We start from the raw sequence: 57,671 nt of genomic DNA on the forward strand, positions 1-57,671 counted from the left end.
CAAGGGATTCGCCGCACGTCTTCTTGAGATCGAGCGGATGAACTTCTTTGTTGCCGTACGCAGTTTCGAGCTCAGCATAGCCGGAAAATGTGCGGTTGCCACCGAATTTTTCCGGTCGTTTGATCGTGATTTCCGAAAGACGGGGGAAGATGTGATGCTGGAATATCTGAAGGATGGGGTTATCCGTAATTTCCGGCGGGCAGAAGGCCTTCTGGCATTTCTTCCGGATCTCCTCCTCGCTGTCGGCAACGGAGATGAAATTACCCTGTGATGAGGACATCTTCTTCCCGTCAAGACCGTTCAGGATTGGTGTATGGATGCAGACCGGGGCCTTGTAGCCGAAGTTGACGAGGTGCTCCCGCGCAAGCATATGGATCTTCCGCTGGTCAATCCCCCCCACCGCTGCATCTGCCCCCAGCACGGCGATGTCAGCCATCTGCATGATCGGGTAGATCATCTGAGAAACTGTGGGGTGGTCCATCTGCCGGCCCACTTCATCCATACTCCGCGTAGCACGATTGAGGGTTATCTGCTGGGAGAGCTGGAGTACGAGTAGTTCATAGGCCCGGTTCAGCTGGAGCTCGGAACCAAGGACATAATTCACGTTCTTTAGTCCCAGCCCCTCAAAGCAGCATTTGTTGTACTCCGCCAGTTCTCCTACCTTTTCCATGGTCCCTTTCCGGTTGAGAAACGCATGGAGGTCGGCGAGCAGCACGGTGACTTCGAAACCGGCAGCCTGAAGGTCCACCAGCTTGTTTATCGTGACCAGGTGACCAAGGTGGATCTCGCCGCTTGGCTCGTACCCGGCATAGACCCTTTTATGCGGTTGTGTGAGAAGAACCCGGAGGTCATCGTCCGTGACAACTTCGACAGTATTCCGGCAAACACGCTCGTACGCATCCATTAAAAAGAATGGGTGATGAAGGGTGTTAATGGTTATTCTGGATGGTGACAAAGCCCAGTGCTTCGTTGGTCATTCTGACTGACCGGTCAGCATCTTTCTCGGTGCCCATCATGGCACGGATGGCATCGACATTCTCAACAACGACATCTGCTTCCTGGTGGATGGCTTGGAAGAAGCTGATCTCATTCCTGTTCGTATAAATCGACTCCTCGAAGATGCAGTTCTCGATCAGGTCAGAACGCGGCCTGCCGATATCCATAGCGAACTCCTTGAGTTCTGCAGTGCTCTTTATGCCAAGGGATTTTTTGATGAGCCCCATCCTCGGGTGGTGGTTGATGAGATCGACCACCTTCTCGCGGCTGACCTCCCGCTTTGTGGTGATCTTGACCGCGTGCATGTGCATCATCGTTGTCGGGACGATCATTGCCATCGTGGTGATGGAAATGTGGGGGAGTACGGTCTGGACATCGGGGCCGTGATGGCTGGGAACGCTGACCGGGTCGAGGACTACGGCATCTATCGGTCCTTTCTTGATCTCCCCGGGATCGGAGCCGCGACGCACCATGATAGCGTGGACGTGTTCCACCCCGTACTCGTGATCAATGGTGTTTATTATCCTGACAAGACCCGTGGTGTTGCAGGAAACGACGCGGGTGAACTTCCGGCCGATTGCCTCCTTGTAATTGCAGGAGGAGTTGAATGAGAAACCGGCAACTTCGTGATCCTCCCCACCCTGCCAGATTGCCCTGATGCCGAGTTTTTCGTAGAGCGGTTTATTGGTTGCTCCTACGTCACCCGGGGTTGCATCGACAACGATATCGGCAGCCCTACACATATCCTCCACCGAACCGGCGACAGCCAGCCCGGCCTTTTCAAATGCAGTTTTTTTTGAAATATCAGCGATAAACAGCGGGTACCCACGCTGTTTCGCTACGAACGCTTCCGCGTTCGGGCGAGTCTTTGATACTCCGATTACCCTCATGTCCTTCTGAGCGGCGACCGCATCGGCAACGCGTTTACCGATAGTACCATACCCGTTGATAGCAACCTTGATCATACAATCGTACATTGCGCCCGGATTGAAAAAACTATTGTTTAATTTACTTACCCCGTCCGGCTCATCTGGACTGGTATTGCGGATTTTTCGTTCTTTTGCTACAGATAGTTAAATGCGTATCAGAAATAACAACAAGTATATGAATAATCCATCGCTGGTGTTCTGTGATATGCCGGTACGGTGGTGGCAGATCTCAGTTATAGGTATCATCATTTTCATTTCCGGGATCGACGCATTCTTCTGGACTCCGACGTTCATTGGCCTGCTTATCCCGATATTCGGGCTGCTTGCCCTGTCAGTGGGTGCGATCATGATTGCATTTTCACTCTCTATGAAAGAGGAGCTCGTCCACCAGTTCCCGGTTTTTTTTGCCGGTGCACTTTCCCTTATCATTGCCGTTGTCGTACTCCTGCTCCCGGGTTTCATTGAACCCTCTTTCATCATCATCATGGCATTTCTGGCAATTATCAACAGCGTCCTCTTGATATTCGTAGGTTGTTCGCTTTCCGAGGAATGGAAGACCCGGCTCGTTATCGTCCTGTTTGGAATGCTTACGCTCTTTTTGAGTATCCTGATGGCACTTTTCCCGGAGCTCTCAAGTGCCACTCTTGTAAAGATCTGGGGGGTTTACGCGTGGGTGATCGGTGTTCTCTGCGTTATTGCTGGTGTTTCCATGAAACTTGTCGAACCGGCAAGTACACTGGTCCGCAATAAACCCGCAGTACCTTAACCAGCGATGCGAGAGACCTCTTTTTACATGCCTAAACTGTAAATAGAACTCGGCAGGCATGTTTCCGGATTTCGGGAAAAATGACTCCGTTCTCAGGAAATCCTTATATATTTTGGATATGTCACAGGTATAATTCCTGGATTCCGATCACTTCGGTACTGTCTTTTGCCCGGGCATAGAGGTCAAGAGGTTCCTGGTTCACTTCAAGAAAACGAACCCCCCAGTTCACTTTTGAGAGGATCTCTGCCGCCCGTCCCTTCTCACCAATAATAAAGAGAGCAGCCGCAAGTGCTTCCACAGATGATAATATGCAGGGTTTGCCGAAATTGACAGGGTTTGCCGCCATAAGAAAGGGGAGTGCGCGACGGATTCTCCAGGTACTGATGGCGCCGGTATCCAGAACCTCCCACGAACAGTCAAGCACCGTGATGGATCGGACAGACCTGTCAGCGGGTGACAGTGCCTGCTCGGCAGTGGGATCCAGAAGAAGTGTATTCCGGGGTATCTGGGAGATCTTCGTAAAAATTTTTAAAAATCCTGCTCTTTCCAGCTTCTTGACCGTGCACTTCCGGGGATCACAGCTGTTGTCCCGGTAAGCAAACAGGGGGATCATTGATCATCTGTGCGTGCACACACTGTAATAATGTACGTGCTCTGCAGCCCGTGTATCCTCACGCCGTCCCTCCGGGCGAAGGGTATTACAAAACCCTCGGATCTCGAATTGTTTGGGCGCACGAAACAGCGGTGCAGGAAATTCGGTATCGACATGGTTCCCCTCCCATGTCCTGAGACATTGTACCTGGGACCTGATCGCGAGCCGGGAACCTTTCTTGAGCGGCTCAATACGGCAGAGTTCGCTACACTGGCCGACAAACTGACGAAACAGGTATATGATCTCATCAAAGCCGGGGGTCCTCCCCTCTGCATACTTGGTGTCAACTCCTCACCCACATGTGGAGTTACCACAACGTATTATGGAAGTGAAGGAGATACGCCCGCGAAAAGAACCGGCCGGGGTGTCTTCCTTTCGCGGTTTCCTGAGGTCGCCGCGATGGATGTCGCAACATTTTGCCGTTACCGGATCTATCTTGCTGCGCCGCTGTTCTCGGAAGCCGAACGATCTTACAATGCATCCATCGCTGCGCTCCTAGAAAAAAACCTGTTTGAAGTGTACAAGCCTCAGGAGAAAGGCGATGATTCTGATACAAGGGATACAGACGAACAGGAACGACTGTTTGCGCAGAACAGGGCAGCACTCGAAAAATCCGATATTGTTGTCGCCATCATCGATGGGGCCGATGCCGACTCCGGAACAGCCTGGGAGATGGGTTATGCATTTGCCCGGAAAAAGCCGGTCATTGCCCTGAGAACCGATTTCAGGCGGGTGGGCAATCACGAGCAGGTCAACCTGATGCTTGAGCAGTCTTCTGTCGTGGTCACGGATACCAGCCAGCTTCTTGGTGCAGTCAATTCTCCGGTTAACCGGAAAACTGATGCATAGGTTTTAGCCTTTTGGTTCAAGACAGAATAAAATGCATCTCTATTTGTCGTAGGGAGGAGACCGGTCTTATGAAAGATTCATTCAGAAATTCTTGGTAATTAGGCTTTCCGAAAAATCCGGCGAATTTTTTACGTTTAAGACATGCCGTGTCGAGGGTATTTGAAGTGCATCCTTTCCTGTTGTTGATATGTCTTTGTCAGATGATGGGGAGACCGGTGGCAGAAGAAGGGGGCAGCCAAAGGTATCTTGGAAATATTCATTGGCAGTGGATCACCGGAAAATGACAGATATGCAATAATCTATATCAGAAGATTTACGAAATAGTAAATGATTGCGATGGCAAAGAAACGCGGGGATCGTACACAAGCAAAGAGAGCAGCTTCGGATTTTGACGGTGATCTTGACAGGGATTACCGCTCCCCTATCCAAACATTTCACGATCTCAGCTGGGATAATGTCAGATCTGTTCTGCTTGGAAGCCGCTACGTGCAAATCCTCCTGGCTCTGACACTCATCGGATGTTTCCTCCGGTTTTACGATTTGGGATTCAATTCATTATGGCTTGATGAAGCTTCGACCTATACGCTCTCCATTGGTTCAATCCCTCAGATCTGGCAGGAGACAATGGCCGGTGAATTCAACCCCCCTCTGTTTTACTGGCTAGAGCACCTGATGCTGACAATTGGGAATAACGAATTTATTCTCAGATTCATTCCCGCGTTACTCGGTGTCCTGACCATTCCTCTGGCATATCTCGTGGGCAGGGAGTTTATCGATAGGAATGTCGGCATTATTGCTGCAGCAGCATTCGCATTTTCCCCGTTCCTAATTTATTATTCGCAGGAAGCACGGGCATACTCCATGATGCTCTTTTTTGTCGCATTCGCAATGGTGTTCTATCTCAGGGCTCTAAAAACGAACGATACCCGGAACTGGGCACTTTTTGGCGTACTCTCTGCACTGGCTTTCTGGTCTCACTTCTATGCGTTTGTTATCATCGCATCGCTGGTCTTGTACGCGCTTGCTCTCAGGATCAAGGATCTCTGGAGTAACATCAGGAATTTTTTGCCGATTGCGGCAGGATTAATTTTTTTTATCGTTCTGTGCCTTCCACTGATAGTTATTACGATTCAGCTCTTTGCAACAAGGACTGCATCAGCCCCCACGTTCGGTGTCCAGGGACTTGATGTAATCTCTACGACATTCCAGCAGGTAGCAGGGTTTTCTGATGTCGCCACGTATCTGCTCCTGATCTTCTTTGTCCTCGGGGTCATTCAGGCATTTCGTATTGAAAGGAACAAGGGCCTTCTGCTCGCGACACTCACCGTTCTCACGTTGGTTATCAGTTTTATCCTCTCTTATAAGATGCCCATGGAACCCCGTTACCTTATCTTCTTCTCCCTAATCTTCTTTATCGGGGTTGCAGTCTCATACCGGTTGTTCTACTCTCTCATCAATAACCGCGGGATCGTTGTATGCTTCATCGCATTCTTCATCATCCTGAATGCACCGACAATTGCTAATTATTATTCAGGATACACCAAGGATGACTGGAGAGGCTTTTCTGGGCAGCTTCAACAACTGACCAAACCGGGCGATATTGTCGTGGCTGTACCAGCATACATCGACCAGCCGCTTGATTATTATTATTCAAACATCTCTGATATTACATCCCTGGAGCACGCGTCAACGGCTCGTGAACTCGCTGCCCTGAACACTCAGAAAAACAACCGCACGATCTATTATGTAGTCACTCAGGATATCAGTTCAGCGGATCCCAGCGGTGATGCCATCGCATGGCTGAAGACGAATGCGACATTTCTGAAGCAGGATACCGGCATTTATCTCTTCTCTTCAGGGTAACCATCCGGATCTCGACGACCATGTACGACCTAACGGTTATCATTCCCACCTACAACGAAGAAGCTAATATCCGGGATATTGTTAGCGAAGTGGATAACGTATTCCGGGATAATGCACTCAACGGGGAGATCTTGGTAGTGGATGACAATTCCCCCGATGCCACCATTGCGATTGTTAATGAGATGAAAAAGGCAAAACCAAATCTCAATATTCTCGTCCGCACTGACGATCGCGGCCTCTCCCAGTCGGTAGCCGAAGGATTTGCTCACGCCTCTTCCGAGATCTTTGTAGTCATCGACGCGGATTTTTCCCATCCCCCGTCACTGATCCCCGCCATGTATAGCGAAATCAGGTCGGGGAACGAGGTTGTTATCGGAAGCAGGTACATGGTGGGGGGAGAAATAAAGAAATGGCCCATCAAACGGCGGATCATTTCTATTGGGGCAACATTTCTCGGGCGGCTCCTTTTTCCGGACATTACAGATCCTGTGAGCGGATTTTTTGCGGTCAGAAAGGAAGTAGTTACGAATGCGCCACTAAAACCGAGAGGTTATAAAATACTGCTGGAGGTGCTGGGAAAGGGGACTTGGGAAAAGGACAGGGAAATTCCCTTTGAATTTGTCGACCGTGACGTCGGTTCGAGTAAGCTAAAACTGAAAACGATTGTCGAATATGCAGAGCAGGTTATGGATATCACACTTTATTCCTTCTCCCATCACCAGAGTGCTGCATGGAGAGAATGGAAAAAAGTGTTCAAATTCGGGATAGTAGGGATAATCGGGATCCTCATAAATATGGGGGTATTGTATTGTCTTACAAATTATGTCGGGTTATTTTATCTAGTATCCAGTTTGTTTGCAATCGAATTATCCGTCCTGAATAATTTTCTCTGGAATGATCTCTGGACGTTCCGGTCCTACCAGCAACACCGATTATCCAGTCGCTGGCATCGCCTGATTGCATTTCACGGGGTTTCTGTCGGGGGACTCGTCATAAATATGGGAATATTATATCTCCTGACCAGTTTCTTCGGGATCTATTATCTGGTTTCGAACCTTCTCGGGATTCTCGTTGCCTTCGCATGGAATTTCTGGGTGAACCGGCGGGTGACGTGGAAAACAGAAAAATGAGAGATATCTCCTCAAAATCTGTATCGCGATCGACTTATCCGGATTTACCAGCTCCTATGCCAGTCACTGCTATTCCTGAAAACCACGATCTCTGTCGATACTGATCGGCAGATCATCACCGGTCTGAAGATATCTCAACCAGTCCATGATTTCCCTCACACCGAAACACTCTTGGAACCGTGCTAGAGGGTCAGACATTCTGATCTTTATGCCTTGGATAAAAGATACGATTCTGAAGAGATTCACCTGCTGATTCAGTATACCCTGAACGCCTGCTCGTTCATCTCTGTTCGAGATAGAAAACGAAAAAAATCTCCGGGTATGATCAAATAAGAATCGCTCTATCATTCGATCGGGAGAAATATGATCAGGGAAATAAGGTGGAAACGATATTCTTCGTCATGAAAAGAGAATCCGGGTAATCCCCCAAGGCTCAAAAATCCCGACTTCAGATTAGGGAGATCAAAATCAAGGAGATCTTCTATAGCCTTTCAAGATTGAGGATATTTTTTGCTATTCTGATTATTGTTGAGGAATTCTACCGAGCCTGAAAAAATATATCAGATCCTATTCTTAAGAGTATACAATGAGAATCTGATGGTGCTCGTTCGGTCTGTATCTTTATGGATATTTTTCGGCATCAGATATCCAATAAAAAACATCGATGGTATTGGTGGATCAGATGAGTCTTGACTGGATAAAAAACAGCAATATTTCTGTAAAAGAGGTTTGTTACCTCATTTTGCCTTTAGTACTTTTATTAGTGGCGTTCCCTTCGATCATTCAACCGGATCAAGGGTTCATTTCAAGTAAATATGATATACTTCTTGGTATTAACACCGAACTCTCTGTTGCTAATGATCCACTTGCATTATGGAATCCGAATTGGTTAACGGGCATGCCGGAATATGCACTCCCTCTATCAGAAAAATTCTACCCGACTTATATTCCCAGTCTTCTGCTTTCACAGGATATTTATTTAATAAACTGGTTTATCATCATCAGTCTGTTTTTGGCGTATCTGTTTTTTTTCAAAATGTCGGGATTAATGACCAGAAATCCTGAAATTCGGATGATATTTTCCACGACATACCTTTTTTCAGGAATTCTTCTGTCGCGAGTCGATGCAGGTCACCTTTCCATCATATACGCATTGACCTGGATACCTTTGATGTATTATGCATTTTTTAAGATTATCTGGAATAATGACACATCCGTAGTGAATATTGTCATTTTTTCTATCTCCTTCGCATTGATTTTCTTTACTGGTGCCGTGTACTATCTCTTTTACAGTTGTGCAATTCTTGCAATTTTTTTTATATATTATCTTTTAAGGAAAATGCTGAGCAAGCGTGCTATTACTGCAGTCTTTTTTTCTGCATTTATTGGTACCCTATTACTTTCCATTGAACTCATCCCAGTTATGATCAGTTCAACTGCTTTAGGTCGAATTGATATCATTAATGTTTTGGGGGACGGAGGCTCGCTTGAAAATAATATCGCATCATTTATTGTCGGGACTCCCATTGATCATGCGTTCAGTGGCTATGAGAGCATCGCATTGATTGGAATTCTCCCGATTTTATTTTTAATTATTGCCTTTGTCTTCGGTAGGGACGACTGGACAATTCCTGCTTTTTTAGCGATATTGTTCTCGTTTATCTGGGCCGATGGAGGAAGAACCCTTTTATCCTTCATTCACCTTCTTCCCGGTGTTAATAATTTCCGCGTTGCAGGTCGCATGTTAGGTGCTATCCTTCCCATAATCCTCCTTTTCTCCTTGTATGGTCTTGATCTTCTGTTAACACGCTTTAAAAATAGAGAATTTTTTGCAATATCTTCACAACAGAAAAAAAATGTCATCTATGGCATAAGTGCCCTTTTTATATTAAAAATGTTAGAATTGCCATTTCAGATTGATGCATCAGTTGATGCATGGATTTCACTGATTATTATCGCAGTTTTTATAGCGTTGTTGTATTTTAACCGGGTAACATTGAAGATCTTGATTATTTTTTTTACCGGATCATTGTTCATTGATGCATACTTTATTTTCCAAAATTTTCCTGGAATAGATCTCAGTGTCGGAATAAAATCAATTATTATCGTGGGAATTGTCAGCGCCGCGATAATCTTTTTTAATCGGGATCTTATTCAACTCCGGGTTACTCAATCAAACCTTCTTTGTGGTTTGTTGATGGTAAGTATCTGTATTGTGGCTATGGGAAATCTCAGTTATCTTTCAGTTTCCAATCCAAACTTGGAGAATAGTCCCGTTCTTCCGATTATTGAGAAGATCAAATCTGTCAATACGACAGAATCGCAGATCTGGGTACTTGAAACTGGCTGGCCGTTCTATCACGAAGATTTTACCTATTGGTTTATTAAAAATGGCATTCACCCAATCAGGGTGTATTATCCCAATTACCTCACCACGACTCTTGCTGATACCTATAATATCGGGAATGTCTCGTATTTCACAGCGGATTATGTCGTGGATGATCAGTATCTTGAGAATGGCGATCAGAATATCGATAATGTGACATTCAAAGTTCAGAATATCTCAATCCACCAGCCGGATCACGTCCTTCCAAATGTGTTCGTAATCCGAAAGAATGAAGTCATTCCTGTCAATATTGAAAAATTTGGATCAGATGAAGTAACGGTATCTGGGCAGTTTACTCCCGGAGATATTGCCGTACTAAAAACCTCATATTACCCTGGATGGAAAGTTAATGGTCAGGATGCGATTAATGGCGGAAATATGGTCGCCGCTCAGGTCACATCGGAAACCACGTCACTCAGCTTCAAATTTGATCCCAACGACGTAAAAATCGGATATGTATTAACCGGAATTGGTATAATCATACTCATCATTCTGTTTATTAAACGCAGGGAAATCGAACAATACCTTGAAAATATGGATGCTATTAAAAAAGAACAAGTATCAAGCCACAAAAAGAAGAAGCGGTGAGTACTTGAGCAATCTTTTCAATTCTTTTCTTTGGTGTCATCCTCACAATGTTTCGTCTTTTTCTTCAATTTTTCCAGTCTGTTAAAAAATCCTCATATCCTTAGCCGACCAACTACCTACCATCATGTCCAACCTCACTGTCGCAATCATCGCCCCTCCAGATTATTCAAAGGATCTGGGAAAGAAGGGGACGGCAAGCGACATCACATTCTATAACCTGAAGAAAGGTGATGCAACGGTCACCTTTATCGAACCGACACGGTATCCGGAAAAACTCTCCTCGCTCTTTTATTCAATATCCCTCGCGGACCGGGTGATACTTGTTGTCGACGAGATTAACGCCTCGTTCGGCGAATGCGTGCTGATGCTCCAGTGCGCCGGGAAATCTGCCGGGTATCTTATTCTCAAGAATTATATCTCTCCCGACCAGATTGCGCCGCTTATTAAAGGCACCGTCCTCGAACATTACGAATTGATGGAGGAGGACATGGTCGGAATACGGGAAAAGCTTCTCGATATGACCGTAAAAAAGACCCACCACCAGAAAGAGAAGACAAGCGGGGGCAACGGTGTCGTTCCCATTGACCACTATTTCAATGTGAAAGGTGTAGGGGTTGTCGCACTTGCATGTATGGCACAGGGTACCATAAAAAAGCATGACCTTCTTAAAGTACTGCCGACGGAAAAGACTGCACAGGTGCGGTCTATCCAGAAACATGATGATGATGCTGATACCGCTGTTGCCGGTGACCGGGTAGGTCTTGCACTGAAGAACATTGAATCTGAAGACCTTGACCGTGGCTACGTTCTGACAAACGACCCGTCGATAAAATATTCCAACACCATCACAGGCAAAGCCCAGCTCGTAAAGTACTGGCCGGCCCCGCTCAAAGAGGGCATGGTGCTGTATGCCGGTCACTGGATGCAGTTCCTCCCCACCCGGCTGGAAAGCGTTGTGGTAGAGAGCGACTGGAGGATGCCCATACTGACCCTCTATTCAGAAAAGGCACTTGTGTATCCACCGGGTGCCCGCGTGGCGCTCCATTATCTCGAGGGCGGCAAACTCCGTGTGGTGGGATCCCTCATCCTTCCGTAGTTATTCCGATATCTTTTTTCCGAAGACCCGGTTCATCTTCCGTATTGTCTTATCTTGAGAAACAATCATCAATACTCTGAGTAACAATGCTGGAAGATTACATCGGATGGATAATCTTGGCATCCTCGTCCTTGTGATCGTTGCCCTGGTCCTCCGGACCTTGGGCATTTACAACCGCTTCTACACCCTGAAAAACTCATCTGAAGCCGCGCTGGGCCAGATTCCGCGTCGGCATGAAAAAGCGACTGGACATGATCGACCAGCTCCTCGGCGCAGTCAGGAGCTATGCAACGTTCGAGAAAGAGACCCTCGAAAAAGTGACTGCCATGAGGGCAAGCGTGGCGACCGCAGGTCCCGGGGACCTGAATAATGTCGAAGCCGAGTCCCGCGCCATCTTCGGCCGCCTGCTCGCAGTGGCAGAAAGTTACCCGGATCTCAAGACATCAACAACCGTTACAAACCTTATGGATTCGGTCAAAGGCCTTGAGGATGAGATTGCGCGGCAGCGCTACACGTACAACAACATCTCGTGGGAATTTAACACGATGATGGATACCATCCCGTCGAATTTTGTCGGGCGGTTGACAGGACTTCCGAGACTCGAGTACCTGCAGTTCGAGAAAGCGATCGCAACTCCACCGAAAATAGAGTTCTGAACGGTCGTAGCCGTGGAAGAAACAACACAGCACATCGCCCTGACTGTCCGGGAAAAGGTGGAACGGCCGATAAAATCGCTCAATATTCATGTCGCCGAAACCGGAATTTCGGTTGGAGTCATAAGGATGTACGCGTTTCTCCCGCTCCTCCATTTCACACCACCCCGTCATAGTGATTCCTGCAGTATGGGCAGGTCTGCGGTGGAGACGCCGGTGGGAGGTAATAATGGGGATTCCCCCGTATTCACGGAACTGGAGGCATTTTCTGCCGATTCTATCCATGAAAACGGTATCCTGCGTTTGTCATAGAAGATATAAACACGCGCAAACCATATGAATACCAGAAAGAGAATCTGTTTATATGCAATATACGGAAGGTCAGCTCGGCAGGGTCTTTGTCGTGAGGATCGATGACGGTGAGGATATGTTAGTTTCCCTGCACCAGTTCATCGGAGACAAAGGTATCCTGGCGGGCTCGATCCTCTTCCTTGGCGCCCTGATGAACGGGAGGATGGTGACCGGACCTGAGGAACCGGTCATCCCCCCGGTTCCTCATTTCGTTATGTTTGAGGGTGGCTGGGAAGTGTTTGGTGTAGGCACTATTTACCCGGGGGAAGGTGGTCCCCACATCCATTACCACGCATCGGTCGGCAGGGCCGGCCACGCCCTGACCGGCTGTCTGCGGGAAAAAGCCACGACATACCTCATTGTTGAGGTAATTATCCTAGAATTTACCGGGCTTTCTGCCCGCCGGGAATTTGATGAGAAATCCCAGATTCACATGCCGGTGCTTCAGAACAGGGAGGACGAAACGGCAAAATCCGGAGAGGAAGCAGATGAGACAAAAACGACCGCTCCCATTACCGATAAAAAAGACGAGACCAGCGAATTGCCGGGAGGGCTTGCGGAGATTATCCGGGATCTTACCCGGAGGCCGTCAACATAACTTCATATCCCTTTTCCGGGATATGAAACGCACACATCGTCTCACTCTATGATCCCACAGCCCGCGTTTCTCCCGATGTCCCTGAAAGAAGGCAGGAAACTCGGTATAGAACGATTCGATGTCATTCTCGTGAGCGGAGATGCTTACGTCGACCACCCGTCATTTGGAACTGCGATCATCGGGCGGGTCCTCTGGGATGCTGGATTCTCTGTAGGGATTATTGCCCAGCCGGACTGGAAGAATACAACGGATTTTCTGGCACTGGGAGAACCCCGCCTCTTCTTTGGCGTCTCATCGGGAAATGTCGACTCCATGGTGAACAATCTCACGCCCGGCCTGAAACGGCGGAGCGATGATGTCTACTCTCCCGGGGGTATCCCGAAACGCCCCGACCGGGCGACAATCGTGTATACCAACAATATACATGAACTGTTTCCCGGTGTACCGATCATTCTCGGTGGTATCGAAGCAAGCCTCCGGCGCTTCGCCCATTATGATTACTGGCAGGACAAGGTCCGGCAATCGATCCTTGCGGATGCGCCCGCCGAACTTCTCGTTTTCGGTATGGGTGAACGGCAGGTTGTGGAGATTGCCCAGCGATTGAGCGCCGGTGAACCTGCGGGGCTGCTACGGGACATTCACGGGACTGCCTTTACCATGGAGGTAGCACAATGGCGATGCAACCGTCCGCAGAGCATTATTGAAATCCCAAGCTTTGGGGAGGTCTCACAGGACAAGAGAGCATATGCCCGGGCATTTGCCCTGCACTACCATGAGCAGGACCCGGTCGAGGGCGCTCCGGTTGGACAGCCCCACCCGAAGACCGTCGTCATCCAGAACCCCCCGGCGCATCCCCTGAAAACCCCGGACCTCGACCATATCTACGAACTGCCGTTCTCCCGGAAGGCCCACCCGTCCTATTCCCGGCCGGTACCGGCACTGGACCCGGTACGGTTCTCGGTGACAAGCCACCGCGGTTGTTTTGGGGGGTGCTCATTCTGCGCCCTCACCCACCACCAGGGCAGGATCATCCAGAACCGGAGCATCGGATCCATCATCAGGGAAGTCACCCGCATGACAAAAATGGCCGGTTTCAAAGGCATTGTCCAGGACGTCGGCGGACCAACGGCAAACATGTACGGTCTCATATGCGACCGCTGGGAGGGATCCGGGGCGTGCAGGGACAGGCGCTGCAGCACATCCTGCCGGACCCTCCATACGAGCCACCGATTCCAGTGCGAGCTTCTTCAGGCGCTCCGGCAGGTCCCCAGTGTCAGGAAGATCTTCATCAGTTCGGGTATTCGCTACGACCTTGTACTTGCCGATGATTCGGGATACCTTGACCTGATCTGTGAGCATCATATCTCCGGGCACCTCAAGGTCGCCCCTGAACATGTAACAAAAAACGTGACCGACCTTATGAACAAGCCCGGCAGGGAAGTCTTCGACAGGTTCCGCGAACTGTTTGCAGAGCAGCAGCAGAAAAAAAAGAGCCGGCAGTACCTGCTTCCCTACTTCATGTCCGGACATCCCGGCTGCACGGTTGCAGACATGGTGGAGCTTGCGCTCTATATCCAGAAAACCCGGATGTATACCGAGCAGGTTCAGGACTTCACACCGACTCCCATGAGCGTCTCGACCTGCATGTACTATACCGGCCTCAACCCGTTCACCCTGGAACCGATCCATATACCAAAAGGACACGAGAAGAAGATTCAGCGTGCCCTGATGCACTATCGTGAACCGAAGAACCACCGTCTGGTTGCCGAAGGTCTCAGAATGGCGGGAAGGATGGATCTCATCGGGCCCGGTCCGCGAACTCTCGTGCTGCATGATTAGCAGGAGGGTCCATTATCCCCGGCGAAACCTCCGGGAGCAAAGAAATAATCAGATTTTTTTTTTGTGTCAACGAACCAACTGCAGATCCTGTCGTGGACTTTTCTTTTCTGAAGGAACGTAATTGTTCGTATTCCGTTCTGTACTATGGCAGAAATAATCAAATACCAACTGCCGCGTCAGATCCGCCCGTACTCGTCCTCGAAGCGCACGATATCGTCCTCTTCGAGATACTCACCGAGCTGTACTTCGATGACTTCGAGAGGGATGAGACCCGGATTCTTCAACCGGTGCACCGTGCCGCTGCGGATAAAATTACTCTCTCCTTTCCGGAGCAGGCGGGATTCCCCGTCCAGCTCGACCTCTGCAGTTCCGCGCACAACCACCCAGTGCTCGCTCCGGTGGTGGTGGAGCTGCAGGGAGAGCTTCTCTCCCGGCTTTACCGTTACCCGCTTGATCTTATACACAGCAGTGTCTTCCAGCACCGTGTAGGAACCCCACGGGCGGTGGACCTGTCGGTGGAATTTGGTGACCGGGTTATTGCCGGTATTATAGCGGCTGACCAGCTGTTTTACCTGTTCGGTCTGCTGGTTATTACAAATGAGCAGGGCATCCGCTGTATCCACAACGATAAGGTCATTGACACCGATGAGCCCTACATGTTTACCCGGGGCGTGGACAAAATTGTTCCTTGCCACAATATACTCTGCAGTCCCAACGTTGCCATCCCCGTCATGGGCCTCTGCATCGTAAAGTGCCTTGAATGTGCCAAGATCGCTCCATTCAGCATCAAGAGGGACGACTGCGACCCGTTTCGAATGTTCCAGCAGACCGTAATCAATTGAGACTGCGTCAAGACTGGCATAATCAGGAATATCGTCTCCGATGGATTCACTATACAATGCGGGCTGGTATTTTTTCAGTTCCTTAAAAAAACAACTGGTAGATAGGAGGAAGATCCCGCTGTTCCAGAGGTAGCCCAATTTCACGTACTCCCGGGCGGTCTTCTCATCAGGTTTTTCCCTGAACTCATCGGCAATGTTTCCGACAGCCAGCTTCCTGCCCGGCCTGATATATCCGTAGCCGGTATGGGGTGATGTTGGCTTTACCCCGAACGTGACGAGATAATTTTTTGCGAGCGGCTCTGCAGCGCGTATCTGGTCGAGGGCAGCATCTCCCAGCAGGTGATCACTCGGAAAGACGACTGCCGCTTCAAGGGGGTTGACGGACCTGACCTGCCGCATCGCCCACATGATTGCGGGAAGGGTGTTTTTCCCCTCGGGTTCAATAAGAATCTGTGATTCCCTGAGCGGGGATCCCATCTCCTCAATCTGGTTGCGCACGAGATACTGGTGGATCGCATTGGTCACCACAATCACCCCGTCAGCTCCCGAGAGGAGGACTGCACGCTGGAATGTCTTCTGGAAGAGCGACTGACCGTCAAGCTGGATGAACTGTTTAGGGTAGTATTCCCGCGACAGTGGCCAGAGCCTTGTCCCAACGCCCCCTGCAAGAATGATAGATTTCATGGCATGCTCAAAATCTCCGGAAACGCAGGAATATCCCTGCATCCGAATGTCATCATATAAATCTGTCTGGATAGACCATTTATATGATTCGATCCTGTACGACCCAATTTCACCGGGTCACCATGAGACGAGCACGCCGGATCAGGTACCAGCCGGAAGCCTGCCCCGCATATCGAAGAACATTCTCAGCCACAACTCAGCACAGACGATCCTCCATACTTCCGGAGAATAGGCTGTTTTCCCTTCAAGGAAAGCGAGATAATCCTTCACCACCGCATCCGCATGCCAGTAAGGACGGGAGTGGAAACTGTCCGAGCTAAGTACTTCCAGCATGAACGGGCGGAGAGCTTCTTTCATCCATAGCTCTTCGGGCGTGACAAAACCCATCTTGTCCATCCGGCAGCGGACGGACTCGGGAATCAATCCCTTTATTGCGTTCCTGAGAGTAGTCTTTGTTACGCCGTGGCGGATCTTTTGACTAAGAGGAAGAGATGCAATATATTCCACCAACCGGACGTCCAGGAACGGGACCCTCGATTCTATGGAGAATGCCATGGAGTTCCGGTCTTCGTAATGGAGGAGCCCAGGGAGGTTGGTCGCGACGAGTTCCCGTCCAAGAACCTCGTTCAGGCTGCCTACGTACCGATCGACTGCCGGAGGGGCTGGCTTCAGGAGCATACGGCGTCCCCGGCGGACGAGAACTTGGCGGAATGCGGAACTGAAAAACCCCCGGTGATAGCGGAGGCTGCCGGCAACTTCCTGCAGGGCGGTCCACCAGTGAAATGAACGGATCAGTCCGCGGATATAACTCCCCTGGTACGCAAGGTAGCCTGCAAGGAGCTCATCCGCCCCCTGTCCATCGAGTACTACCTTCACGTTTTCACTGGCAAGACGCATGACGCAGTACTGGGCATAGATTGAGAGCGAGCCGAACGGCTCGTCCTGGGCCCAGACAAGCCGGTCAATGTCATCCCAGAGCTGTTCGGGTGTGGGTTCAACGCGGTGTGCGTCAACCCCGGTCGCTGCAACGATCTCATCGATATACCGGCTCTCGTCAAACCTCTTGTCGGTAAAGACCGCAGAGAAGGTCTTCTGCCGGGCACCGACACTCGCAGGTGCCTCATCCCGGATGAGATTATTGATGAGTACTGTGAGTGTCGATGAATCTATTCCGCCCGAGAGACAGGTCCCCACCGGTACATCGCTTCTCAGGTGGATGCGGGTCGCGCGGAGCAGGGCATCCAGCAGTCCGGATGCCGCATCCTCATCAGAAATTTCCGGTTGTATAGACGGATTTATCGTGATGTCCCAGTACTGGGACGGCTGCTGAAGGCCCTCTGAGGTCACCATCATCCAGTGGGCGGGCCGGAGCTGGAAAATTCCTTCAAACATCGTCTTTTCTGAATGGTCAGACACTCCCCATGCAAGGTAGGTACCAAGAGTTTCGGGCTCAGGGTGTTTCCCGGCATCAGGATGTGCCAGGAGCGCCTTGATCTCGGAAGCGAATAGGAACGAACCGTTCACCTGAACATAATAGAAGGGTTTGATACCGAACCGGTCACGGGCGCAGAAGAGGCGTTTCTGGCGTTCGTCCCAGATCGCGAACGCCCACATCCCGTTGAACTGCCGGAGGCAGTCAGCCCCCCATTCCTCGTAGGCGTGCAGAATTACTTCCGAATCGGATTTCGAATGGAATCGGTGACCTTTCAGGATAAGCTCTTCGCGGAGTTCGATATAGTTATAGATCTCGCCGTTGAAGACCAGCCAGAGCGTTCCGTCCTCATTGGTCATCGGCTGGCAGCCATCTGGAGAAAGGTCGATTATGGCGAGTCTCCTGTAGACAAGCCCGATAGTGCCGTGAATCCGGGCACCCTCTCCGTCAGGACCCCGGTGAGAGAGGCGCCGTGACATTTCAGCAAGGAGCTCCATGTCAGGTTCCTTACCGGTAAAACAGTACTGCCCCGCGATCCCGCACATTGTGTAAACGTGGGTGGTATGGGATAAAAAATATGCCCGCAGTGAAACATTGGTCAATATTGGATGATCGCTGAACAAGGTATGAGTAATTTATTGGGGACTACCTGTGCGTGAAATAGTTCCTGTAACAGGAAAGCGATACAAAGCTGTTGATTTTAACCATCGGAGTCACATCGTCGATGCATAAACGGTTCCGGCACGATCCCCCCATGAAAAATGGTTGTAAAAATTGGCTCTGTAGAAATCATCGACTTTCATCATGGACGCTCTTTGGGGAGACTGCTCTTCCCGAAGGGAAGAACAGGCTGGCGAAGAACCCGGAGGGTTCTTCAACTTAAGAGGGGGGGGTTCATAACCATTGAAGAATATAAGCGAATCACACACGATAAAATAGGATTTCTACAGAGCGGCAAAAAATTTGTCAGAGATAATTATTCCGCCGGAGCCACTCCACCTGCGGACCGGTATACCGATAGATAATATCGCATTTCTCGTCCTGAAAATTCCACGGGATGACAATAAGGATGTCCCCCTCGCGGATCCATACTTTCTTTTTTATCTTTCCCTTGATCCTGCCCATCCGTGTCACACCGTCGAAACAGCGGACCCGGATATGGTTGGCCCCCATCATCAGTTCGGCACACCCGAACATTTCACGGTTCCGCTTCTGAGGCAGTTTCACCCTGATGATCTCATCGCCCGGCGGTGCTCCCGGCTTCTTGTCAGTCAGTACAACCTCTCCTGTATCCCGGATATCTCATGAATTTTTCGTGCTTAATTGTTGGCGTAAGAGAAAATATATTTATTCCTTCTGTTAAAGTCCGGCGAAAAGGGATACGCTAGACTGTCCATAATAGTACCTACTCCCGGGTAGTTTCATCCGGTTCAATTCCGGTTCGGTCATTATAACTGAGTACAAATCAGGATCAGGGTATGGAGATGATACGGCCAGCGATGAGCAGGATGAGCATCCCGGCACCGAAGCAGACGATCAGCAGCCCCGAGATGCGGTTGATCAGCTTCAGATTCTCTCTGCCGATACTGGAGCGGACGGAACCTATTGAGCCGCACAGGACGATCCACCAGATCGTTGAACCGATGAAGACGCCGGCGACAAATTCCGCAGCAGCGATAACCGACGTACCTTGGAATATGTACCCGAACCCAGGCAGGATAGCGATGAAGAAGACAAGGGTCAGCGGGTTTGCGATCGTAATGGCGACCATCGAGAGGTAATCTTTCAGGTAGGGCTCGTGCTCCGAATCAGTGCTGACACTGGCAGGTTCTGAAAAGAAAACCCGGATGCCGACCAGGACAAGAACGAGCCCCGCGAGGGACCGGAAGACCGACTGGTAACCAAGGATCAGGCCGGACACGACGGTCAGGCCAAGGAACGAGACAGCCGCGTAGACGGAATCCGCAGTAGCCACACCGATGCCGGAGAAGATCCCGTGGAGGCGGCCGTCAGCAACGGTGCGGTGGATGCATATCAGGGAGATCGGTCCTACAGGTACTGCAAGAGTCAGGCCGATCACAATTCCCTGCATGAGAAGGCTGAGGTCCACGAAACACCAGTGAGTTTGTTGTTAACCTGTTGACCGTTCCCTGACATCAATGTTCCATAATTGACCGGAGGTGATTTCCTGGACCGGAGTGCGAAACCACCTCCCTCTTTGGTAGTGGGTGTTCAGAAAACGCGACGATAAGGACGCGTCGGCATATCCCATGAAATAAACGGATTTTACCAATGATTTTGTATACATGAAAAGATGCGGGGAGCCGGATTTGGACGGACGAACTCCTTCGAGGATCCACCGTACCTTCGGGTCGATAGTACGGGCAAGAAGCGTCGCTCCAGCGACAATTTCCCCCTGCCAAAATGAATTTCAGGAAAGTGCAGAAGGGATACCGACTAACCTGTCTGTAATCCGGTTATCTGACGATAACTCATCGGCAGCTTACTGACTGAGTACCGGCAAAGGAACGGTGTTCCGGATAATATTTTTCTTTTTTCTGGAAATGAGATCTTTCCATCCGGCTCATCCGAAAAATGTGACGGAAGAAATTCACTGGTGACATGAATGCAGAAAATCAATCCGGTTCGTTGTTCTACCCCACGCGGACTCCTTCCATCATCTTCATAACCTCCTCCTTATCCCGGTAATACTGCTGGACCATCTGGGTCACGGTATGGTAATCCCTGATGTGGGTCTTCTGCATCCAGTTGATGAACCGGGTCCTGTCTTCCAGTTCCTGCTGGAGCTTTTCCTTGCTGACACCATGGGTATCCCGGATCTTGTCGAACAAAAAGCTGCGCCCCTGCCACTTGAACTCATCAACCTCAGGCACCCACTTAAATACTGTATTGGTGATGAGGTCACCCTTGTCCCTGTCGAGTTCAAGGATCTCTACGATATTGGATATCCTTCTCATGCTCCGCTCGCCTTTCTTGATGTGCATCGGGAAGATGACAAGATCGAGGTTCGCGAGGAGGCTCCTTGGCACATTCATCGGGTTGGATTCCACGCGGGCGAGCAGTTCATCCATGGACCCGGCATGGATTGTTCCAAGCGCCGCGTGACCGACGGCGATTGCCTGGAAGAGCGTGAAGGCTTCCCCGCCCCGTACTTCACCGACGATGATAAACTCGGGCCGCTGCCGCAGGGCCGCGACCAGGAGATCGTAGAGCGAGATGTCACCAGGCGATTTTGAGGAACCACCGCCGAGACCAGAGATACCGCTTGAGCCCCCGCTGGATTCAGAGGTTCCGAACCCTGAACGGGTGATTGACTGGATCCAGTTGGGATGCATAAGGTTCAATTCGGCGGTATCTTCGATGGAGACGATCTTGTATTCCGGGGGAATGAAACTGCAGAGAACGTTGAGGAACGTGGTCTTACCGGTGGCGGTTCCGCCCGATACGAGGATCGAGCGCTTGTATTCCATGAGGATCCACGTGTAGGCAAGCTGTTGCGCGTCGATTGACCCGTAATCCATGAGTTCGATCGAGGAGATCGGGTTGGCCCTGAATTTACGGATTGTAAAAGTTGAGCCTCTCTTGGTCACCTCACCGCCGAGCGTGATATTGGCACGGCTGCCATCCGGGAGAGTAAGATCGCGGATCGGCTGGAGGAGAGAGACGTGACGGCCGCTTACCTGTGCGAGTTTCAGGACAAAGTTGTTCAGTTCGACTTCCGCAAACTGGACATTGGTCCTGATAGACCCGTACGTGCGGTGCTGGACATAGATATTCATGTTCGAGCCGTTGCAGCTGATATCTTCGATGTACTTATCCTTCATCAGGGTGTCAATCCGCCCGTACCCAAGGTAGTTTTTCTTAAGGTGGAAAAACATCCTTTGTTTCTGGGTATCGGTGAGTTTGAGCCCGAAGATGTGCATCAGCGAATAGAAACGGTCGTGGAGATAAATCTCCCGTTGGGCGGCGTCGATAAGCTCGACGTTCGTGCTCACCAGCTTTTCGAATGCATTCTCGATAATCCTGAGTGCGCTGGCCTCCTCATCGCTCAGTGCCGGCTCGGCAACGCTGTAGACGAGTGCTCCTTCCTGCCGGATGTATTCGATATGGACGAACTGGTAAGGCTCCTCGACGATATACGTGATATTGACGTCCCTGAGCGCGCCTTCGAGCGAAGGAATGGATGTCTCGCCGGGATCGAAGGTCACGGTATCGATCTCCCGTTCCGCAGGTCTGGAAAAGACAGAGAGCAGTTTCTGCAGTCCTCCCAATGGGGTACTGGAGTTCCGGCTCCCGTCTCGAACGTTCACCGAAGAATCCGAACCCTGCATCTGAACCACCGGTGGAGCGGCGGTTGCAGCACCGGCAGCAGGGTCGGTTTCCAGTTCATGCGCAGAAAATTCCTCTTCGTAAGGTCCCTCTTCCACCATCAATGACCGGAGTTTCCGGAACCCGGAAAGCCTGCCGGCATTGCTCCTGCCCAAAGGCTTTGCACGGGGATTTTCTCTGTCAGCTTCAGTGGTTGTCACGGGTCTTCCAGCCACCACAGATCGGGGATCGGCCGGCAGCAGGTCCTGATCCTCAGAGTCGGTATCAAGAGCCCATGACCGGAATTTTCTCATAAAGGAGCTGGTATTGGAGTCTGTCATAGATCTCTCCGGTCGATTCTGGTGCTTGAGGAATCCCGCGTATTTCTGCCGCTCCGGTCACCGATTTTCCGGTGATAAAAGTGTTCGGCTTTACCTGAACGGTCAGGAAGAGAAACTAAGCCCCTTCGTGTCATCATCCGATCAACGATTGTTCCATGGTTGAACGGCGATCAATATATAATTTTTCAATTGAGTATATAGTTCTCACAATATGAATATATCCCAGTTTTCTCTGCGGGACAAAAATGGTATCAAAACCCGATGATGTCAGGTTGTCTTCAAGATGACAAGGTATCATGGGGTGTGATGACCTTCCTGGACTGCCAGACAATGAATAGAAGGTTGCTGCATAATCGGGCACCATCCTGTTTGTAACTGATACTTGGCGTATGTAAAAATGACAGTCGGAACCTGCCTAATGTTATTCCAAGCGCAATATTGACATCAGAGTTATAGAAATACACAATCGGAGCTCCTGTCATTGCCCCATGCATAACAACCCAAAGTTCGTACCGGACCTTGCCGCAACAGACCCGGTAGTTTACATTATCTGTTACAATGTTTAAAATCCGTGTTCATACAAAGCATTCATCGATGAAAAAAATCCGGGAGATATTCGCTCATTCATACTCTTTCCTCCTTTCCTGCGGGCGCTTATCCGCTTCTATTCCCGGCGAAGACGAATAAATACATGGAAGTGCTGGGGTGAACCGTCAGAAACGGTGGTCATGTAACCGTTACAGCCGCACTCAGGTTCACCCATGCCATGCCTGCCGTACTGGTTATCCTGAACTTCACATCGTACGTACCAGGTAGTATATACTGGTGGGTACTATTCCGGAAGCTGCTGGTCATACCATCCCCGAAATCCCAGTACCATGCGGAGGGTTGCGGGTACCCGGTGCCGGCATCGGTAAAGGCGACCGTAAGGGGATGAGGGCCCTGATCAGGAACTGCCAAAAATCCAGGTGAATACACGGAGATCTTTGTGGTGAAATTGCTCGATCCGGCCGCATTTGTTGCAGTGAACACGACCATGTACTGCCCTCCGGAATAAAACGTATAGCCGGGGTTCTGCAAGGTCGAGGATCCTCCATCACCAAAGTTCCAGGACCAGACAGTTGGCATGTTCTGCGAGGAATCCGTGAACTGAACCGCAAGCGGTGCAAATCCCAGAGTAGCATTCGAAGTAAATTGTGCAACCGGAATCGATACGCTGCCGATGGTGGTGCTGGAATTTGTTGCATTGCCGGTAAGATTTGTCGCGTTGATCGTGGTATATTGTGCCGGCGATATCAAAGGAATATTTTCCGTGAGGTTTGGGGTCACGGTACTACTGCCCGATCCGGTCCCTGGCGCTCCGACTGGCGATGCGACATACTGGTCCGGGAGCGTCGGTGTTTCAACCGGAGTATTCAGGGAGTTCTCACCCAACTGCGTAACGGTTGCCGGATTCGCGATACAACCGGCTGATATCATTCCGGCTGCGAGAAGCAACAGGATAATTACTCCCTGAGATCTCATAGATAAGAATAAGTTACTATAGTCTTAAACCATTTCCTATATTTTTCAGGGTGAGTACATAAAATAATATCCGAACCAGATTTTTCCTGCGATCATATACCATTTTTACGACTGACAGAAGGGAAAGATTGATGAAACTTCCGACCCTATAGTTATTCGATGACGTATAGATATCTCCCCATCATCACTCTTTTCCTGCTTGTTCCTGCCCTTTTTTTCTCGGGGTGTACCTCATCGAGGCTGGCAGACACCCATGATACTACCCTTGCTGTGAAGAGCTATGACACATGGGTAGATGCCCAGAAAACCTATGACCGGCAGGTGCGCACGTCGCTTGACCAAATAGGTCAACATATCACCATCTATAACAGCGAGCTTGCGAAAAGCCAGCCGGATATAACGGTCCTCCGTGCCGATACTGCATCCGATCAGCAGGCTCTTCGGGATTGGGAAGCGCAGAGCAGGGCGCTTGATGCTGCGACTGATCGGTTTAATGCCGAAACATCGGCTCTCAATTTTTCAGCATCGCCCGATGCCAGACAGGCAGTGGCTGTGGTTGCGCAGGATATGAAGATCTATTCCATCACGATGAACAATGCCGAGCAGCATCTCGTAGATTACACGAACGCAATGAACGCTTATCTGACTCCGGATGATCCTGATTACTGGAACGATGCGTTCCGCGTTGCTGCCATGGATGCGAACAGCAAAGCGGTAAAGACCATCACGGACGGTGACGATGCACTTGCGGCACTCTCATCGGCTGCAAAGAAGCTGGAAGCGTACCAGTAAACGATCTTTTTTCAATAGAGTGGGATTTGCGTGAAATACATGCCAGCATATTCCTACCCGGGTCTCCCGGCGGGAAACGGGGAAAATGTCACTTTCGGCAGCGCGCATTTTATCCTATCGGACGGGACAACAGAATGTTGTACGAAATTCCCACTCTCTTATTCCGAGCGAACCATCGCGCCGTCTATTCTTACCAGGAAGGGGATTTTTTGATCGCATCCCCTTGTGCAGGTTCAACCCGGAATGCTGCAGGGTGAGAGTACACTCGATATTCTCTTTTCTTTCACTGTATGTACCAGTCGTGAATGGTCTGGTTCGCCGCGCCGTCGATCATGGTCGAGTTGTCCGATGAGATAAGGCTCAGGCTCCCCTGAGCGTTCATGCCGAGGCTGTTGATCTGAATCCACGCGTTGTCAAGATCGTTGAGGATCGGCGAACCGTCGACAATAAATAATGTCCTCGCAGATGCAGGAGGGAAATAGTAGGTCAGGGCGGTATTGAAATCACGCATGTACGGGATGTAGATGCTGTCAATCCTCCCCTCCGATACGAGGTCGCCGTCGATATAGAGAGCCATATCAGGGAAACTGAACTTGAGGATTTTTCCGGAGTCGATGTGGATATCGCCGGACTGGTCCTCCTGCGCCACGATACGGACGACCGCCCCTTTCGGGATCTCGCGGAACCCGCCGTTCATACCGATCGTTGCCGGGGAATCGCTGATCACGAACTGGATGTTGGAATCCTTGCGTATGATTCCCTGTTTCCCGGTCTTCACAACGATATCCTGAAGTGGGAGCATGTAGGGGTCCGTCACCGTTACATATCCGGTCTTGAACGCATCGCTGCTGGCGTAGACGGTGCCTATGGAAAGCCAGACAGGGTAGACCCCGGGCTGGTCGTACTCGACAACCGGGTTCGGGTCGTTCGAATAGATCGGGGTGGCGTTGGGCCCGAAACTCCAGTTCCACCACCATGGCGACCCCGACGAGTGATCCTGGAACCTGACCTTGAGCGGTGCAGCTCCCGTTAACGGGGTGCCATTGAAATCGGCGACCAGTTGCGGTGAGTCTACAATGACCGCATTCTCCCGGGTACGGGAGTCGGTCTGGTCGCCGCTGTGTACCGTGAGATTGATGGAATAGGAGCCGGGGTCCTGGTACTGGTGGACCGGATCTCTCTCCGATGATGTGCTCCCGTCCCCGAAGTCCCATGACCACGTGGTCTTGTTCTCCCGGATACCCACCGACCGGTCCCGGAACGAGACATTGAACGGTGCCAGACCTTCATCCGGGGGGCCGGAGGAGAAATCTGCGATGAGGGCGGGCGAGAGGGAGATCGAGTCCGCTTTCCCTTCGTAGAAGGCGGGAAAGCCGACGAGCGTAAGATCACTGCGGATATCGGCAGTATCGAGGGATAGATCGATCTGCGAATTTTCTTCTCCTGACAGGTTCTCCTCCCCGTCGATGACAAGCTGGCGGATCTCCCCTTCTGTTGGAATAATCCCAAACGACAGGTTCGCCCGGGCACTCGCAGGGCCCGTGACATCACAGTCCCCGGCTACGCCGGTGGCAGCCTGTGAACCGTTGACAAAGAGCGTCGCGTCTTCGGCACTGAATGCAAGCAGGTTGCCGTACCGTATGGTCACGTTACCGGGAGAATCGGTATCGGCCCTGAGCTTCACTACCGAGCCGTTGGGGAGGTTTATGCGCTGCCCGGCTATAGTGACTGAAGTGTCGTCGCGGTCCGACACGAAGACGAGATATGACCCTTTCTTCAGCACGCCCCGCCGGAGCGTATCGAGAAGGACCGTGTGCTCCTGACGGATCCCGTCGCCGACCGCCGTATTCTGGGTAACGGTCTGCGGTGCCCCGTCACCCCGGGTGACCGTAAGCGTAACATTGTAGCTCCCGGGCGACGCGTACTGGTGGACGGGGAAACGGCTGTCGCTCGTACTGTTGTCGCCAAAGTCCCAGTACCAGGTCACGGGATCACCCCGGCTCAGGTCGAGAAACTTCATGGTCAGCGGAGTGTACAGATCCGGACGCGACCCGGAGAAATCTGCGATGAGGGGTTTTTGAAGCGGCACTGAAAGAGAGGCTGCCATCCCCCCAATCGGCGTCGTCGGGGACGCCGGGGCCCTGGGCTCGAGTACCCGGGCCAGGGCAGCCGGGCCGGGGAGCAGGTGGAAAAAAGATGCTGCACCGGCAAGAAGGAGAACCATGAAGAGGATGCCGGCGATGAGCACGCGTTTTTTTATACGGGGAAATGAACGCTTCATATATCGGTTCCGGGTATCGAAGAGTCTGAGGAAGAAGGTCGCCGCTGGAGGATGATGGTTCGTGTGCACTGGCTGGATCCGGAGGGTATACCGCACCGGGTTGTATGACTACTGTACTCTTCCGGGTTTTTTTGAAATATATCTTTTGAGTAGAGAATATAGAGTGATATAATGCCCCCATATGTTTTTCAAAAGTTCAGTCTCTCCAGGTATTCCCGTGCGACAGTGTGCGCCTGTGGTTCAGCTGAGACGCCACCGGGTTGCGCCGTGTCCGTTGAACGCAACCTGCATGTACGTATTCTTCAGGTCGTTTACCGCCGTGTCCGGGACTTCGTAGATGAGGTAGCCGTCAATCGCCTGGCTGGGCCCGGGTTTGAGGTTGTAATTCAGGTAATCCATATCGGTTACACTGTTCTCCTGCCATCCCGAAATACCAGCGCCGGCAGGCGTCGGTGTCGGGGTTGCGGTTGTCGCCGTCGTATTGTTAAGAAGGCCCTGACCTTCAAAGATATTGTACCCCATCAGGAAGGCGTAGTCCCGCTTGTCCTGTCCGAGCTCACGGATCCATTCGTAGGGAATATTGGGAAAGGCAGCGCTGTAATCGTTGATAGTCTGCTGGTCGGCTAGCGACAGATCGAAATAGGGACTGTGACCATAACTGACGCCATTGTAGGTTACATTGAACTGGTCTGCGGAGGGAATGATGGCGCTCATCTTCCCGGTGTTCTCAATCCTGATGAAGACGACGAGGTACGAGTCCCCGGTTGCGGGGACCTGCTGCACAAACCGGTTCCAGTCTGCCCACCACCAGAAGTAGAACGGGAGTACCTTCACGTCATATATGGTGGCGCGGATCGCGTGGGACGGATCGCCGTACTGGTAATTCTCGCGGAGGGAGAGCGCGTCCCGGACCGGAACCCCCCCGACGGAGGCCGCTGGTGCGGGTCCGGAGGCGGACCGGTGGGTTTCCGCCGGCGTTACCGGATTCGTTGTCGTGGAACCTTCACCGTTCAGCCCCTCGGATGCGAGCAATGCTGCGAGACGGGCGCTCCGGTCGGCGGCCGACAAAGATGCCGAGGATGATGACGCTGATGCGGGGGTATCGCCAGTATTGAAGAGCCCCGACCCGGCCGAAGAGAGCACGCATGCGACAGCGAGGACGAGGCAGAATCCGGCTGCCACGCCGGCAACACCGGCCTTCCGGTTCTTTGCCCGGAATGCCCCGCGTTTTCTTGCAATGAAGAGACCAAAGACCAGACCGGCAACGGCAATGATGAGGGTGAGCGAGGTGGAGAAGAGGGTGGCAAGCGCCGGGGTCGCCGGGCCGAGCGCATGGTTGAGCGGAGGTATACCGGTGAGGATTGCGATGAGTATAAGAATGACCAGCGGAATGGTAAAGGGGAGGATGGCGCGGAGGAAGGGGCGGATTGAACCTCTGGATCTGCCATGATCCGCTGGGTGTACATCGCTTATTACTTCGGGATGATCCTTGTTACCGGGTACCGGAATATGTATCTTCTGGCGTAATGTACGGAACCATTGCCTGATGTTGGTACTGTCTAAATAGATTTTTTTCCCGAGATGTGATAGTTTCGGGGGATTTGTGGCAGGGTGAACGACCGGGGTTGTATCGGCATCAGGTGAAAATTGCGGATCCGGAACCGGCTCTGCCGGTGTTCTGTTGTGGCGGACCACTTCCGGCTCGGAAAATAAACCCGCTGGTACCGGGGGGGCAGTCTCCCCATCGGTACACAAGATCAGATCTTTTGGTTTTTTCCTGCGGAAAGGTTCTGATAGAGATCCGAAAAGTGAAGACAGGGGATTATCCTGATGCCCCTGTGCCTTTGCCGTGGCATAGGAGAGGATACCCTTTGCCGAGATGTTTATGAGCATCACTATCATGATGAGGATAAACCCGGCAGCAAATATTGACGACACGGGAAAGACATTGGAGTTTTCATAGGAGGTATAGAGGAATACCGGTAATGACCCGACCAGATTATTAAGTGGATAAATCTTTATGCCAAGAAGAAACTGCGGGTTCAGTGCGATCCTGAATTCCGGCATGTTCTGGGAATACCCCGCGGTCAGGATGACGACTGCCGACTCTTCTGCAGCCCTGCCGAATCCCAGGATAGCCCCGACGATGATGCCGGAGAATGCAGAGGGGATGATGATATTCCGGATCGTCAGCCATTTTGTCGCACCGAGTGCATAGCTGCCTTCTTCAAGTTCTTTGGATACACGCGCGATTGCGTCCTCAGTTGCGCGCTCAATCACCGGGAGTATCAGGATGGCAAGTGCCACGGCTCCTGCAAGGAGGGACTCTCCTCCGGTAATTGGCCTGAGATAGACGACCAGTACGAGGACGCCGAATATTCCGAGCACTATCGAGGGAGTGCCGGAGAGCACTTCGATCATCAGCCGTAAAAACCGGGTGAGATGGTTGTCGGGCGCGTATTTCCTGAGATAGATTGCCGTTCCGATTGCGAATGGGATCGCAAGGAGGGTAGACGTGACGGCCAGGAGAATAGTACCGACAATCGCATTTGCGATCCCCGTTCCGAGTCCCATCCCTGAATTGATTTCTGTGAAGAGAATAAAATGCGGAGTCAGGGATGCAATGCCTTTCAGGAAGATAACCACGAGAATGAGCAGGAGCATGCCTGCGGCAGAGAGCGCGGCAGCTCCGCAGATCGCCATCACGATCATTCCTTTGAGCTTCCGGAGGTTCACGTGACGCCTTCCAACTGTTGTTTCAACCGGGTACTGATGATGTGGATCGCGGCAACGAACCCGATCTCCATGACCATGAGAACTGCACCAACGGCAAAAAGCGCGCTCCGCCCTTCGGGCATCACTACCTGGTACCCGATATCCAGGAGGATTTTGGCGGTCATCGGTTCGCCCATATCGAGAAACGATGAAGGCACACCACTCGTATTTCCTACAAGCATCACGACCGCCATCGTCTCGCCCATCGCGCGCATAATTCCCAGGATCAGGCCGGTGAGGATCCCGGACAGGGACGCAGGGATTACGAGGTGCTGGATGGTTTCCCATTTTGTTGCCCCGAGCGCAGTCGAACCTTCCCGCAGGTCCGCGGGTACCCCCCGCATCGACTCCCGCGAGAGGGCGACAACGGTCGGAAGGATCATGATAGCAAGGACGGTAGCCGCCAGCAGGATGCCGAGCCCGCTATTGTTACCCGACCGGAATAAGGGAATAAATCCCAGGGTCTTCCCAATGAACGGATTGATGAAATCTGTGAAATAGCTTCGCAGGACAAAAAAGCCGAAGATACCGTACACGACTGACGGTATCCCCACCAGCAGTTCGACGAGTGTGCTGAGGAGGTGATCGAGCCACCGGGGGGCCCACTCCGAGAGGAATACCGCGGTCGCAAGGCCCAGCGGGACCGCGATTGCGACGGTAACGATGGTCACCATCAGGGTTGCGACAATGAATGGCCAGATGCCGAACTGGTGGGTTGCATAGTCCCACGTAGATCCGAAGACAAAACCGAGCCCCTCGCGCCCCAGCACCGGGGCAGCGGCGAAGAGAATATACCCGATGATTATGATGACGCTCAGGGCAGTTACGACAGAACAGGAGAGAAAGAGAAACTTGTGGATATCGGGTTTTTCGTTCATTGGAAAAAAGAAAAAAATTATGGTTCAACTTCAGACGAAGTCGTAGATCGAGTACATCCCGGCGTTGTTGAACGCGGTTGCTTCGGTCGGTGACTTGGCGAAGTTGATCAGGTTGGTAACAACCGAGCTTGCAGCGCTGGTGCCAGGGGTCGTGACGATACCGTTGACTGAGGAGGTCGGTGCAGTTCCCTTGGTGATCCAGAAGAGACCGCCGACGAGACCCTGGGGGTAGTTGGTAGCTGTTTCCTGCTGTGAGACACCGTGGTACCAGTCGTGGAGGGCATTCTTGATGTTAGTGTGGGTTGGTACGAACGTCGTGGTGCCGTCGTTGACTCCAACAATCGTAACACCCGATGCGGTTGTGTTGCTCAGAACCCCGCCGGTAATTGCGTATCCCGAATCAACAAAGCCGAAGGACTTTGTAAGACCAGCAACTGCGGCGAGTTCTGCTGCGTTGCCGTTGTTGGTTGGTGCATTTGCTACACCATTGGACTGGTTGGTGGAGGAAAGACCTGCCCACTTGTATGCAGTGGACATCGTACCGGAGCCAGCCTCGCGCTGTTCCATGGTTGTGCCTGAGGTGATTGCGCCTCCGGCATAGGTTGTCTTACCATCTGAGCCGACATTGGCGTATGCATTAGCGACATCAGCCGCAGTAACAACGTTGGTCAGAACTGCTGAGCCATCATTGTGCTGGATGAATACAACACCGCGGCCACCGATCTGCGTGTAGTAGAGGTTCTGGTAGTTCGGGTCGTTCGGGTTTGCTGACTGCCCTGAGATGATGGAGGATGCAGAGGATGCTGCACCAATGTCGCTGATGCCCATCGCTGCCGATGAGACACCTGCAGAGGAGCCGCCACCCTGGACATTCAACTGGTAGCCGGGGTTTGCCTTCTGGAAGTCAGTCTGGAGGTTGAGCTCAGCCGGGAGGAGCGTGGTCGATCCAGCGATGAGGATCTCGGTCTGTGATGCAGACGACGCCTGCGAGGCGGACGCCTGTTTCGATACATCGGTCGAGAAGGTACCCATGATGGTACCGACAGCGACCGCACCGATGACTGCGACGACGATAAGAACGAGGGTCGCAACGATCGGCGAGACTGCCATTTCATTGTTCATGTGTTTCAGATTTGCCATTGAATTTCACCTGGGTTTTGTGGATGGAGGAGGCGATAAAAAATTACTAGGGTTTTGGAGTTCTTGCTGATTGATTCCTGGATGTGTGCTTTGCTACGGTTTCTTGCGGTGAAGTCATTCATCCCCCACAGATGTCATATCACCGATCAGATAATCGACTGCCAGATATATATTTTTTGTGATCTGAATATAGATTTTAAAGCAACTAATATAGAGTTAACAATAGACTCTGAAAACCCGGCATACCGCTGATCTTCAGGGACCCCGGGGATTCCCGGACCGTGCGGCATTCCCGAAAAAAGGATTGGCGATCATGGATCTTCCCCACGCCAGGAGACCATGATCAGGGTGAATGTGATTAACACCGCCAATATCAGTATGGGCAACGTAAAATCGACCCGGAACGAGTACAGGGATATACTCGCCATTGTCATGAGAACGAGACAGGCAGCGGAGACGGATCCAAGTACTTTTTTGTTGCCCGAAAAATTTCCTGGATAACTGAAGATGTCCGGATTGTGATCGCTGCTCAACAGGATGTCCCCCGCTGTCTGTATGATCACTCCTCAGTCTTTGGGGGATATATGTTTTCGCAATTTAATCTATAGTTGTATCTGTTGGATATAGTGAAATTGCAACCCCTCTCCCGCGATACCGCTGTTGAGTTTTGGAGGGGCGGCGTGTATCCGGATCGGGCTCATCAATCTCTTCACCATGTATCGGACTATACTGTTGTCGGTATCCGGCTCTGCAGAACAGGTGCATCGTGCTCCGCCTGCGGCAAGCTATGTGCGGGATTCGCCACTCTACCAGTCCTGATCTTATCGGGCATCTTTCCCACCGGGGTTTGGCAAAAATACCAGGCTTTATGCGCTTTCCGATCCGGAAGATCCCCGCGAACCCGGGGCCGGCGACCGGGTGCGATGGGGCGAAGTCGGGGATTCCTGTCCTGATACGGAGGGAAAGGTATCAGATTCCCAACCATTCCCGCCTCCCTGTTCTTCCGGTCGGAGTTCCCGGCCCTCCGTTTTTCCGTTGTCTGTCACAAACCTGACATCCAGAAAAAACAATGGATCAATAAAGATGCAAGCGATGGATCTCACTTATGACAATTTCACAACATTAATGAGATCAGGTGGACATTCCATGGTATCCTTATGCAGGAAACTTCTGGTCCGGTTCCGGAAAATACCGGGAAATGCTGTCCCTGTTGCAGCAGTGTTCAGGATGTCATCCCGATTGTTTATGCAATACCGACACCGCATCTCCGCACAGCGCAACGGAAGGGAAAGGTCATCATATCCGCTCCCCCCTGCGGCCCGCATACATGGTATTGCAAGAACTGCGGCACCCAGTGGTGATCTGAGGGGGCCTCTGGAGGCTGTTCCCTCAAGCTGCAACAGTTTGCCGTCGGTAAGTCACACGGTACTTCAGGAACCAACGATAGGGTTGTGCCCGGACCTGTCGGGGGCACCTTTACAGATATGTGCAGAATCTTTTCCCGTTTCCGGGTTTATAGTACATCGCTTCCTATCTCCGGAATAATTCGATGAAACTTGCACAGATATATGAAAGGATGAAACCCGCGATAAACCCTTCAGCAAATACGATAATCATCTTCACCGGACCGCCGGTGTAAAACCCATAAACCCCTCCCGCTACGGCAAAAAATAATGCTGCCCACCCGACATGGATTATTGTGATCGCTTTTTGTCCGGATTGATTTTTGTGTTGAGATTTGGTGCCCATATTGTATTGTTATATTATATCGCAATAATCGTGTTGTTTTTGGTATCCCGTGGTTATGATTGGTAAAATATCGTCTGGAATCAGGTGTTCCGGTCGTAATGAGGCAAACGTGCCCAATAACTATAGTCATCTATTGATTTTTTGGACAAAAATATATAAATACCATCTGTGAAAAGAGATCATCCTGAGAAGTCTTAATGAGAACCTGTTATGGGTGGGTTGAGATCGATGGCATCCGGTACGACCATGATGTAATCGTCCACCGGAACCGCTCAGTCGAAAAACGATCCAAGAAAAAATCCCGGAAATGCCGGGGTTTCTTCAGGCATACACCACTCGCCGACAGTGAGCTCGTCTTTCTTACCAAAGAGAAACCTGACATCGTGTATATCGGGACCGGACAATTCAATGACCTTCCCATCACACTGGAAGCCCTCAGGATCCTGGCGAAGTTCACGACAATTATTCGTCCAACACCGGAGATCATGAATTTCCTCACCGAAGAATATCGTCCTTTTGCCGCGGTACTCCACGTGAAATGCTGAAAGCTTTCACGAACCTCTTCCGGACACGGACTCCCGATATCTTGATAATGGAATGGCGGTACTGATAAGATCGGAAGGAGGTTAACCGGATGGATCTCTTCATTCTCAGACATGGAAAAGCAGGACAATCTTCAGAAGACCCTGATGACAGTGAGCGGGCGCTCACGGGACCGGGGAGAGAGGAAATACGGGATATCGCCCGCTGGATGCGGAGAGAGAGGTTACGGTTCGGTGTCATCGCGTCGAGTCCGCTGATCCGCGCCAGCGAGACCGCCGGCATCGTTGCCCGGATACTGGACCGGAAGGACAGGCTGGTCATCTGGGACGAACTTGCACCGGGAGGCGATCCGGACACCATCTGTTATCGTGCCGCGCAATCCGGTAAGGAAACAACCGTCCTTATCGTTGGCCACGAACCAGATTTATCCGGTCTGGTCGGCAGGATCATCTCCCAAAGCGGCGGACCGGCTTCTCTTGTCATTGCGAAAGGGGGCCTTGCGAAGATCAGGAATTTTTCGTTCGACAGCCAGCCTTCAGGAAACCTCCAGTGGCTCCTCACCCCGAAACAGATGCTGGCGATGCGATGAGATCCCGGTAAGACCGGAATAGGGACGAGATCCACACCCGACCAGGCACCATCCCCGCGGGGGACGCGAGCCCGGGCCCCGGTTGTTCCCGTTCCGGAAGGACCAAACCACAGGGATGCGATTTACTTCAGCGCCGGTACACCTTCCGCCCACGCCTCGATCCGGGTACGGATCGCGTCGTCGCGGTAGGACGAGAGCGTCACCCGGTGGCGGGCAAGGTTCAGGAAGAACAGCTCGCCGCCGGGGTCATGGCACTTCAGCGATACTGCATAGGAGTCTCCTTCCGGGTTCCTGCTGACCGTGCCACCGTGCGCGGCGATATTCGCGAGATGGGAGACAACCGCAGCGATGCCGGCGTGGAAGCCGTCGATAGAGTTATATATCTCTGATCCAGCGCCCACGTGTTTTCCCTTGCTGTCCTTATACACGAATTTCGCGGTGTACATCTCGCGGACCTTCTCCACCGGCGGGTGATTGACGCCGGCAGTCCGGTAGGAGACGCACCCGAACGGGTTGTTCAGGATGATATCCCGCACGATCGCATGGAATGTGTCCACATCCGCGATGGGGCTCGCAAGTCTCCGGATGGCGCTCTTCTGCTGGGTTTTCTGCTGGAAATCTGCCATTTCAAAGTCCTCATCAAAGGAATCCCCTGCTCACCCCTCAACCGCTCTCCCGGGAATTATCCGGAAATCTCTCAAGGTAAACGGGTCTTTCCCGATGATGCGTTGAGAGTGCGGCCGAATCCGGGGTATCTCTTCGGGAGCATGTACCGGGATTCTGGTTTATTTATAATACTCATAAAATGATTCTAAAAAATATATACTCTGTGGTTGAATGGAGGCACCAAGGGTCATTAGGGTCACACAGGATCATAAGGTGACCCCCTCAGGAATTACATGCTCTTCCCGCGGAGTAAAACTACATCTTGTCTTGAGCCTTCGGCGGAAAAGATGCACAGGGCAATTCCCAGGGTGGGTCAGGGGGTCGTCCCTTTTCATGCCGGACCTTAAAGGAGGGTCATTCACATTTAACATGTGACCCACTCTAATTCCTGCCATCAGAACCCGTTTCGTCATCCTCCTGGCCGGGGTTACCCGTTGGACAGCCTTAAAACTATGCCGTAAGACATCAGAATCTCTCGATCGGCTGTTGAACGCGGGGATCCGGTGGGTCTAGGGTCGGATAATGGATTGAAGTGACCCCTCTGAGATAGAGAGGGGTCGCCATGGTACTCATGGGGACCCCCCAGGATGGTATCAGTCAATCCGGCGCTGCAACCCGCGAGAGAGGAAAACAGATCATTGTACAATAAGGATGATCTCAATAACCGGATTTTCGGTAGTTCGCGTTTTGGGGGGGAAAAGTTTCAGGAATCTGTGGCAGGTTTCTCGTGCAGCAGGGAGAACCCGAACAGGATGAATGCGATCACGACCGACAGGAGTGAGAGGACGAACACTCCGTTGGAGTAGAAAGCGTTCCGGAAGAGCCAGGAGAGCCCCCCGACGACGTGAGTGATACTCAGCGTGAGGATGAGCAGGACCCCGAACCGGTAGTAAACAGAGTCGTGGAGGATCCTGAGCACCGCGTACGAAGCTCCGTAGTAGAAGAGGATGATGGCGATGAGATAGGGTGCCATCAGCTGGTGGATCACCGCGAACCGGACGAACGGGCTTGCTTCCCAGGTGGTGATCATCGAAGTATCGCCTGCCAGATAAAATGTCAGCGCATAATCGATGATTACCGCTATTGCAGGCAATAAGGCAATGATTTTATAATTGCCATAGATTTTTCGGACAATTTCCGATTTCACCTGCATTTTTATCCCCGATCCTTATTTCTCTCTGTTATTGCAGATTTTCCTGCACATTCTTCTATGATGTCCCAATATTATATATATTTTAGGTGACCTGCTGCCGGATTGGGAAAGAATTGCCGATATCTTTTCTTTGTGCCCTCGTGAGCGCGGTACAACACTCCCGGGTCTTGCGGTCGCCGTGAGGAGCCGGCGACCCCCCACCCCCACTTCCCGGATATATAGAGAAGCGAATGCATTATCATAGATCGGGAAGATAATACCTCAGCATGGCAATGGCAAACGGGCTGGAGATCGTCCCCGATAACAGCGTGTTGTGCATTGAAGAGAATTCCGGCAATATCAAATCGATCTATGCACTCTACGCAGCTTCCGAGAAGGCTGCTGAGGGTGCCGTTGTCATCTACCTGACCCTCCAGACAAAAGATGAACTTCTCGGACAGATGAAACGGTTCGGGATCCCGGTCCGGGATTCCCTTCGGATTGTCGAGATCTCCCCGGCCCATGCGAAGCTCGACGTCCTCTCGCAGATCGATTCCATCGAAGGCCCGCTCCTCATCATCGATCCCTTCGCCGTTTTCTTCGTTGACGATTCGACAAAAGATCTTACGGCATTCATGTTCGATCTTATGAAAAAGAGCCGGAAGGGGACCACCGTGCTCCTCCTCATCGATATCGGCGTCCTTCCCGAACGTTCGGAACAGCTCGTCCGGGCGATGTCCGACGGCATCATCCAGTTTGTCATCGTACCCGAGGGAGACAAGCTGAATAAGTACATCAATATCCCGAAGATGCGGGGGTCGTTTCCCCGGGACAAGATGCTGCCGTTCACGCTCTCCGAAGAGGGGCTGCTGATCGATACCCGTGAGAGGCACGGGTAATTTTTATTTTTGTCAGGCAGCCGGGATCCCGGATATATCTGCTATTTCCCTCATCAATCTCGCCTCGCTCAATTCTTTGGAACCCGGAGAATCCCGGTGAATTCTCTCCTCTCCGGGTTCTGATGGCTTCCTGGAAATCGACGAGATGCTTCTTACTTCCCGGTTATGGCGACCGCAGGATCCCCAGCTTTCGGCCGGCCTTCACAAGTCGTGTGACGCTATGGATCGCAGGGTGAGTGTGGTTGTAATGGACCGATGCATCCGGCAACACCTTCATGAGCCCCTTCGGATCTGAGAAGGGTTCGATGCTGACATACGTCCTGCCCAATTCGAGCGAGGTATGTGCATCGGATCCTGCAGATACCGGTTTCTTCCGCCGGGCTGCGTATCCCCGTGCCAGGTTGTTCTCCCGGTCGTCCAGTACCCGGCTGTTGAACCCCTCTATGATGTCGAGACGGTCGATGATCCTTTCCATGACGTCATGCCTGAGGGCGCTCCTCCTGTAGGAGCAGAACGGGTGGGGGACGATAGAAAGTGCTCCCTGTTCCCGGATCGCGTCGAGGGTTTCCTCGGCCGATTGGTAAGGTGTGATGTGTTCCTGAAGGAAGAGTCCGATGATCTCGCCGTCAGAAGTCATGATCTCCTCAGCCAGTATACGGGGAAGATCAGAATCGTTCCTGCAGAGAACGTCGTAAACCCGCTCAGATCCGATGAGGCTGTTGTGGTCGCAGATGAGTGGCAGGATGCCGGTGCGCCGGTAGCATCTTGCGATGGTTTTCACCGGGATCGAGGAGTCCGAGGAGTAACAGGAATGGAGGTGCATGTCGAACCGGACGCACTCTCCATTGCCCTTGCTACGGGACGGAGGATCTTCCGGCAGGTTTATTGTTTGTGACATTTTCGCGTTTCCTGATGTACCCGGCATTCACGAGAATTCTTTTACTTACCACTTCAGCGTCCAGATCTTCCATTCCCCATGCTGGTAATACAAGGCAAATTTATATTGGATGGGAATGTCAGTACCCGGGGTGTTTTGCTGGTTTGCCGGCTGGTGGAAGAATACCTGGGCAATTATTTCGGCATACGTTGCATTCTGTTGTTTATCAATCACGTTATAATTGATAAAATAGTTGCCCGGTTGGAGGAACGTATTATTCAGGTTGTCCACTTTAAACTGGGCTAGGGTCCTCTGCTCTTTTATCTCATCCGGAGCAAGGTCGTATAAGCGATCGATATCTCCTTCGTTAACTGCTTCAATCCACATCTGGATACCGGTTTCCGGGTCCATCCATGTTTTCCATTCACCATGCTCGTTATAAAGATCAAATTTATAATAGAGGGGGACTTCCAGGCCCGGGGTTTTCTGAGTTTCCGGCTGCTGTAAGAATACCCGGGCAACTATCTGGGCATATGTCCCGTTCTGTTTTTTATCAGTCACGCTGTAATTGATAAAATAGTTGCCCGGTTGGAGGAACGTATTATTCAGGTTGTCCACTTTAAACTGGGCCAGGGTCCTCTGCTCTTTTATCTCATCCGGAGCAAGGTCGTATACGCGGTCAATATTTCTCTGGTTCATTGCTTCAATCCACATCTGGACACCGGTTTCCGGATCCATTGAAGGAACAGAATGTTTCCCCGGGAGATTTTTGCTCTCCAGTACATAAACGCTTCCAACAATAAGCGTGATGAGGAATAATCCCGCCACGAACCATTTTATATGTTGTAACCTTTTTTCTTCCATCATAATCACGACCCGGTCTATGTATTGGAATTCGCTATGATGTTCGCTTTGCCGGTATTGCCACCCGCTTTTGCAAATACGATGTAATTACCCGGCGTGGAACCAAGGATGGCCCGGACACTCACAATCCCGTTCTTGTCAGATGTATCAGAAGTCGGCGTTACATTTCCATCAGGAATGATGCTGAACTGGACTACCGTGCTGTTCACCGGATTTCCGGACGGATCGGTGAGCTGGAACTGAATCGGATCTTTGAGAGGAAGTCCAGTCACACCCTGGTAGATATCAGGAGATACCGGAGTGATATTGAACGCCTGAGCCGGAGGTACAGCCGGCGGAGGAAGTATGAACAGCGCACACGCGATGAAGCCCGCAGCCATCAGCACGACCGCATGTTTGAGCCCGTACCGGGCATCGCCTTCGCTGATCTTCCCGATGATGAGACCGCCGAAGAACGCGTTGATCATGATCATGTGGAAGAAGCCCCGGGAAAAATCGAGCCCGACGAGCCCGTTGGCCTTCCCTAAGATATTTGTAGAGCCGAGCTGCTCGACAAAGGGGAGCAGGCTCGTCGAAAGGGTGTATATGATAAAGACAATGATGCCCTGCGCGAAATAGAAGATCATCACGTACTGCGAGAGGTTGCCTTCCTTCTCTCGTTCGATCGCGATGATGTTCCTCATGTCCTCGGACGCCTTGAGGATCAGGTCCGCAACGGCACCGCCGGAGTAGGATGCCTGGACGACAAGGGCCGTGTACCGGGTGATCATCTCCGAATGAAGGGACTTTGCCATCGCCTTCATCGATTCCTCGAATGACTTCCCGTATGTCATCGAGGTTGCTGCGATGCGGACATGCGGCGTGAGCAGGCCGAGGTCGGTCTTCGAGAGCTCCTTGACCGACTTGATGGGATCGAGGCCGCCCCGCATCAGCTCGGAGAGCTTGAAGAGGAACTCCGTATAGATCTCCTCTTTCCGCCGGATATTCCGTTTCTGGAGGGTAATATCGATGGCATAGGGCGTAATCGCGATGAGCACGGCAATGACCAGAACCTCGTCCAGTCCCATTTTCGATGCGGGTGCCTGTGCAGGGGCCTGCGCGGTCTCGCTTCCTGTGGTCGCATTCCCTCCACCGCCTTGGTTAAGCTGGGCGGTGAGCTCCTGCAACTGCTTGAGCCGTGTATCGTCAGTGGTACCGGTAGCTTTTTGCGTCCCCTGGAAGGCGGACCCGGTCAGGAATGCCCCGATCAGGACCATCAGCGCGATCGCCACCGGCACTCCGATGGTGAAGATCTCCCGCGGCGGGTTGTAGAGGATCGTGATCCGCTCTGCTATATCGTGCATCTTCTGGATGTTCTCTTTGAAAAAATCCGGTTTCGGAGAGGGGCTCATGGCAATCAGGGGTTGGTCGAATATTTTACGGAGAGCATCTGGAGGAAGACGATGTTGATGACCGGGATCAGGACATAGACGAGGACGTTGAACATGTCCGCAGGCTTGAAAGGCCCGAACTCGATGCCGAGCGCTCCCGAGATCACGATGCCGAGCACTGCGAGAGTGATCGTCATTACGACCCCGCCGAGGTACCCTTCGCCGAAGACCGCAAGCGATTCGACAAACTCCTTGTAGGTCTGCCTGCGGATGGCCATCAGTTCCTTGGATTTGGTCTCGAGGTAGGATTTCAGCCCGCCGCCCCCGTAGATGATGTTGGTCATGTCTACGCAGATGTCCCGGAAGAGGTTAGACGGCGTGTTCTGGGTGAGGCCGTTCATCGCGGTCACCACGTCTTCGCCGAGGATGTCGACGCGGAAGAGCACCTTCCGGAACTCGTTGGAGATCTGCCCGTACTCCTCGCGGGATATGCGGCGGATGATATCCAGCGGGGTCGCTCCCGAACTTGCGAGGATCGACATGAACGCGAGTGCATAGGGGATCTGCTTGTCGATATCCCGTTTCTTGTTCTCGATCTCGTTCTGGAGATAGAAGGGAAAGCCTATGCCCGCTGCCCCCGCGCCGATCAGCGTCATGAGAAGGATGTACACTGCCGGTGTTTCCGACTTGACCGGGCTCTGCGGGAGGATAAATATGATCGATGAGACGATCAGCATTGCCACACCGGCAAGTGCCGTCGTCACGAACCAGAGTGAAGTGAACATCCCCGGTGTCATCTCGAGATCTGCCTGGTAGATGAGCTTCGTGATGTCCCTGCTGGGATTACGGTCGTATTTTTGGCCGAAAATATAGCAAAACCGCTTGTAAGACTCCAATAAATTCACGGTACTCAATGCATTCTGGTTCATGGTTCAGGCAAACGTATATATATTGTCAGATGCAAAAATATAGTGTATCAGGAAGCATTTCCTCCTGATAAATGTTTCAGATTTGCTTACGGCAAATCCCCCACAGATTCAATTTTTTCTTCTTCCGGATCTCGTCACAGGGACTCCGTCACCCGATTATCCCGAAGTAGACGGGTTTTTCCCGGTATGTCTCCCCAATCCCGGTCTCGTGGAAACGCTTTGCGGTGATCCATGAGAGAAGCGCGGCAAAGTCATCCGGATGCATCGGGACTTTTTCGGAAGCCCCTCCCGTGCACGTTGTCCCCTCCAATGTCTCCTTGGTTGCAGACAGATTTTCCATCGTTTTTCCTCCGCTTATTTTACGCTGAAACGCTCGAGCTCGCAGGTGTTGATTGCGATATAATGCACGCCGTTGATGTCATCCCTGTAAACCGGAGCAGGTACACCGGTCAGCTGGAAGCCGAGATCCTCTGCCAGTGACTCCACGGTCGAGAGCGCGGCTATCAGTGATCTGATATTTCTGAGTTTCCTGTCATCTTCGCCGCTGTCGTCGCAGAGTGAATCGATGGTGAAGGAAAGGATACGGATCAGGTTCCTGCACTCCGCCATGAAATTCGTCTCGTTGCCCAACGTGGGCGGACTTTGGGGTACGGTAATCGCATCGGGTGAAGTTAGCATAGGTTTGTCCATGAGAGATTTCCTGCAGCCGGAAGGCCTCCCGCAATCCCCGGATTTGATTCCTCCAGGCTCCATATTTTATTAATGCAGTATATACTTAAAAAAATTTCTATATAGATACAAATCCCGGCTACCTTCCGTGATCTCCTGCGGACCGATTGCGCTGTAAAATTGGTGAGATCAGCTCCTTGCGCGATACCCATTTCATGCTCCTGTCGCTTCAGTATGACATCCTTTGAATCCGGGTGCAATTTGACTATAGATTCTCAATATCCCTATGTTACGAAGGTTTTTATCGCGAAGAGACGCTATTGTATCGGGGACATCTTTCGGAAGGGATGCACTCCGACACTTCAATGCACGACGGTAACCTGCACCATGAACCTGTTCATCCTGAAATACTGTCTCCTGATCGGGGGGATCCTCACCAGCACGGCCCTCGTTGCCGGACCGCTGAACCCGCAGACAATCCTGTCAAAACAAAGTGAGACCGGCAGCCTGAGCGCAGATTCGATCTACCAGTTCGGATCTGATGTCTTCTACAAGGAGCTGGACAAGCCGGGAAACGAATATATGAAAAGTGCCGTGGCCGGATATGCTACCAACCTCGTCCAGACGGACAACCAGACACAGCAGTACGATGACCTGTGGTCGCAGGGCGTGTCCGCGTTCAAGTCGGGGTACAACGGGTGCATCATTGCCTATCTCGATCTTGCCGGAGTACCGGAATTGCACTCGGCAAAACAGAAGGATGCAGTCTGCGATGAATTCAAGCTCGCAAATGACGATCTGAAGCAGTCCGAGGATTATTTCACCGGCGCAAAGTCAAGCAGTACCGCCTCTTCTGTGCAGGGATTCGAGGTCGGGATGGTTCTTGCACGGGTAGTACCGATACAACAGCATGCAGAGGATGCAGAGATTGGGTGCATGAAAGCAGTCCTCGCCGACCAGGAAGGAAATGCCAGTGAATTCGAAAATAACCTCCGCGCCAGCGGGGCTGATATTGCCGAGATGAAACGGATCTACCCGGAACTCAGGGTGCTGAGCAATGACTTCAACTGAAAAAATGGACATGAATACCGGGTCCCTGTTCATTCACCAGGGCAACCGGCTTGAGAGACCATGAAACCCGCGCAACCGGGATGCAGGTCGTGATCGTATGAAAAATCCTGATAACAAGTCGCTGAAAGCAATACTCTGTTCCAGTTCAACGGACCTCTTTATCGAAGACAGCTGTCAGACCGATAACCTGTTCGAGAAGCGGAACCTGCTGACGATCCTGTCGTCAGCAATCTTCCTGATCGCCGGACCGCTCTTCATCTACTTCGGGTTTTACCTGCTGACATCCCCCTTCACGGTGAAATGGGGCGCGCTCTCCATCGCCATCGGCATGTTCGTGATGATGTTCGGGTTCAGTCTCTGGCAGGACCGCCAGATCCAGATCCAGTGGCGTCTGATAAAAAAAGAGAACGAAGAGATGAAGGCCATGCTGCGGGAACTTCTCGGTAAAATGAATTAGCATATATCCGGCAGTATAAGATCCGGTTTTGCCAAAGTATTCTTCCGAGAACTTCCTCCCTGATTCCGGTGGAGCCGCAGATCGCGTATCCCAGCTTCTCAAGTCATTATGCCAGTACTCCGGCAAAAAAGGGTCATCCTCCACAAAGAAGATCCCTGTCTTACGGTCTGTCTCATATCTCAGGCGCCCGGTACAATCCTTCGGGAACGAAGATCTCGAACCTGGCTCCTGATCCCGGGACGCCCGTTTCACGTATCGTGATCCCGGTAATGGCGAGGATCTCTCTGATAAGATACAGCCCATAGCCGGTATTTTTCCCCACACCGAGATCGAATATCCGCTCTTTCTCCTCTGCGGCAACTCCGGAACCATCGTCCTCGCAGAGTATAGCAAGGCCTCCGGCCGAGATACGGCAGCTGAACCGGATCTGTTTTATTTTCTCTCCGTGCCTGATGGCGTTGTCGATGAGGTTATAGAATACCTTCCCGAGAAGCGGGTCTGCCATTATTACGACATCCTGCACAGAGATCACAATCAGGACAGGACTTGTCTCAAATCGCCTGGCAGAATTCCGGATTACGTCAGCGAGATCCTGCCACTGAGGGGAGTGCATCCCGATCTCCTGGTATTCACGGGTGAACAGTACCTGTTCCCGGATCGCAAGGCCGGCAGCCCGGATATCCTTCAGGAGATCCCTGCATTTCCCCCCGGCATCGGTGGTCTCGCCAGCCATATCCACGCACCCGAGCAGCCCGGCGACGGAATTGAGTATGTCATGCCGGGTGATGGTGTTCATAAGGGTGAGTTTCTTGTTGATATCCGTAAGGCGCACCTCGGTTTTCCTCAGATCTGTGACGTCGCTCGAGATGACGGTTACTGCTACTATCGATCCGGAAGCCGGATCCCTGACCGGTGAGAATTTCCGGTGATAGTATCTTCCGTTGTGCTCGGATTCGTCCTCCACGGATTGCCCGAGCTGGAATACGGTGCTGGCAAGTGCAGTGAACCGGCTGGTCTCGGCGGCTGTGTGGAATTCAGCGTACAATCGCCCGAGGAGGCTCCGGTCTTCCGATCCCCGGCGGGCATTATATTTCGGGTTTATCAGAAGATACCGGAGGTCCTGGTCTATCGTGTAGATCGACTCCTCTGCAGATTCTACGTAGGAACGGTAACGGGCTTCTACTGTGCGGAGGTTCTTCTCAGTATCTCTCAACTGTCCGTACAGCGTACGGATCTCCCCCTGTTCAGTGAGCGAGGATCGAAGCGGGAGGTACACAAGAATGACGGCGACGATGCTGGTGAAAAATATCGTGATGATATGCGACTCCCACAGCGTTACTGAAGGGACGATGATCTGTTTTACAACTTCAAAGACCGTCATCAGGACGATCATCGAGAAGAAGACAATCACCAGCGAACGGGAGAGCACTGATGTTCCGGAATTCTTCTCCACGGTAGTCCCCCACTGTCAGACTCAGGGGGCTGCCCCGGTTTTGCCAAACCGGCAAAGGTCCCGCCATCGGTGTTATCACTTTTTGGTCATGAAATGAGATATACTTTGTCGAACTATACCCTATTATTGGAATTTTGCTCTATATTGCTATAGATAATCGGCGAAATGGCCTGAATCGCTGGGCCCGGACATGGCGGAGGGTCCGACTGTTGTATGCGTAACCCTGAAAGGCGGTTTTTTCAGGAAGGACACCGGCACTACCTGTTTTGATCGGATCAGGTTCCGGTTATCCGTGCCCATCACTCCATAGTTTTAATTTTTTTGTTCTGGCAACGGATGAACTGCTGCGGCAAAAACTTCACGGTAAGGTAATCAATCCCTTCCGGTAACCGTCCTTACCGAATAGATATAGGCACCGAACGCCGAGAGGATGCCACCTGTGAAGACGAGAACAATCAGCAATCCTACCACAAGGAAGACACTTTCATAGCCTGAAGTCAGTGCGGAGTTCGAGTATCCGGTATGGACTACGAGGCTGACGATATCGGAGAACCACATAACCTCGAGGATGATACTGGTTGTTACACCGGCGATCATCCCGGTAAGGAAGGAATCTTTCGGGCCTTCGGTCTGTCGGCGACACAGCCGGCCCGCGAAGATTCCCCCCATCTCAAAAACGACGATAACGAGAAGCGGGTATGCAACGTTCCAGATAACAATGAGAGGAATCCCGGCGGATGCAGTCCCGGCTCCGGAATAATTTCTGATGAGGATGATGTTTATGAGTACTATCAATACCATGATCTCCCCGCTGATCGCACCGGCAATCAACCCGCACCGGGTAACCGGGGTCATCATTCCTTTCCGCCATACCTGCATAAAGACAATCCTCTCTGGCCCCGGATCACCGGGAAACGGATCCGGTAGGCTCTTGAATATAGTTCAACCGGGTAATTTATATATTTTTTTAAAAACTATAGAGCACATCTGAAGATCCTACTCTGAAGCAAGGGAGATCGCGGCAAGGGCGACAAGAATACCTGCGACGAGGAACAGCAGGTACGAGAACTGGGAGAAACCGGGTGCGCTGATGATGATCACGCAACCGATGATCGCGAGGAGAAATCCCGCAAACAACTGGATGAGAGGGCCGTCGAGGTTTATCATATTCGAAGAACCGTATCCCATGCATATCACCTGCTCATCTTTGTTGCCGTCAGGAGAGACCGGTTGCCATGGTTTCCCGAAAGACTTCTGACAATATCTTCCGCCTCGGAGGGATCCGATGAGCTACCCGGGACACCGGAAAACCATGGAAGCAGGCGGAGGGCGTTCAACGGCTTCCCCTGACCGCAACGTCGATGGGCGCGAAATTCCCGGATATCACTTTCACGGTGCCGCTTCCTGAGGTCACGTTCGAGCTGTTCATCCCGTTCCCATCGGTTATCCCCTCATAGTTGTCGAGAGACAGGTTCCCGAACTGGTTGGTATCGATGATATAGTTCACGACCGCGTCGGGCACGGGTCTGCCGCTGATGTCCTTTATCGTGACATTGATGAAGTAAGACGGAGGGTTCGGGTTGAACTGTACCCAGAAGTTCGCCGGTGGGACAAACTGGTTATTGGAGGGAATTACCACATAGTCCGAGCTCCTTCTCATCCCGCTGTTGTCCTGCACGGTCAGGTATACACAGAACGGGCCTGGCAGGTTCGGCTGGAAGTGAGCAATCTTCCCCTCTAAATAGTTCGGGGTAGTGAGGTTTTGCGTATCCGTGCAGTTTCCCTGTTGGTCGGGTGCACCATCTGTTATCGTCCCGGATGCGTCCTGGATCGACCAGTTCCAGTCAACGATCGTATTGTTGTTCGCTGCAAAGGATTGCGTCCCGTCCAGCACGAGGGCCTCCCGCTGGATGGAACCGAGATTCTGCGTCACGGTATTCGACTGGATCACCGGGTTCGGGGGTTGGAACGATTTCCCAAACGTATTGTACAGGGTGGTCATTACATGGATCGTTACCTGATCGTCCGGTCCGATGCGGGGAGGCGGCGAGAAAAAATCCGTCGTGAAATTGATCCGGATCTTTTCACTGGCACTCGCTGGCACCGCAAGAGAAGATGAAGGGTCCTGGCTTGAGAAATTATAGGGGATATATACGGGCTGAGAGGAAGAGGAGACCACCGTGAAGTTATGTGCATATAGGTCATTGACCGATATGCCGATTACGCTTGAATCTTCGGTATTCAGGTTGGTGAGGGAGAACGTCACCGCATTATAGCTCTGGTTGAGAGTACCGTTCGGTGGCCAGAAAGCCTGATCCCACGCAGCCGGGACGGATTCAAAAGTTACACCGGTGATCAGGATCTGTTCGTTCTGCACTGCAGAAATGTGGGCCTGCCGGTTCATCGCATCTTTCTGCATCTGGGAGATCATGATTGCGAGGCCGGCGGCGGCGGTCACCGTGATGAGGATGAGAAGGAGTGTCCCGACGATCACCGAAACGCCGTCATCACCTGTCCTTGCGGTCATGGAATTCCTGGGAGAAATTGGTTGTCCGAAGATATATCTTTTATCGATTAAGTCTATACTAAACTATAGTTTTATCAGAAAATACAATAGTAACGTTCGAAGATTCCTGCGGGAATTATTGTCACAGCACGTACCAGTATCATCGGCAGCATCAGCGAACTGACCGATTGGACGCGGGATCCTGATAGACGACCGGTTTTTCCGGAGAATTCCCCTGACCCACTGGATCAGTACATCCCGGGGAACCCATAACGGGTGTTCCTGATGGGCAATCGGGAAATATCTCCGTAATCCACGCCCCGATGTCGTTCCGCAGTTTCCGGTAATCCGCAATGATCTCATCTTTGTTCTTCCGGATTTCGGACGGGCTGACAAATCCCCGGTGGCAGACCCGGTCGCCTTTCGGAATCATACTGGAGGCAGCGCGGGCAACCTGGTCGCAGAGAGTAATCACATAGTCGAACTTTCTCTGCGAAAAGATGGCAACCGATTTCGATCGCTGCCGGGAGATATCGATGCCGGCTTCCTTCATGACCTGTACGGCATAGGGATTCAACCCTGCCGGTGCGAGGCCTCCGGAGCAGACGGAATACCGACCCCCGCACCGGTGGCGCAGCAGCCCCTCTGCTATCTGGGATCTGACTGAGTTGAACGAACAGACAAATAGTACCGTCTTCTTTTCCATGAACCCTCCCGCGATCACAACTTTTAGTGAATCTCGATCCTCTCACCAGTCTGCATATAATGGACATTTTCTGCGATTTTGCAGGCATGGTCGGCACAGCGTTCGAGGTAGCGGGCGACGAGGATGTAGTAGGTGCAGCGGGTGATAGTCTTGGGATCTTCCATCATGTAGGTGATCCCCTCGCGGAAGATCGAGTGCCTGAGCGCATCGATCGTATCGTCCCGGGCAGAGAAATCTGCTATCAGCGCAACCGAATCAGTATCATATGCTTTGACTGCATCGTCGATCATATCCATGGTAAGTTCCGCCATGTGGGGGATACTCATCAGGCGGGCGATGTGGGGCCTGTCGGAAATATCCTTGACGATGTTGGCTATCACCTTGCCGTATCGTCCAATCCGCATGGATGCATTGATCACCTTAAGCGTGCAGGCAATGACCCGCATGTCCTTTGCCATCGGCTGGCCGGTGGCGATGAGCTGGTAACAGTGCTCCTCAAGCTTTACTTCCATCTCGTGCAGTGCATCTTTCTTGGCTACGACCGTGGCAGCAAGTTCCTTGTCCTGCCGTATCAGTGCATCCACAGCGTCTCTGAGCATCCCGCGGCCGAAGAGCGCCATTGCCACGGTCTCTTTTTTCGTGGTTTTGAGTTCCGTATGGAATTTTTCTGCCATTCCTTTCTCCTAACCGAACCGGCCGGTGATGTAATTCTCCGTGAGTTCCTCTCTGGGGTGCTCGAAGATATCCACGGTCTTCCCGCACTCGATGAGCTTTCCCAGATACATGAATCCCGTATAATCGCTGACCCGTGCTGCCTGCTGCATGTTGTGGGTGACGATGATGACCGTGTACTCCTGCTTGAGCATATCGATCAGGTTCTCTATCTTCGCGGTCGCAATCGGGTCAAGCGCCGAACAGGGCTCGTCCATCAGGATCACCTCAGGCCCGACAGCGAGGGTGCGGGCGATACAGAGCCGCTGCTGCTGGCCACCGGAGAGACCGAGGGCGGAATCGTTCAGCCGGTCTTTTACTTCGTCCCAGATGGCGGCATGACGGAGACTCTGCTCTACATCCCTGTCAAGTTCGCTCTTGTCCTTCACGCCATGGACCTTCGGGCCGTACGCGATGTTCTCGTAGATGGATTTCGGGAACGGATTTGGCTTCTGGAAGACCATACCGACCTTCTTCCGCAGGGAGACGACATCCGTTCCCTGGGCATGGATATTCTCATTATCGAGCATGATCTCACCGGTGATCTTCACGTGATCGATGAGATCGTTCAACCGGTTGAAGCAGCGCAGCAGGGTCGATTTCCCGCATCCCGAAGGGCCGATCAGGGCAGTCACCTTGTTCTTTGGGATCTTCATGGTGATCGACTGGAGGGCCTGCTTCTCGTTATACCAGAGGTTCAGATTGTTTGTGGAAACGATACTGTTGTCAGACATATTATCCCCGTGATTTGTTCTGGAAATGGGTTCTCACGAAAATTGCTGCCAAATAAAATCCAACCACAAGCGTCAGCAGGACCAGCGCCGTGCCGTACCTGTTGGTTGTGGAATTCGAGACATTGGTTGCAAGGTAGAATAGTTGGAACGGCAGCGCCATGACGGGATCAAAGATTGACGACGGCAGGAACCGCTGCGAAACCACAACTGCCGTAAACATGATGGGGGCAGTCTCACCGGCAGCCCTGCCTATGGAGAGGATCACACCGGTTACAATGCCGGGAACCGCAGGGGGAAGGACCACTTTACTGATGGTCTGCCACCTGGTGGCCCCGAGTGCAAGGCTCCCCTCCCGCAGGGAGTGGGGGATGTTCTTTAAGGATTCTTCCGTTGTCCTGATTATGGTGGGCAGAACCATCATCGCCAGCGCGATCTGCCCGGCAATCATCGAGACCCCGACATTGAGATACAGGACAACGAAGGCGAATCCGAAGAGGCCGAATACGATCGACGGAGTACCGTTGAGGAGATCGGCACCGGTCCGGATCAACCGGGTGACCTTTCCCTCCCGGGTGTATTCCACCAGGTAAATCGCTGCCCCGACACCCAGTGGCAGTGCGATGGCGATCGCGCCGATCACCAAGTACATTGTACCTACGATCGCCGGGAAAATTCCTCCTGATCTGCCTGCATCTTTGGGTGACTGGGTCAGGAAATCCCACGAGATTGCCGGGAGACCGTGGACGATGATGTCCTGGAGGATGATGACAAGAATTGCCAGGACGATGAGGGTAGCTCCTGCGATCAGTGCAAAGGAGCATTTCTGGATCGTTGCCCGTGAGAGCCGGCCCCTGCCGAAATACCATGCGCCACCCGCGAGCAGGACAATGGCCGCCAGCCACGAGGGAGCGGCTGCAAACAGAAATATAACAAGGACTGCCGCAACGAGGATTTTTGCGATCCTTCCGATCGAGTCCATTGCAGCGGTACTGATGAAGGGTTTCCGGCCGGGACGGGTCGTGCGCCCTTCGTGAAGATAGCGAAGGATGGCAACCGCAGAAAGGTTGATGACAAGCGTGATGAACAGCAGCACGACTGCCACAGCGAACAATGCATGGTAATGATCGCTGCCGATGGAGACTTCCCCCATCTCAATACCAAGCGCCCCGGTCAGGGTTTCTACCGTGGAAAAGATGTTCCAGATCGGATTGGGGATGATCGCTGTATTACCGGCCACCATCAGGACCGCCATGGTCTCTCCGACCGCTCTGCCGATACCGAGAATGATGGCAGCAGCGATGCCCGAGAGGGCTGCCGGCACAGTCACCCGGCTGATCGTCTGCCACCGGGTTGCACCGATGGCAAGCGAGCCTTCGCGGAATTCGTGCGGGACAGAGCTGATAGCATCTTCAGACACACTGACGATCGTGGGAAGGGCCATGATCCCCAGAAGGAGGGATGCGGCAAGCCACGTGTTTCCCGTCGGGAGATTAAATACAATCCGTATGAAATTCGTGAGAACGACAAGACCGAAGAACCCGTAGACCACGGAAGGGATCCCCGCCAGCAGTTCGATTGCCGGTTTGAGAATCGCTTTCATCCGGGGGGATGCAAGTTCGGAGATGTAGATTGCACAGCCGAGGGAAAGCGGGATGGCAAAGACCATGGCACCGATGGTGACGAGAAGTGTCCCGACAATAAGCGGAAGGATCCCGAACAGCGGCACTGTTGCAGTCGGCTCCCAGGACAATCCAAGGAGGAAATCAGGCAGGCTGACCTGCTCGAGGATCGGGTACGCATCCCGTACCAGGAAGAGGATGATGAATCCAATGACAATAACGGCAAAGAAGGCTGTGAAGAAGAAGAGGGTCTTGATCGATCGCTCCCTGAGCCGGGAGCTGCGGGCACTGCCCGGTGAGGCGGTCCTGAATCCGATTGTGGTTCCGGCAATTTTCACGATGCTCGCCCCGTGGAAAAGAAAAAAAATTGATGTTCATCCGGACCGATCATCTCAACTCAGGGGGACATATCCCTGATCGGCAACGATCTTCTGCCCATCTGGGCTGAGGATGTAGTTGATGAAGTCGCCGGCAAGTCCGGTTGGCTTGCCGTTGGTGATGAGATAGAGATCGCGGGACATCGGGTAGGTCAGGTCCTTCACGGTGGCAACAGAGGGAATAGACACTACACCGTTCGTTCCCATGATCGGGACTGCCTTGACATTGCTGCTCAGGAACCCGATCGAAACGTAGCCGATGGCCAATGGGGTCTGCGCAACGTTCTGGCTGACCGCGCCATTGGAGTTCAGCTCCTGCATCGAGGCGATCGGGTTCGTATTTGCCGGCAGAACGCTCTGTTCGAAATACACCCGGGTTCCTGATGCGCTGTCACGCCCGATAACGACGACCTGGTTGTTGGTGCCGGAAACACCTGCTCCGGTAATCTGTGTCCATTTGGTGATTTTGCCAAGATAAATCTGCTTGATCTGATCGGAGGTGATAGTCTGGATCGTGTTGGCCGGGTTGACAATGACGGCAATGCCGTCCTGCGCAATTGGCGTAATGACGAAGGAGGGGTACTTGGCCATCTCGGCGCTGGTCACTTCACGGGAGGTCATGCCGATATCCACGGTCTTGGCACCAATCGCCTGGATGCCGACACCCGATCCGCCACCTGAGATCTGGATATCAGCGTCCGGGTGGGTTGCCATATACGCTTCAGCTGCTGCCTGGGCAATCGGGAGGATTGTAGTCGATCCGCTGATCTTGAGGGTCTGTTTCTGGCCTGTTGAAACCGGCGTACTCGTTGTTACCGGTGCTGCGGTCGTTGCCTGGACAGTGGGAGAGTTAGTGGGGGTGGTCGAGAGTGCAGTTGGTGCACTTGGTGCCTGCGTGGAAGCCGTATTCGTTGATCCGTTGCCTGTACACCCTGCAGCAATCGCGAGTATGAACACTGCGACAAGGCCGAGGGTAATAATCAGATAAGAACTCCGTTTCGCATTCATGGTGTTCGATTATCCATTCAACCCGGCCTATTAAACGTTTTTTCGCCATAAACTATACGAGTATATATACAGGAAATAGACAAATAGAGTAGCATAGGGAAATCAGAATTCTATTGTAATCCGGTGATGAAGATGGAGATACGGCGGGTGCAGATGACCGGGGGTGCTTCCTTTGTGGTGACACTCCCCAAGGACTGGGCGGAACAGCAGAAGATCAAAAAGAATGATCCTGTCGGTATCATGATCCAGCCGGACGGGACACTCGTTGTGACCAAGAAGATCACGGAAGAGCCGGATCAACGGACCAAGGAGATCAATTGTAGTACTATTACCGATCCTGCGTTCCTGTTCCGGATGCTGATTGGTGCATACATTACAGGATTCAATGTGATCCGTCTCACCACCAAGCAGCGGTTCTCCCCCTTTGTGCGGACGGGGGTCCGGGACTTTACCCAGATGACAATCGGCCAGGAAATCGTGGAAGAAACTGATACGGTCATCACGATAAAAGACCTTTTGAACCCGGCAGAGATGCCCTTTGACAACACCATCAAGCGCATGTTTGTTATCGTCAAGAATATGCATGAGGATGCCATTGCCGCGCTTGAAACCCACAATAAGGAACTCGCACAGGATGTGATCGTCCGGGACATGGACGCCGATCGGCTCAACTGGCTGATTGCCCGCCAGACGAACATGATCATGCAGAACACTTCGCTCTCCCGGAAGATGGAAATCTCCCAGAGCCTGGCAATGCATTACTACATGCTCAGCCGGATCATCGAACGCGTTGGCGACCACGCAGTAAGAATCGCTGAGCATACTTTACCGATTGTCGGCGCCGATATCGACAAGAAGATCCTTACCGCGATCAAGAAATCCAGTACCCTGTCCCTTGAGATATTTGACCGGAGCATCGTCTCATTCTTTAATACGGATATGAAGGAAGCGAACCGGAATATCGAGTCCATCAGCGCACTTGAGAACATCTGCGGGGATATCAATAACATGGTACTCAGGCAGGACACGATGATCGCGATCAATATCGGGTACATAGCTGAGAGTATCCGGAGGTCCGGTGAATATGCAGGGGATATCTCTGAGACGGTCATCAACCTCCTTATTGAAAACGAACAGGGGCCCCACAAGAAAAAAACCGGTAAATAACAACTTTGTTGTACCGGTCATCCCGGATCCATAATTTTGCCGTACACCATTTTTCCCGGAACTGTGTGGAGTGCCCTCCCAGATCCTGTCAGGGAATATAGTCTTAAAAAATTTTATATATAGAACTGACAGACTCTATTGTGTCGCATTTGGAAAAACCCGATGGGACAAGCATGCCGATAGCAGCCGGGCGCTTCACTTCGCCTTTACCATTTCACCTGCTCCGGACGGGAAGTTTCACGGTACTTCTTGTCAACCCGCTTGTTTTCCAGAGAAAGCCCTGCACAAGTTTGAATCGCCATGTCCCGGCCGGAAATGGTGACGGGACCGGAACCTGCCCTGGCTCCCGGAGTGAATGGATATGAAAGTCGATTTCCATGTACATACCCGGCGGTCTGTTGATGCGGTTCACAGCCCGCGGAAGATGGTAAAGAAGGCACGGGATGCCGGCATCAATGCCATTGCAATACCTGATCACAGCCGTCTCTTCTCTACGTCCGAAGCACAAAGACTCAGCCGGGAGTCCGGTCTTGTGGTGATACCTGGCATTGAAGGAGGAAATATCGCGGTCCGGAGACACTGGATCGCCCTGGGCATAGACCGTCAGATAACGGATACACGGACAGACCTGGTCCTTGAATCCATCCTACAGGACAGCGGCGTGTCCGTTGCTCCCCATCCACACTCACAGCTGGGCTACGGGAATTATGCGGGGCTCGGGTTTGATGCCGTGGAATCCCTCGACGGGAGCGAGCCCGGATCCAACAAGCAGGTCATGAATATTCACAGGATTCCCGAAGTTGCCGGCAGCGATTCGCACGCGCTTTCGATGCTGGGATTCTGCTGGACAGAGGTTAATGTCGATGAGACCCTACAGAGCGTTCTCGAGTCAGTCCGCCGGGGTCTGTGCCGGCATGCAGGATCCACCGTCCCGTTCTTCGATCTCTTCTGCTTCTATCCCCTCTACATCCGGGACCGTATTCTCCGGCAACCGGTAGCTGCCCTGTCTGCTGCCCGTCAGGTCATCCGGGATGTCTGCAGGGTAAGGGCATACGAATCCTCCTGCCGGAATTGTCGAATGTCCACGTGACCGAGGTGATCAGATTTCATAGAAATGCTTTCCTGCAAACCCGCTGGATAGGAGTTGACCTGAATACCACCGGCCATGCAGTAGTCGCTGCCGATCTTGTAAGTGGAAAAGTCATGAAACTTGGAAAGAAGCTGCATTATGGAAGGACTTCATCGACACAGAACTGCACGAAACTGTACCGGGAGAGAAAACTCTGGAAACTTAAAAAGGTCAAGAGCCGCGAGAAGAAGGAGTTCAAGGCCGCTCTCCACAAGATCGCCCGTCAGATCGTCGGTTTTGCCGAATCCTTCTGCGCCGGAATCAAGTTTGAAAAACTTTTTTCGTGCCGTTACCTCCATCAGCGGGAAGTAGAGGATTCATATGAGTTCTCTTTCGACAATGGATCATTCGTAGCGCTGCTGCACCTCGTGGAAAAACGGGCGCTCAACCGCGGCATACCGGTCCTTTATGTCAACCCGTCCAACACTTCCAAGCGATGCAGCAGGTGCGGGGGGTTTGGGAGACGTGTTCGCAAGCGTTTTGAGTGCCCGCAGTGCGGCAGGGTTATTCATGCCGATGTGAATGCCGCGTTCAACATCGCGGCCACATCCTGCACTTCCGACAAGGCTGAGATCCACCTGCTACGGGCCTCGCGCAAAATGATGCGGAAACGTGCGAGGGCAGATCAGGCCGTTCAGGAGAGAGGTGTCCTCGCAGGTCCCGGCCTTTCCTGTCACCAGGAGATGCTCTCCCGATGGGAGGATATACAATATCCTGAAGGACTTGATGATACCTGCAGAACGCAGATGTCCGATTACCCGGGGTGAATGATGATAACGTCCGTAATAACCGTAGAGGTCAGATGTCCGAAATGTGGGATCTCCTATGCAGACCGGTATATTCCAGCGTTTGCCATCCCGGAAGTCACCGGTAGAGGGGATGATTATACGGATGATTGCGTAGTGGCCACCTGCCCATCCTGCGATCACATGGTGAGCGTAGTTGTGCGGATGAGTAGTGCAGAAAAGAGAGAATGCATGGCAGGAGGGAATCCTGGTGTCTGAAAGAGATCGGGAAACCATCACAGCCATTCTTATCCGGACCGATGAGCCTGGTCGTGACAACCCGTTTGAGATCGTAATTCCGAGTGCACACTTCCATTCTGCTTGTACCGGGTAAGCGTTCTTAATCATTCCGGAAAAACGGGTGACGAAGATTCCGGGCCTTCGCGGGGGTTATATCATAACCCCCTATAAAACACTATAGTCATATTGGATTTATGGCGAGAGATATGATAAGCTATTCCGGAGAAACAGTATCCCAGAGTTTCCCGCATGAAGATACGGACCCGCACCCGACTGATTCTGGTAACCACATTGATCATTTTCCTGATTGTTTTGAGTTTCATCACCCAGGCAATCATCCTCCAGTCGTTCGGAATTATTGAGAAGCAGGAGACCACATCCCATGTCCAGCGTTTTATTTCCCAGCTCAACAACGAGATAGAAACCGTGGCAGCCACCTGCCATGACTGGGCAGACCGCGATGAAACCGCGGCGATTTTTACAAACCCGGGCGGGGAGCAGGATCCCTCGCGGCTCTTCCAGTCGGTCTCGATGAAGGACCTCGGAATCGATTACATCATCGTCTACAATGCCAGCGGGAACCGTGTTTTCTCCGAAACCATTTCCAGGAACGGAAATACTATCGAGGATGCTCCCCTCGAACTTGACACAATCGTCCATGATAGTATACTACCCGAGGGATTTTCCGGTGGTGTCTCCGGGCGGAGGGGGATCTCCTCCATCAATAACGATCCCGTCATCCTCGTTGGTTATCCTGTCCTGTACGGTAACCCGTCTAATTCCACGGCGGGGACACTCGTCATGGCCCGTCTCCTCGATTCTGAAAGGATCAGCGACATTGATACGATGCTTCAGTTGGACGCCACGCTCCTCCCCTACAACCCGAAAACTGCTGATGGAGTACTGTCAGCAGACGAATGGACGAAAGCAAAAGGGGGGGCGATCATTATCCGTCAGGCGGATGAAAACCATCTGGACGGGTTTGCGATCATTACGGGAATAGAGAACGAGCCTTCGTTCTTCCTCCTGAAAATTGAGACCAATCGCCCGGTCTACCAGGAGGTCCAGAGATCAATCCTGATCGTTGCAGCCGCCATCATCATCCTCAGCATCGCGTTTTTAGTTGCGGTCCAGCTCCTCCTCCAGGGGTTCATCCTTGCCCCCCTGAATGAATTAGACAACGGTATGAAATCCATAGGAAGGTCCGGTGACCTTACCCTGCGGATACCCGAGAAAGGCGATGAGGAGATCGTCTCCCTCATCCACTCCCTCAACCATATGCTCGGCCAGATCCAGCAGCAGCAGGACGAACTGCATGACCTCCTGGAAGAGATCGAACAGCAGCGGGATGATCTCAGGGATGCGAGGGAGGCCCTCGCAGAACGAAACCGGGATCTTGAAGAGCTGAACAGGAAGGCAAACCTCTACCTCGATATCTACCTCGATGCGATTACGTATGAAATCCTGAACGCGATCATGGGTCTTCGTGGGTATGCCGAACTGTTCCGCCACACGGCACAGGATTCAGAGAGAATATTTGCAGATAAAATTATCGCGCTTGCCAAAAAGAGCGACGATGTCATCCGTAATATCGAGACGATCAGCCGCATCTACAAGAACCCCTCCGAAATAAAAGCGGTGGATCTTGCATCGATTATCAAAAAGGAGATGCAGTCCCGCCCGGGCATCCGCCTCATTATGGAAAAC

General features: G+C 52.1%; 50 protein-coding genes (2 of these 50 running past the window's edge). 20 read left to right on the forward strand and 30 right to left on the reverse strand.

What is annotated here, in order from left to right; all coding sequences use genetic code 11:
- Both ABSB80_RS01540 and ABSB80_RS01545 read right to left on the reverse strand, forming a co-directional pair.
- Window positions 1-904: the 5' portion of a tyrosine--tRNA ligase gene (locus ABSB80_RS01540; RefSeq protein ID WP_428367453.1), read on the reverse strand. The gene continues 38 nt to the left of window position 1, outside the view; only the first 904 of its 942 coding nucleotides appear in the window; it begins with the start codon at window positions 902-904; the stop codon falls past the left edge of the window.
- Between the two features lie 25 nt (window positions 905-929).
- Window positions 930-1,961, reverse strand: coding sequence for a type II glyceraldehyde-3-phosphate dehydrogenase (locus tag ABSB80_RS01545; protein ID WP_428367455.1), 1,032 nt, complete (start codon window positions 1,959-1,961; stop codon window positions 930-932).
- A gap of 112 nt (window positions 1,962-2,073) precedes the next feature.
- On the opposite strand from ABSB80_RS01545, the gene ABSB80_RS01550 reads away from it, so the two are divergent.
- The gene (locus ABSB80_RS01550) at window positions 2,074-2,691 is read left to right on the forward strand and encodes a DUF308 domain-containing protein (protein WP_428367457.1); all 618 of its coding nucleotides are present in this window, start codon (window positions 2,074-2,076) and stop codon (window positions 2,689-2,691) included.
- A 121-nt stretch (window positions 2,692-2,812) separates the two neighbouring features.
- On the opposite strand, the gene ABSB80_RS01555 is transcribed toward ABSB80_RS01550, so the two are convergent.
- Entirely contained in the window at window positions 2,813-3,304 is a 492-nt protein-coding gene (locus ABSB80_RS01555; RefSeq protein WP_428367459.1) for a DUF367 family protein, read from the reverse strand.
- 30 nt (window positions 3,305-3,334) lie between these two features.
- Between ABSB80_RS01555 and ABSB80_RS01560 the strand changes: the two genes are divergently transcribed.
- From ABSB80_RS01560 to ABSB80_RS01600, 9 genes are all read left to right on the forward strand, one after another.
- A complete protein-coding gene (locus tag ABSB80_RS01560; protein WP_428367461.1) occupies window positions 3,335-4,192 on the forward strand; it encodes a nucleoside 2-deoxyribosyltransferase in 858 nt (285 codons plus the stop codon).
- A 336-nt stretch (window positions 4,193-4,528) separates the two neighbouring features.
- On the forward strand, window positions 4,529-6,055 hold the full coding sequence (locus ABSB80_RS01565; protein ID WP_428367463.1) for a glycosyltransferase family 39 protein: 1,527 nt from the start codon (window positions 4,529-4,531) through the stop codon (window positions 6,053-6,055).
- On the forward strand, window positions 5,989-7,185 hold the full coding sequence (locus ABSB80_RS01570; protein WP_428367465.1) for a glycosyltransferase: 1,197 nt from the start codon (window positions 5,989-5,991) through the stop codon (window positions 7,183-7,185). The genes ABSB80_RS01565 and ABSB80_RS01570 overlap by 67 nt, the downstream gene beginning before the upstream one ends.
- 682 nt (window positions 7,186-7,867) lie before the next feature.
- Complete coding sequence (locus ABSB80_RS01575) at window positions 7,868-10,159, forward strand: hypothetical protein (RefSeq protein WP_428367467.1); 2,292 nt, start codon at window positions 7,868-7,870, stop codon at window positions 10,157-10,159.
- Between the two features lie 124 nt (window positions 10,160-10,283).
- The gene (locus tag ABSB80_RS01580) at window positions 10,284-11,255 is read left to right on the forward strand and encodes an EF-Tu/IF-2/RF-3 family GTPase (protein ID WP_428367469.1); all 972 of its coding nucleotides are present in this window, start codon (window positions 10,284-10,286) and stop codon (window positions 11,253-11,255) included.
- Window positions 11,256-11,488: 233 nt separating this feature from the next.
- Window positions 11,489-11,911, forward strand: a complete 423-nt coding sequence (locus ABSB80_RS01585) for a LemA family protein (protein WP_428367471.1) — start codon at window positions 11,489-11,491, stop codon at window positions 11,909-11,911.
- Between the two features lie 12 nt (window positions 11,912-11,923).
- Window positions 11,924-12,220, forward strand: a complete 297-nt coding sequence (locus tag ABSB80_RS01590) for a hypothetical protein (RefSeq protein WP_428367473.1) — start codon at window positions 11,924-11,926, stop codon at window positions 12,218-12,220.
- 52 nt (window positions 12,221-12,272) lie between these two features.
- Window positions 12,273-12,857: a PPC domain-containing DNA-binding protein gene (locus ABSB80_RS01595; RefSeq protein ID WP_428367475.1), complete on the forward strand. Its 585-nt coding sequence runs from the start codon at window positions 12,273-12,275 to the stop codon at window positions 12,855-12,857.
- Between the two features lie 48 nt (window positions 12,858-12,905).
- Complete coding sequence (locus ABSB80_RS01600) at window positions 12,906-14,696, forward strand: YgiQ family radical SAM protein (RefSeq protein WP_428367477.1); 1,791 nt, start codon at window positions 12,906-12,908, stop codon at window positions 14,694-14,696.
- A 176-nt stretch (window positions 14,697-14,872) separates the two neighbouring features.
- Here the strand turns inward: ABSB80_RS01600 and ABSB80_RS01605 are convergent, their stop codons facing one another.
- The 6 genes from ABSB80_RS01605 to ABSB80_RS01630 all read right to left on the reverse strand — a co-directional run bounded on the left by ABSB80_RS01605 (window position 14,873) and on the right by ABSB80_RS01630 (window position 23,848).
- Window positions 14,873-16,222: a mannose-1-phosphate guanylyltransferase/mannose-6-phosphate isomerase gene (locus tag ABSB80_RS01605; protein ID WP_428367479.1), complete on the reverse strand. Its 1,350-nt coding sequence runs from the start codon at window positions 16,220-16,222 to the stop codon at window positions 14,873-14,875.
- Between the two features lie 141 nt (window positions 16,223-16,363).
- On the reverse strand, window positions 16,364-18,199 hold the full coding sequence (gene asnB / locus ABSB80_RS01610; protein ID WP_428367481.1) for an asparagine synthase (glutamine-hydrolyzing): 1,836 nt from the start codon (window positions 18,197-18,199) through the stop codon (window positions 16,364-16,366).
- A gap of 421 nt (window positions 18,200-18,620) precedes the next feature.
- The gene (gene eif1A, locus ABSB80_RS01615) at window positions 18,621-18,929 is read right to left on the reverse strand and encodes a translation initiation factor eIF-1A (protein ID WP_428367985.1); all 309 of its coding nucleotides are present in this window, start codon (window positions 18,927-18,929) and stop codon (window positions 18,621-18,623) included.
- A gap of 196 nt (window positions 18,930-19,125) precedes the next feature.
- Window positions 19,126-19,764, reverse strand: coding sequence for a LysE family translocator (locus ABSB80_RS01620; RefSeq protein WP_428367483.1), 639 nt, complete (start codon window positions 19,762-19,764; stop codon window positions 19,126-19,128).
- Between the two features lie 544 nt (window positions 19,765-20,308).
- Entirely contained in the window at window positions 20,309-22,204 is a 1,896-nt protein-coding gene (locus ABSB80_RS01625; RefSeq protein WP_428367485.1) for a type II/IV secretion system ATPase subunit, read from the reverse strand.
- An 846-nt stretch (window positions 22,205-23,050) separates the two neighbouring features.
- Window positions 23,051-23,848 carry a PKD domain-containing protein gene (locus tag ABSB80_RS01630; protein WP_428367487.1) on the reverse strand — a complete coding sequence of 266 codons (798 nt, stop codon included), beginning with the start codon at window positions 23,846-23,848 and terminating at the stop codon, window positions 23,051-23,053.
- Window positions 23,849-24,007: 159 nt separating this feature from the next.
- On the opposite strand from ABSB80_RS01630, the gene ABSB80_RS01635 reads away from it, so the two are divergent.
- Window positions 24,008-24,640, forward strand: coding sequence for a hypothetical protein (locus ABSB80_RS01635; protein ID WP_428367489.1), 633 nt, complete (start codon window positions 24,008-24,010; stop codon window positions 24,638-24,640).
- Window positions 24,641-24,923: 283 nt separating this feature from the next.
- Here ABSB80_RS01635 and ABSB80_RS01640 read toward each other — a convergent pair whose 3' ends face one another.
- From ABSB80_RS01640 to ABSB80_RS01655, 4 genes are all read right to left on the reverse strand, one after another.
- Window positions 24,924-26,921 (reverse strand): PKD domain-containing protein, encoded by a 1,998-nt coding sequence (locus tag ABSB80_RS01640; protein WP_428367491.1) that lies wholly within the window; start codon window positions 26,919-26,921, stop codon window positions 24,924-24,926.
- Window positions 26,922-27,161: 240 nt separating this feature from the next.
- Window positions 27,162-29,657, reverse strand: a complete 2,496-nt coding sequence (gene pstA, locus ABSB80_RS01645) for a phosphate ABC transporter permease PstA (RefSeq protein ID WP_428367493.1) — start codon at window positions 29,655-29,657, stop codon at window positions 27,162-27,164.
- Window positions 29,654-30,574 carry a phosphate ABC transporter permease subunit PstC gene (gene pstC / locus ABSB80_RS01650; RefSeq protein ID WP_428367495.1) on the reverse strand — a complete coding sequence of 307 codons (921 nt, stop codon included), beginning with the start codon at window positions 30,572-30,574 and terminating at the stop codon, window positions 29,654-29,656. The genes pstA (ABSB80_RS01645) and pstC overlap by 4 nt, the downstream gene beginning before the upstream one ends.
- A gap of 30 nt (window positions 30,575-30,604) precedes the next feature.
- On the reverse strand, window positions 30,605-31,714 hold the full coding sequence (locus ABSB80_RS01655) for a substrate-binding domain-containing protein (RefSeq protein ID WP_428367496.1): 1,110 nt from the start codon (window positions 31,712-31,714) through the stop codon (window positions 30,605-30,607).
- Between the two features lie 1,946 nt (window positions 31,715-33,660).
- Between ABSB80_RS01655 and ABSB80_RS01660 the strand changes: the two genes are divergently transcribed.
- Together ABSB80_RS01660 and sixA are read left to right on the forward strand one after the other, a co-directional pair.
- A complete protein-coding gene (locus ABSB80_RS01660; protein WP_428367498.1) occupies window positions 33,661-34,008 on the forward strand; it encodes a hypothetical protein in 348 nt (115 codons plus the stop codon).
- Window positions 34,009-34,097: 89 nt separating this feature from the next.
- Entirely contained in the window at window positions 34,098-34,595 is a 498-nt protein-coding gene (gene sixA, locus ABSB80_RS01665; RefSeq protein ID WP_428367500.1) for a phosphohistidine phosphatase SixA, read from the forward strand.
- A gap of 122 nt (window positions 34,596-34,717) precedes the next feature.
- Here sixA and ABSB80_RS01670 read toward each other — a convergent pair whose 3' ends face one another.
- Window positions 34,718-35,221, reverse strand: a complete 504-nt coding sequence (locus ABSB80_RS01670) for a hypothetical protein (protein ID WP_428367502.1) — start codon at window positions 35,219-35,221, stop codon at window positions 34,718-34,720.
- 743 nt (window positions 35,222-35,964) lie between these two features.
- Window positions 35,965-36,414 (reverse strand): hypothetical protein, encoded by a 450-nt coding sequence (locus tag ABSB80_RS01675; protein WP_428367504.1) that lies wholly within the window; start codon window positions 36,412-36,414, stop codon window positions 35,965-35,967.
- Between the two features lie 266 nt (window positions 36,415-36,680).
- On the opposite strand from ABSB80_RS01675, the gene ABSB80_RS01680 reads away from it, so the two are divergent.
- Window positions 36,681-37,292: an RAD55 family ATPase gene (locus ABSB80_RS01680; RefSeq protein ID WP_428367506.1), complete on the forward strand. Its 612-nt coding sequence runs from the start codon at window positions 36,681-36,683 to the stop codon at window positions 37,290-37,292.
- A 163-nt stretch (window positions 37,293-37,455) separates the two neighbouring features.
- Here ABSB80_RS01680 and ABSB80_RS01685 read toward each other — a convergent pair whose 3' ends face one another.
- The 6 genes from ABSB80_RS01685 to ABSB80_RS01710 all read right to left on the reverse strand — a co-directional run bounded on the left by ABSB80_RS01685 (window position 37,456) and on the right by ABSB80_RS01710 (window position 42,022).
- On the reverse strand, window positions 37,456-38,190 hold the full coding sequence (locus ABSB80_RS01685) for a PHP-associated domain-containing protein (protein ID WP_428367508.1): 735 nt from the start codon (window positions 38,188-38,190) through the stop codon (window positions 37,456-37,458).
- A 45-nt stretch (window positions 38,191-38,235) separates the two neighbouring features.
- A complete protein-coding gene (locus ABSB80_RS01690; RefSeq protein ID WP_428367510.1) occupies window positions 38,236-39,036 on the reverse strand; it encodes a hypothetical protein in 801 nt (266 codons plus the stop codon).
- A 14-nt stretch (window positions 39,037-39,050) separates the two neighbouring features.
- Window positions 39,051-40,424 carry a type II secretion system F family protein gene (locus ABSB80_RS01695; RefSeq protein WP_428367512.1) on the reverse strand — a complete coding sequence of 458 codons (1,374 nt, stop codon included), beginning with the start codon at window positions 40,422-40,424 and terminating at the stop codon, window positions 39,051-39,053.
- A gap of 5 nt (window positions 40,425-40,429) precedes the next feature.
- Entirely contained in the window at window positions 40,430-41,332 is a 903-nt protein-coding gene (locus tag ABSB80_RS01700) for a type II secretion system F family protein (protein WP_428367514.1), read from the reverse strand.
- 148 nt (window positions 41,333-41,480) lie between these two features.
- Window positions 41,481-41,672, reverse strand: a complete 192-nt coding sequence (locus ABSB80_RS01705) for a hypothetical protein (protein ID WP_428367516.1) — start codon at window positions 41,670-41,672, stop codon at window positions 41,481-41,483.
- A 14-nt stretch (window positions 41,673-41,686) separates the two neighbouring features.
- Entirely contained in the window at window positions 41,687-42,022 is a 336-nt protein-coding gene (locus ABSB80_RS01710; protein WP_428367518.1) for a hypothetical protein, read from the reverse strand.
- A 240-nt stretch (window positions 42,023-42,262) separates the two neighbouring features.
- Here ABSB80_RS01710 and ABSB80_RS01715 point away from each other — a divergent pair, with 240 nt between their 5' ends.
- Both ABSB80_RS01715 and ABSB80_RS01720 read left to right on the forward strand, forming a co-directional pair.
- Window positions 42,263-43,072: a hypothetical protein gene (locus tag ABSB80_RS01715; protein WP_428367520.1), complete on the forward strand. Its 810-nt coding sequence runs from the start codon at window positions 42,263-42,265 to the stop codon at window positions 43,070-43,072.
- Window positions 43,073-43,169: 97 nt separating this feature from the next.
- Window positions 43,170-43,529 carry a hypothetical protein gene (locus ABSB80_RS01720; RefSeq protein WP_428367522.1) on the forward strand — a complete coding sequence of 120 codons (360 nt, stop codon included), beginning with the start codon at window positions 43,170-43,172 and terminating at the stop codon, window positions 43,527-43,529.
- Window positions 43,530-43,701: 172 nt separating this feature from the next.
- On the opposite strand, the gene ABSB80_RS01725 is transcribed toward ABSB80_RS01720, so the two are convergent.
- The 9 genes from ABSB80_RS01725 to ABSB80_RS01765 all read right to left on the reverse strand — a co-directional run bounded on the left by ABSB80_RS01725 (window position 43,702) and on the right by ABSB80_RS01765 (window position 52,643).
- Window positions 43,702-44,982, reverse strand: coding sequence for a sensor histidine kinase (locus tag ABSB80_RS01725; protein WP_428367524.1), 1,281 nt, complete (start codon window positions 44,980-44,982; stop codon window positions 43,702-43,704).
- A gap of 372 nt (window positions 44,983-45,354) precedes the next feature.
- Window positions 45,355-45,861, reverse strand: a complete 507-nt coding sequence (locus tag ABSB80_RS01730) for a hypothetical protein (protein ID WP_428367526.1) — start codon at window positions 45,859-45,861, stop codon at window positions 45,355-45,357.
- Window positions 45,862-45,978: 117 nt separating this feature from the next.
- Window positions 45,979-46,170 (reverse strand): hypothetical protein, encoded by a 192-nt coding sequence (locus tag ABSB80_RS01735; protein ID WP_428367528.1) that lies wholly within the window; start codon window positions 46,168-46,170, stop codon window positions 45,979-45,981.
- Between the two features lie 145 nt (window positions 46,171-46,315).
- A complete protein-coding gene (locus ABSB80_RS01740) occupies window positions 46,316-47,509 on the reverse strand; it encodes an archaellin/type IV pilin N-terminal domain-containing protein (protein WP_428367530.1) in 1,194 nt (397 codons plus the stop codon).
- 151 nt (window positions 47,510-47,660) lie between these two features.
- Window positions 47,661-48,194, reverse strand: a complete 534-nt coding sequence (locus tag ABSB80_RS01745; RefSeq protein ID WP_428367532.1) for an arsenate reductase ArsC — start codon at window positions 48,192-48,194, stop codon at window positions 47,661-47,663.
- A 23-nt stretch (window positions 48,195-48,217) separates the two neighbouring features.
- On the reverse strand, window positions 48,218-48,868 hold the full coding sequence (phoU, locus tag ABSB80_RS01750) for a phosphate signaling complex protein PhoU (protein WP_428367534.1): 651 nt from the start codon (window positions 48,866-48,868) through the stop codon (window positions 48,218-48,220).
- A gap of 9 nt (window positions 48,869-48,877) precedes the next feature.
- Window positions 48,878-49,639, reverse strand: coding sequence for a phosphate ABC transporter ATP-binding protein PstB (pstB, locus tag ABSB80_RS01755; RefSeq protein WP_428367536.1), 762 nt, complete (start codon window positions 49,637-49,639; stop codon window positions 48,878-48,880).
- Between the two features lies 1 nt (window position 49,640).
- Window positions 49,641-51,596 (reverse strand): phosphate ABC transporter permease PstA, encoded by a 1,956-nt coding sequence (gene pstA, locus ABSB80_RS01760; protein WP_428367538.1) that lies wholly within the window; start codon window positions 51,594-51,596, stop codon window positions 49,641-49,643.
- 54 nt (window positions 51,597-51,650) lie between these two features.
- Window positions 51,651-52,643, reverse strand: coding sequence for a phosphate ABC transporter substrate-binding protein (locus ABSB80_RS01765; RefSeq protein ID WP_428367540.1), 993 nt, complete (start codon window positions 52,641-52,643; stop codon window positions 51,651-51,653).
- Between the two features lie 126 nt (window positions 52,644-52,769).
- Between ABSB80_RS01765 and ABSB80_RS01770 the strand changes: the two genes are divergently transcribed.
- The 4 genes from ABSB80_RS01770 to ABSB80_RS01785 form a co-directional block, all read left to right on the forward strand.
- The gene (locus tag ABSB80_RS01770; protein ID WP_428367542.1) at window positions 52,770-53,810 is read left to right on the forward strand and encodes a PhoU domain-containing protein; all 1,041 of its coding nucleotides are present in this window, start codon (window positions 52,770-52,772) and stop codon (window positions 53,808-53,810) included.
- Window positions 53,811-54,171: 361 nt separating this feature from the next.
- Window positions 54,172-54,900, forward strand: coding sequence for a PHP domain-containing protein (locus ABSB80_RS01775; protein WP_428367544.1), 729 nt, complete (start codon window positions 54,172-54,174; stop codon window positions 54,898-54,900).
- A 113-nt stretch (window positions 54,901-55,013) separates the two neighbouring features.
- Complete coding sequence (locus ABSB80_RS01780; RefSeq protein WP_428367546.1) at window positions 55,014-55,706, forward strand: zinc ribbon domain-containing protein; 693 nt, start codon at window positions 55,014-55,016, stop codon at window positions 55,704-55,706.
- 507 nt (window positions 55,707-56,213) lie between these two features.
- Window positions 56,214-57,671, forward strand: the 5' portion of a protein-coding gene (locus ABSB80_RS01785; protein ID WP_428367548.1) for a sensor histidine kinase. Its footprint extends 357 nt past the window's final position; the window shows 1,458 of its 1,815 coding nt (coding positions 1-1,458); its start codon is at window positions 56,214-56,216; its stop codon lies beyond the right edge, outside the window.

The sequence above is a fragment of the Methanoregula sp. genome (assembly GCF_050010295.1).
GTDB lineage: Archaea > Halobacteriota > Methanomicrobia > Methanomicrobiales > Methanospirillaceae > Methanoregula.

What these genes read in the sequence shown, in the direction of transcription:
- ABSB80_RS01570 (WP_428367465.1), top strand. Translation starts at nt 5,989, where the DNA reads ATGGCTGAAGACGAATGCGACATTTCTGAAGCAGGATACCGGCATTTA.
- ABSB80_RS01605 (WP_428367479.1), bottom strand. Translation starts at nt 16,222, where the DNA reads ATGAAATCTATCATTCTTGCAGGGGGCGTTGGGACAAGGCTCTGGCCA.
- ABSB80_RS01695 (WP_428367512.1), bottom strand. Translation starts at nt 40,424, where the DNA reads ATGAGCCCCTCTCCGAAACCGGATTTTTTCAAAGAGAACATCCAGAAG.
- sixA (WP_428367500.1), top strand. Translation starts at nt 34,098, where the DNA reads ATGGATCTCTTCATTCTCAGACATGGAAAAGCAGGACAATCTTCAGAA.
- ABSB80_RS01585 (WP_428367471.1), top strand. Translation starts at nt 11,489, where the DNA reads ATGAAAAAGCGACTGGACATGATCGACCAGCTCCTCGGCGCAGTCAGG.
- ABSB80_RS01660 (WP_428367498.1), top strand. Translation starts at nt 33,661, where the DNA reads ATGAGAACCTGTTATGGGTGGGTTGAGATCGATGGCATCCGGTACGAC.
- ABSB80_RS01740 (WP_428367530.1), bottom strand. Translation starts at nt 47,509, where the DNA reads ATGACCGCAAGGACAGGTGATGACGGCGTTTCGGTGATCGTCGGGACA.
- ABSB80_RS01685 (WP_428367508.1), bottom strand. Translation starts at nt 38,190, where the DNA reads ATGTCACAAACAATAAACCTGCCGGAAGATCCTCCGTCCCGTAGCAAG.
- phoU (WP_428367534.1), bottom strand. Translation starts at nt 48,868, where the DNA reads ATGGCAGAAAAATTCCATACGGAACTCAAAACCACGAAAAAAGAGACC.
- ABSB80_RS01690 (WP_428367510.1), bottom strand. Translation starts at nt 39,036, where the DNA reads ATGATGGAAGAAAAAAGGTTACAACATATAAAATGGTTCGTGGCGGGA.
- ABSB80_RS01770 (WP_428367542.1), top strand. Translation starts at nt 52,770, where the DNA reads ATGAAGATGGAGATACGGCGGGTGCAGATGACCGGGGGTGCTTCCTTT.
- ABSB80_RS01600 (WP_428367477.1), top strand. Translation starts at nt 12,906, where the DNA reads ATGATCCCACAGCCCGCGTTTCTCCCGATGTCCCTGAAAGAAGGCAGG.
- ABSB80_RS01775 (WP_428367544.1), top strand. Translation starts at nt 54,172, where the DNA reads ATGAAAGTCGATTTCCATGTACATACCCGGCGGTCTGTTGATGCGGTT.
- ABSB80_RS01670 (WP_428367502.1), bottom strand. Translation starts at nt 35,221, where the DNA reads ATGGCAGATTTCCAGCAGAAAACCCAGCAGAAGAGCGCCATCCGGAGA.
- ABSB80_RS01555 (WP_428367459.1), bottom strand. Translation starts at nt 3,304, where the DNA reads ATGATCCCCCTGTTTGCTTACCGGGACAACAGCTGTGATCCCCGGAAG.
- ABSB80_RS01630 (WP_428367487.1), bottom strand. Translation starts at nt 23,848, where the DNA reads ATGAGATCTCAGGGAGTAATTATCCTGTTGCTTCTCGCAGCCGGAATG.
- ABSB80_RS01705 (WP_428367516.1), bottom strand. Translation starts at nt 41,672, where the DNA reads ATGGAAAATCTGTCTGCAACCAAGGAGACATTGGAGGGGACAACGTGC.
- asnB (WP_428367481.1), bottom strand. Translation starts at nt 18,199, where the DNA reads ATGTGCGGGATCGCGGGGCAGTACTGTTTTACCGGTAAGGAACCTGAC.
- ABSB80_RS01730 (WP_428367526.1), bottom strand. Translation starts at nt 45,861, where the DNA reads ATGCAGGTATGGCGGAAAGGAATGATGACCCCGGTTACCCGGTGCGGG.
- ABSB80_RS01710 (WP_428367518.1), bottom strand. Translation starts at nt 42,022, where the DNA reads ATGGACAAACCTATGCTAACTTCACCCGATGCGATTACCGTACCCCAA.
- ABSB80_RS01765 (WP_428367540.1), bottom strand. Translation starts at nt 52,643, where the DNA reads ATGAATGCGAAACGGAGTTCTTATCTGATTATTACCCTCGGCCTTGTC.
- ABSB80_RS01655 (WP_428367496.1), bottom strand. Translation starts at nt 31,714, where the DNA reads ATGGCAAATCTGAAACACATGAACAATGAAATGGCAGTCTCGCCGATC.
- ABSB80_RS01780 (WP_428367546.1), top strand. Translation starts at nt 55,014, where the DNA reads ATGAAACTTGGAAAGAAGCTGCATTATGGAAGGACTTCATCGACACAG.
- ABSB80_RS01565 (WP_428367463.1), top strand. Translation starts at nt 4,529, where the DNA reads ATGGCAAAGAAACGCGGGGATCGTACACAAGCAAAGAGAGCAGCTTCG.
- ABSB80_RS01675 (WP_428367504.1), bottom strand. Translation starts at nt 36,414, where the DNA reads ATGCAGGTGAAATCGGAAATTGTCCGAAAAATCTATGGCAATTATAAA.
- ABSB80_RS01640 (WP_428367491.1), bottom strand. Translation starts at nt 26,921, where the DNA reads ATGAAGCGTTCATTTCCCCGTATAAAAAAACGCGTGCTCATCGCCGGC.
- ABSB80_RS01550 (WP_428367457.1), top strand. Translation starts at nt 2,074, where the DNA reads ATGCGTATCAGAAATAACAACAAGTATATGAATAATCCATCGCTGGTG.
- ABSB80_RS01595 (WP_428367475.1), top strand. Translation starts at nt 12,273, where the DNA reads ATGCAATATACGGAAGGTCAGCTCGGCAGGGTCTTTGTCGTGAGGATC.
- pstC (WP_428367495.1), bottom strand. Translation starts at nt 30,574, where the DNA reads ATGAACGAAAAACCCGATATCCACAAGTTTCTCTTTCTCTCCTGTTCT.
- ABSB80_RS01745 (WP_428367532.1), bottom strand. Translation starts at nt 48,194, where the DNA reads ATGGAAAAGAAGACGGTACTATTTGTCTGTTCGTTCAACTCAGTCAGA.
- ABSB80_RS01545 (WP_428367455.1), bottom strand. Translation starts at nt 1,961, where the DNA reads ATGATCAAGGTTGCTATCAACGGGTATGGTACTATCGGTAAACGCGTT.
- ABSB80_RS01735 (WP_428367528.1), bottom strand. Translation starts at nt 46,170, where the DNA reads ATGGGATACGGTTCTTCGAATATGATAAACCTCGACGGCCCTCTCATC.
- ABSB80_RS01560 (WP_428367461.1), top strand. Translation starts at nt 3,335, where the DNA reads ATGTACGTGCTCTGCAGCCCGTGTATCCTCACGCCGTCCCTCCGGGCG.
- ABSB80_RS01580 (WP_428367469.1), top strand. Translation starts at nt 10,284, where the DNA reads ATGTCCAACCTCACTGTCGCAATCATCGCCCCTCCAGATTATTCAAAG.
- ABSB80_RS01635 (WP_428367489.1), top strand. Translation starts at nt 24,008, where the DNA reads ATGACGTATAGATATCTCCCCATCATCACTCTTTTCCTGCTTGTTCCT.
- ABSB80_RS01680 (WP_428367506.1), top strand. Translation starts at nt 36,681, where the DNA reads ATGGCAATGGCAAACGGGCTGGAGATCGTCCCCGATAACAGCGTGTTG.
- ABSB80_RS01575 (WP_428367467.1), top strand. Translation starts at nt 7,868, where the DNA reads ATGAGTCTTGACTGGATAAAAAACAGCAATATTTCTGTAAAAGAGGTT.
- ABSB80_RS01700 (WP_428367514.1), bottom strand. Translation starts at nt 41,332, where the DNA reads ATGAACCAGAATGCATTGAGTACCGTGAATTTATTGGAGTCTTACAAG.
- pstB (WP_428367536.1), bottom strand. Translation starts at nt 49,639, where the DNA reads ATGTCTGACAACAGTATCGTTTCCACAAACAATCTGAACCTCTGGTAT.
- ABSB80_RS01720 (WP_428367522.1), top strand. Translation starts at nt 43,170, where the DNA reads ATGAAAAATCCTGATAACAAGTCGCTGAAAGCAATACTCTGTTCCAGT.